The sequence below is a fragment of the Enterobacter sp. SA187 genome (assembly GCF_001888805.2).
GTDB lineage: Bacteria > Pseudomonadota > Gammaproteobacteria > Enterobacterales > Enterobacteriaceae > Enterobacter_D.
The window spans coordinates 569,693-626,823 of the sequence record NZ_CP019113.1 but is presented as its reverse complement, the minus strand read 5'-3'; the positions used below and the strand labels follow the sequence as shown (position 1 = coordinate 626,823).

General features: G+C 54.6%; 54 protein-coding genes and 2 tRNA genes (2 of these 56 running past the window's edge). 37 read left to right on the top strand and 19 right to left on the bottom strand.

Annotated features, from left to right (window positions below; translation table 11 throughout):
* The 3 genes in view from BMF08_RS03090 to nanQ are tightly spaced (each overlapping or abutting the next) and all read left to right on the top strand, a layout consistent with a single transcriptional unit that may run on beyond the window.
* Positions 1–24, top strand: the end of a protein-coding gene (locus BMF08_RS03090) for an MFS transporter (protein WP_072569551.1). 1,476 nt of this gene lie to the left of the window's left edge; the window shows 24 of its 1,500 coding nt (coding positions 1,477–1,500); its start codon lies off the left edge, out of view; it ends in the stop codon at positions 22–24.
* Complete coding sequence (gene nanK, locus BMF08_RS03085; RefSeq protein WP_072569552.1) at positions 21–896, top strand: N-acetylmannosamine kinase; 876 nt, start codon at positions 21–23, stop codon at positions 894–896. The genes BMF08_RS03090 and nanK overlap by 4 nt, the downstream gene beginning before the upstream one ends.
* A complete protein-coding gene (nanQ, locus tag BMF08_RS03080; protein ID WP_072569553.1) occupies positions 893–1,360 on the top strand; it encodes an N-acetylneuraminate anomerase in 468 nt (155 codons plus the stop codon). Before nanK ends, nanQ begins: the two co-directional genes overlap by 4 nt.
* Before the next feature lie 34 nt (positions 1,361–1,394).
* Here nanQ and BMF08_RS03075 read toward each other — a convergent pair whose 3' ends face one another.
* The 3 genes from BMF08_RS03075 to gltB form a co-directional block, all read right to left on the bottom strand.
* A complete protein-coding gene (locus BMF08_RS03075) occupies positions 1,395–3,491 on the bottom strand; it encodes an autotransporter family protein (RefSeq protein ID WP_234007208.1) in 2,097 nt (698 codons plus the stop codon).
* 1,109 nt (positions 3,492–4,600) lie between these two features.
* Positions 4,601–6,019, bottom strand: coding sequence for a glutamate synthase subunit GltD (gene gltD, locus BMF08_RS03070; RefSeq protein WP_072569554.1), 1,419 nt, complete (start codon positions 6,017–6,019; stop codon positions 4,601–4,603).
* Between the two features lie 9 nt (positions 6,020–6,028).
* A complete protein-coding gene (gene gltB / locus BMF08_RS03065) occupies positions 6,029–10,489 on the bottom strand; it encodes a glutamate synthase large subunit (RefSeq protein WP_072569555.1) in 4,461 nt (1,486 codons plus the stop codon).
* Between the two features lie 796 nt (positions 10,490–11,285).
* Here gltB and BMF08_RS03060 point away from each other — a divergent pair.
* The 4 genes from BMF08_RS03060 to mtgA all read left to right on the top strand — a co-directional run bounded on the left by BMF08_RS03060 (position 11,286) and on the right by mtgA (position 16,272).
* Entirely contained in the window at positions 11,286–12,215 is a 930-nt protein-coding gene (locus BMF08_RS03060; protein ID WP_072569556.1) for a TIGR01212 family radical SAM protein, read from the top strand.
* Between the two features lie 106 nt (positions 12,216–12,321).
* A complete protein-coding gene (arcB, locus tag BMF08_RS03055) occupies positions 12,322–14,661 on the top strand; it encodes an aerobic respiration two-component sensor histidine kinase ArcB (protein ID WP_072569557.1) in 2,340 nt (779 codons plus the stop codon).
* A gap of 229 nt (positions 14,662–14,890) precedes the next feature.
* Entirely contained in the window at positions 14,891–15,544 is a 654-nt protein-coding gene (gene elbB / locus BMF08_RS03050) for an isoprenoid biosynthesis glyoxalase ElbB (RefSeq protein ID WP_072569558.1), read from the top strand.
* 20 nt (positions 15,545–15,564) lie between these two features.
* The gene (gene mtgA / locus BMF08_RS03045) at positions 15,565–16,272 is read left to right on the top strand and encodes a monofunctional biosynthetic peptidoglycan transglycosylase (protein ID WP_412176316.1); all 708 of its coding nucleotides are present in this window, start codon (positions 15,565–15,567) and stop codon (positions 16,270–16,272) included.
* A gap of 33 nt (positions 16,273–16,305) precedes the next feature.
* On the opposite strand, the gene npr is transcribed toward mtgA, so the two are convergent.
* The 11 genes from npr to BMF08_RS02990 all read right to left on the bottom strand — a co-directional run bounded on the left by npr (position 16,306) and on the right by BMF08_RS02990 (position 24,224).
* Positions 16,306–16,578, bottom strand: coding sequence for a PTS phosphocarrier protein NPr (gene npr, locus BMF08_RS03040; RefSeq protein WP_072569560.1), 273 nt, complete (start codon positions 16,576–16,578; stop codon positions 16,306–16,308).
* Positions 16,575–17,429, bottom strand: coding sequence for an RNase adapter RapZ (rapZ, locus tag BMF08_RS03035; protein WP_072569561.1), 855 nt, complete (start codon positions 17,427–17,429; stop codon positions 16,575–16,577). Before rapZ ends, npr begins: the two co-directional genes overlap by 4 nt.
* Positions 17,430–17,474: 45 nt before the next feature.
* Entirely contained in the window at positions 17,475–17,966 is a 492-nt protein-coding gene (gene ptsN, locus BMF08_RS03030; protein ID WP_072569562.1) for a PTS IIA-like nitrogen regulatory protein PtsN, read from the bottom strand.
* Positions 17,967–18,048: 82 nt separating this feature from the next.
* On the bottom strand, positions 18,049–18,336 hold the full coding sequence (gene hpf / locus BMF08_RS03025) for a ribosome hibernation promoting factor (protein ID WP_072569563.1): 288 nt from the start codon (positions 18,334–18,336) through the stop codon (positions 18,049–18,051).
* Positions 18,337–18,358: 22 nt separating this feature from the next.
* On the bottom strand, positions 18,359–19,792 hold the full coding sequence (gene rpoN / locus BMF08_RS03020) for an RNA polymerase factor sigma-54 (protein ID WP_072569564.1): 1,434 nt from the start codon (positions 19,790–19,792) through the stop codon (positions 18,359–18,361).
* Between the two features lie 47 nt (positions 19,793–19,839).
* Positions 19,840–20,565 (bottom strand): LPS export ABC transporter ATP-binding protein, encoded by a 726-nt coding sequence (gene lptB / locus BMF08_RS03015; RefSeq protein WP_072569565.1) that lies wholly within the window; start codon positions 20,563–20,565, stop codon positions 19,840–19,842.
* A 6-nt stretch (positions 20,566–20,571) separates the two neighbouring features.
* The gene (gene lptA, locus BMF08_RS03010; RefSeq protein WP_072569566.1) at positions 20,572–21,126 is read right to left on the bottom strand and encodes a lipopolysaccharide ABC transporter substrate-binding protein LptA; all 555 of its coding nucleotides are present in this window, start codon (positions 21,124–21,126) and stop codon (positions 20,572–20,574) included.
* Positions 21,095–21,670, bottom strand: a complete 576-nt coding sequence (gene lptC / locus BMF08_RS03005; RefSeq protein WP_072569567.1) for an LPS export ABC transporter periplasmic protein LptC — start codon at positions 21,668–21,670, stop codon at positions 21,095–21,097. The genes lptA and lptC overlap by 32 nt, the downstream gene beginning before the upstream one ends.
* Positions 21,667–22,233, bottom strand: coding sequence for a 3-deoxy-manno-octulosonate-8-phosphatase KdsC (kdsC, locus tag BMF08_RS03000; RefSeq protein WP_072569568.1), 567 nt, complete (start codon positions 22,231–22,233; stop codon positions 21,667–21,669). Before kdsC ends, lptC begins: the two co-directional genes overlap by 4 nt.
* A 14-nt stretch (positions 22,234–22,247) precedes the next feature.
* Positions 22,248–23,234 (bottom strand): arabinose-5-phosphate isomerase KdsD, encoded by a 987-nt coding sequence (gene kdsD, locus BMF08_RS02995; protein WP_072569569.1) that lies wholly within the window; start codon positions 23,232–23,234, stop codon positions 22,248–22,250.
* Between the two features lie 12 nt (positions 23,235–23,246).
* Positions 23,247–24,224: a calcium/sodium antiporter gene (locus tag BMF08_RS02990; RefSeq protein ID WP_072569570.1), complete on the bottom strand. Its 978-nt coding sequence runs from the start codon at positions 24,222–24,224 to the stop codon at positions 23,247–23,249.
* 224 nt (positions 24,225–24,448) lie between these two features.
* Between BMF08_RS02990 and mlaF the strand changes: the two genes are divergently transcribed.
* The 7 genes from mlaF (at position 24,449) to murA (ending at position 29,245) form a co-directional block, all read left to right on the top strand.
* On the top strand, positions 24,449–25,261 hold the full coding sequence (mlaF, locus tag BMF08_RS02985) for a phospholipid ABC transporter ATP-binding protein MlaF (protein ID WP_072569571.1): 813 nt from the start codon (positions 24,449–24,451) through the stop codon (positions 25,259–25,261).
* Between the two features lie 7 nt (positions 25,262–25,268).
* Positions 25,269–26,051 carry a lipid asymmetry maintenance ABC transporter permease subunit MlaE gene (gene mlaE / locus BMF08_RS02980; protein WP_072569572.1) on the top strand — a complete coding sequence of 261 codons (783 nt, stop codon included), beginning with the start codon at positions 25,269–25,271 and terminating at the stop codon, positions 26,049–26,051.
* Between the two features lie 3 nt (positions 26,052–26,054).
* Positions 26,055–26,609: an outer membrane lipid asymmetry maintenance protein MlaD gene (gene mlaD, locus BMF08_RS02975; RefSeq protein WP_072569573.1), complete on the top strand. Its 555-nt coding sequence runs from the start codon at positions 26,055–26,057 to the stop codon at positions 26,607–26,609.
* A gap of 13 nt (positions 26,610–26,622) precedes the next feature.
* On the top strand, positions 26,623–27,258 hold the full coding sequence (gene mlaC / locus BMF08_RS02970) for a phospholipid-binding protein MlaC (protein WP_072569574.1): 636 nt from the start codon (positions 26,623–26,625) through the stop codon (positions 27,256–27,258).
* Positions 27,258–27,551, top strand: coding sequence for a lipid asymmetry maintenance protein MlaB (gene mlaB / locus BMF08_RS02965; protein ID WP_072569575.1), 294 nt, complete (start codon positions 27,258–27,260; stop codon positions 27,549–27,551). Before mlaC ends, mlaB begins: the two co-directional genes overlap by 1 nt.
* 126 nt (positions 27,552–27,677) lie before the next feature.
* Positions 27,678–27,932, top strand: coding sequence for a BolA family iron metabolism protein IbaG (gene ibaG / locus BMF08_RS02960; protein WP_072569576.1), 255 nt, complete (start codon positions 27,678–27,680; stop codon positions 27,930–27,932).
* A 53-nt stretch (positions 27,933–27,985) separates the two neighbouring features.
* On the top strand, positions 27,986–29,245 hold the full coding sequence (gene murA / locus BMF08_RS02955; RefSeq protein WP_072569577.1) for a UDP-N-acetylglucosamine 1-carboxyvinyltransferase: 1,260 nt from the start codon (positions 27,986–27,988) through the stop codon (positions 29,243–29,245).
* A gap of 63 nt (positions 29,246–29,308) precedes the next feature.
* Here murA and sfsB read toward each other — a convergent pair whose 3' ends face one another.
* Positions 29,309–29,581 (bottom strand): DNA-binding transcriptional regulator SfsB, encoded by a 273-nt coding sequence (gene sfsB, locus BMF08_RS02950; protein ID WP_072569578.1) that lies wholly within the window; start codon positions 29,579–29,581, stop codon positions 29,309–29,311.
* Positions 29,582–29,808: 227 nt separating this feature from the next.
* A complete protein-coding gene (ispB, locus tag BMF08_RS02945) occupies positions 29,809–30,780 on the bottom strand; it encodes an octaprenyl diphosphate synthase (RefSeq protein ID WP_072569579.1) in 972 nt (323 codons plus the stop codon).
* A 257-nt stretch (positions 30,781–31,037) separates the two neighbouring features.
* Here ispB and rplU point away from each other — a divergent pair, with 257 nt between their 5' ends.
* From rplU to cgtA, 4 genes are all read left to right on the top strand, one after another.
* Positions 31,038–31,349 (top strand): 50S ribosomal protein L21, encoded by a 312-nt coding sequence (rplU, locus tag BMF08_RS02940; protein WP_072569580.1) that lies wholly within the window; start codon positions 31,038–31,040, stop codon positions 31,347–31,349.
* 20 nt (positions 31,350–31,369) lie between these two features.
* Entirely contained in the window at positions 31,370–31,627 is a 258-nt protein-coding gene (gene rpmA / locus BMF08_RS02935; RefSeq protein ID WP_017457338.1) for a 50S ribosomal protein L27, read from the top strand.
* Between the two features lie 97 nt (positions 31,628–31,724).
* Positions 31,725–32,690 carry a DMT family transporter gene (locus BMF08_RS02930; protein ID WP_072569581.1) on the top strand — a complete coding sequence of 322 codons (966 nt, stop codon included), beginning with the start codon at positions 31,725–31,727 and terminating at the stop codon, positions 32,688–32,690.
* Positions 32,691–32,705: 15 nt separating this feature from the next.
* Positions 32,706–33,881 carry an Obg family GTPase CgtA gene (gene cgtA, locus BMF08_RS02925; protein ID WP_072569582.1) on the top strand — a complete coding sequence of 392 codons (1,176 nt, stop codon included), beginning with the start codon at positions 32,706–32,708 and terminating at the stop codon, positions 33,879–33,881.
* Positions 33,882–33,941: 60 nt separating this feature from the next.
* Here cgtA and dacB read toward each other — a convergent pair whose 3' ends face one another.
* Entirely contained in the window at positions 33,942–35,375 is a 1,434-nt protein-coding gene (dacB, locus tag BMF08_RS02920) for a serine-type D-Ala-D-Ala carboxypeptidase (RefSeq protein WP_072569583.1), read from the bottom strand.
* 247 nt (positions 35,376–35,622) lie between these two features.
* Between dacB and greA the strand changes: the two genes are divergently transcribed.
* Entirely contained in the window at positions 35,623–36,099 is a 477-nt protein-coding gene (greA, locus tag BMF08_RS02915) for a transcription elongation factor GreA (RefSeq protein WP_072569584.1), read from the top strand.
* A 154-nt stretch (positions 36,100–36,253) separates the two neighbouring features.
* Here greA and yhbY read toward each other — a convergent pair whose 3' ends face one another.
* The gene (yhbY, locus tag BMF08_RS02910; RefSeq protein ID WP_072569585.1) at positions 36,254–36,547 is read right to left on the bottom strand and encodes a ribosome assembly RNA-binding protein YhbY; all 294 of its coding nucleotides are present in this window, start codon (positions 36,545–36,547) and stop codon (positions 36,254–36,256) included.
* 123 nt (positions 36,548–36,670) lie between these two features.
* On the opposite strand from yhbY, the gene rlmE reads away from it, so the two are divergent.
* The 6 genes from rlmE (at position 36,671) to BMF08_RS02880 (ending at position 42,275) form a co-directional block, all read left to right on the top strand.
* The gene (gene rlmE / locus BMF08_RS02905) at positions 36,671–37,300 is read left to right on the top strand and encodes a 23S rRNA (uridine(2552)-2'-O)-methyltransferase RlmE (RefSeq protein WP_072569586.1); all 630 of its coding nucleotides are present in this window, start codon (positions 36,671–36,673) and stop codon (positions 37,298–37,300) included.
* Between the two features lie 99 nt (positions 37,301–37,399).
* A complete protein-coding gene (gene ftsH, locus BMF08_RS02900) occupies positions 37,400–39,334 on the top strand; it encodes an ATP-dependent zinc metalloprotease FtsH (RefSeq protein ID WP_072569587.1) in 1,935 nt (644 codons plus the stop codon).
* A gap of 99 nt (positions 39,335–39,433) precedes the next feature.
* Complete coding sequence (folP, locus tag BMF08_RS02895; RefSeq protein ID WP_072569588.1) at positions 39,434–40,282, top strand: dihydropteroate synthase; 849 nt, start codon at positions 39,434–39,436, stop codon at positions 40,280–40,282.
* On the top strand, positions 40,275–41,612 hold the full coding sequence (gene glmM, locus BMF08_RS02890; protein ID WP_072569589.1) for a phosphoglucosamine mutase: 1,338 nt from the start codon (positions 40,275–40,277) through the stop codon (positions 41,610–41,612). Before folP ends, glmM begins: the two co-directional genes overlap by 8 nt.
* Before the next feature lie 230 nt (positions 41,613–41,842).
* Positions 41,843–42,175, top strand: coding sequence for a preprotein translocase subunit SecG (gene secG, locus BMF08_RS02885; RefSeq protein WP_072569590.1), 333 nt, complete (start codon positions 41,843–41,845; stop codon positions 42,173–42,175).
* 13 nt (positions 42,176–42,188) lie between these two features.
* Positions 42,189–42,275 (top strand) — tRNA-Leu (locus tag BMF08_RS02880).
* Positions 42,276–42,390: 115 nt separating this feature from the next.
* Here BMF08_RS02880 and argG read toward each other — a convergent pair.
* Positions 42,391–43,737: an argininosuccinate synthase gene (gene argG, locus BMF08_RS02875; protein WP_072569591.1), complete on the bottom strand. Its 1,347-nt coding sequence runs from the start codon at positions 43,735–43,737 to the stop codon at positions 42,391–42,393.
* 464 nt (positions 43,738–44,201) lie between these two features.
* Here argG and BMF08_RS02870 point away from each other — a divergent pair.
* The 12 genes from BMF08_RS02870 to mtr all read left to right on the top strand — a co-directional run.
* A tRNA-Met gene (locus tag BMF08_RS02870) sits at positions 44,202–44,278 on the top strand.
* A gap of 211 nt (positions 44,279–44,489) precedes the next feature.
* Positions 44,490–44,942, top strand: a complete 453-nt coding sequence (gene rimP, locus BMF08_RS02865; RefSeq protein WP_158684874.1) for a ribosome maturation factor RimP — start codon at positions 44,490–44,492, stop codon at positions 44,940–44,942.
* A gap of 28 nt (positions 44,943–44,970) precedes the next feature.
* Positions 44,971–46,458, top strand: a complete 1,488-nt coding sequence (nusA, locus tag BMF08_RS02860) for a transcription termination factor NusA (protein ID WP_072569593.1) — start codon at positions 44,971–44,973, stop codon at positions 46,456–46,458.
* Between the two features lie 24 nt (positions 46,459–46,482).
* Entirely contained in the window at positions 46,483–49,194 is a 2,712-nt protein-coding gene (infB, locus tag BMF08_RS02855; protein WP_072569594.1) for a translation initiation factor IF-2, read from the top strand.
* A gap of 130 nt (positions 49,195–49,324) precedes the next feature.
* Positions 49,325–49,726: a 30S ribosome-binding factor RbfA gene (rbfA, locus tag BMF08_RS02850; RefSeq protein WP_072569595.1), complete on the top strand. Its 402-nt coding sequence runs from the start codon at positions 49,325–49,327 to the stop codon at positions 49,724–49,726.
* Positions 49,726–50,670 (top strand): tRNA pseudouridine(55) synthase TruB, encoded by a 945-nt coding sequence (truB, locus tag BMF08_RS02845; protein ID WP_072569596.1) that lies wholly within the window; start codon positions 49,726–49,728, stop codon positions 50,668–50,670. The genes rbfA and truB overlap by 1 nt, the downstream gene beginning before the upstream one ends.
* Before the next feature lie 151 nt (positions 50,671–50,821).
* Complete coding sequence (gene rpsO / locus BMF08_RS02840; protein WP_004385056.1) at positions 50,822–51,091, top strand: 30S ribosomal protein S15; 270 nt, start codon at positions 50,822–50,824, stop codon at positions 51,089–51,091.
* A gap of 244 nt (positions 51,092–51,335) precedes the next feature.
* Positions 51,336–53,471 (top strand): polyribonucleotide nucleotidyltransferase, encoded by a 2,136-nt coding sequence (pnp, locus tag BMF08_RS02830; protein ID WP_072569597.1) that lies wholly within the window; start codon positions 51,336–51,338, stop codon positions 53,469–53,471.
* Between the two features lie 112 nt (positions 53,472–53,583).
* Complete coding sequence (gene nlpI / locus BMF08_RS02825; RefSeq protein WP_072569598.1) at positions 53,584–54,468, top strand: lipoprotein NlpI; 885 nt, start codon at positions 53,584–53,586, stop codon at positions 54,466–54,468.
* 110 nt (positions 54,469–54,578) lie between these two features.
* On the top strand, positions 54,579–54,656 hold the full coding sequence (yrbN, locus tag BMF08_RS02820; RefSeq protein ID WP_099458804.1) for a protein YrbN: 78 nt from the start codon (positions 54,579–54,581) through the stop codon (positions 54,654–54,656).
* Positions 54,649–56,556: a DEAD/DEAH family ATP-dependent RNA helicase gene (locus BMF08_RS02815; protein ID WP_072570130.1), complete on the top strand. Its 1,908-nt coding sequence runs from the start codon at positions 54,649–54,651 to the stop codon at positions 56,554–56,556. The genes yrbN and BMF08_RS02815 overlap by 8 nt, the downstream gene beginning before the upstream one ends.
* Positions 56,557–56,710: 154 nt before the next feature.
* Positions 56,711–57,131, top strand: partial view of a tryptophan permease gene (mtr, locus tag BMF08_RS02810; protein ID WP_072569599.1) — the start only. 824 nt of this gene lie beyond the right edge of the window; only the first 421 of its 1,245 coding nucleotides appear in the window; the start codon lies at positions 56,711–56,713; its stop codon lies beyond the right edge, outside the window.

Here is a 57,131-nt window from a genome sequence, read left to right as displayed (position 1 = left end):
AAAACAAAGCGGGCGGCGAAATGATCACTCTGGCTATCGACATCGGCGGCACCAAACTTGCCGCTGCGCTGGTGGACGCACACGGGCGATTATCCTGCCGCGCCACCCTGCCGACACCCGCCAGCCGCACGCCTGATGCGCTGGAGGCCGCCCTGCGCGATCTGCTGACGCCGCTCTACCCGCGTGCGCAGCGCTTCGCCATTGCCTCCACCGGTATCATTCAGGATGGCGTACTGACGGCCATTAACCCGGAAAACCTTGGCGGACTGGCGCATTTTCCGCTGGTGGCCTGCGTCGCGAGCATCACCGGCTTGCCGGGAGTGGCGCTAAATGATGCACAGGCGGCAGCATGGGCAGAATATCAGCCGCTGGCAGCTCGTGTGCGTGACATGGTGTTTCTGACCATCTCGACAGGCGTCGGCGGCGGCCTGGTGCGTGATGGCAGGCTGGTCACCGGACAGGGCGGGCTGGCGGGCCATTTCGGCCATACGCTCGCCGATCCGCTCGGGCCGCGCTGTGGCTGTGGACGTACCGGCTGCGTGGAGGCCATCGCCTCCGGACGCGGCATCGCGGCGGCGGCAGAGGGCGAACTGGCTGGCTGTGACGCGAAAACCCTGTTTGCCCTGAGCGAGCAGGGGCATGCGGGAGCCAGTACGCTGGTGAACAGATCGGCAACCGCGCTGGCACGCCTGATCGCCGATGTGAAGGCCGCCACCGACTGTCAGTGCGTGGTGCTCGGCGGCAGCATTGGTCTGGCACCCGGCTATCTTGCCCGTGTGCGGACGGCGCTGTTACGCGAACCGGCGATGTACCATACCGAATTACTGACTGCGCATTATCAGCACGACGCCGGACTGCTCGGCGCGGCCTGGTGGGCTAACGGGAGAAAAGCATGATTTACGGAGATATTCACCAGCCGGAAGCGGCCGGTTTACCCGCCGGATTGCTGGATGCGCTGCGCCAGGCGCTGGCATTAGCGCCGGAGCAGCTATCCCCCGGACGGCACGAACTCGCCGGTGCGGCGTGCTTTATGAACGTGATGCATTACAGCACGCAGTTGCCGGACACAAAAAAGGCGGAACTCCACCGGCAGTATGTGGATGTGCAGGTGGTGCTTACCGGGGAAGAGCAGATTTTTTACGGCGCTGCGGGCAGTGCGCGCGAGTGCGAAGAGTGGCATGATGCAGACGATTATCAGCTGTGCCAGCACATTGATAATCAGCAGAGGCTGACCCTGCGCGCCGGGATGTTTGCCGTATTTATGCCCGGTGAACCGCATAAGCCTGGCTGCACCATGGGGCGGGAGAGCGAGGTAAAAAAAGCGGTGATTAAAGTTCCCTGCGAGGAAGCCACTGGCTGAAATGCGGGGGCGAAAAATATCGCCCCCGCATTTATTACCAGCGATAGTTCCAGAGAATATGGCCGCCGTAAGCGTCGTAGCTGTTTTCGCCCCATTCGCCCGTGGCGCGTACGGAGAGCGTCATTGCTTCATTGAGCTTACCGGTGATCCCGACCTCGACCAGGGCGCGATCTTCCGGCACATCGTTACTCAGCGTTTCGCCGTTAAACTGCAAATCGGTCGCGCCGTCGCCGTTAAGCCAGTTAACCGATGTCCACGGCTGCCAGTCTCCCGGCGCTTTCTGATTGAGGTTGCTGACGCGTACGCCCAGACGGGTCAGAATGCTGTCCTTGTCGCTTTGCGTAATGCGCGTACCGTTAACCTCGGTATGATCGTCCTGATCGAGATAGCTGTAGATGATCTGGCCCTGAGGCTCGATCTTCCAGCTGCGATCTTCTTCACCGCTAACCAGCCAGGCGTGGCCCATTTCCAGCGAGGCGGCATAGCCGTTGCTCTTGTAATCTTCAGAGTCGAGGCCATCGCCACGAACGTAGCCGTCATACCAGTTAGCCTGCACCCAGCTGTCCACATAGCTGCCGGTACGTAACTGTGGATCCTGCTGCCAGGTGGCATACAGCCCGACGTTATAACCGCTGACTTTTCCCTTCGCGGAGTTGCGGTTATTAGTGGCATCCGCATGCGTGACGCTCAGACCTGCGCCAAGCATAAAGCCGGCATGCAGTTCGCCTTCATCATAGGTGCGGGTATAGAGATCGCTGCCGACCTGGAAGACGGTGGTGGTGGTGTCATAACCGCCTTTCGCATCCGCTGCGGTACCTTCGTTATAACGGCCTTTGACGTACATCCAGCCATTTTGTTCGCCTTCATTACGCGCCAGCACCTGCTCGCGATCGTCCAGCTTGTGCAGGAACATTTGCTGTGCAGCGCTCTGGTTAGCAAGATAAGCGCTGGTTTCCGGACGAATGACTTCAGGGGATTTATCTTCATCGCCGTTGCCGTTATCACCACCGTTGCCGTTATCGCCACCGTTGCCGTTATCGCCGCCGTTGCCATTATCGCCGCCGTTACCGTTGTCGCCGCCGTTGCCGTTATCGCCGCCGTTACCGTTATCGCCGCCGTCGCCATTGTCGCCGCCGTCGCCGTTATCGCCGCCGTTGCCGTTATCGCCGCCGTTACCGTTATCGCCGCCTTCGCCGTTGTCACCATCGCCGTTGTCATTTGGATCGGGTTCTTTTTCCGAAACCAGATACCAGTCTCCATCGCGCTTTTTAAGATCGTATTCCCAGGCACCCGCTACGGCACGGGATGAGAGAGTGAATACGGCATCGGAAGTCTGCCCAACCTCAATAATTTCAATGCCGTTGATTGTCTGCGCGCCCTGGCCGCCGATATTGGTCAGCGCCACTTTCGATTCACCGCTGGTATTACCGGTGATGGTCAGCATGTCCGTCGCGGCGTTGTCATCCGCCAGGGTGGTATTCATTATTAGCTGGCTGCCGGCATTACCAACATAATCACCATTGATGGTAAAACGCTGGCCTGGCTGGGTGTTTGCGCTGCCAATAATCAGCGAACCGCTGTTGCTGACGTTACCCTTTATGGAATCCGCAGTAGCGGAAGCGGTATTACCTGTCGTCGCCACATTCCAGGCCGCCAGCGTGCCGCCCGCCATAATATTCACGTCGCCCGTTACCGTACCGGCACTGGCCAGGGTGGCGCTATTGTTGATGGTGACGCTGGCAGGCGCAGCGGCCGTGCCCAGCGCGCTGTCTTTGGCGACCAGCGTGGTACCGCCATTGAGTTCAGTGCCGCCGGTGTAACTGAATACACCGTCAAGCGTCAGGGTGCTGGCATCGGATTTAATAAGTTTACCCTGGCCGCTGATATCACTGCTAAAGGTGGAGTCGCCGCTCTGGTTAATTATCAGGTTGCCGTTATTGGTAACTGCATCAGAGGTAAAGGCCGCAGTGTGCGTAGCATCCCCTAGTTGTAAGGTAGCACCCTGATTAATAGTGGTGCCGCCAGCATTGTTCATGGTTCCGGTCAGCGTTAAGGTGCCAGTAGTGACCTGCAGGACTTTGTCATTAATTTTCTGAGATCCGTTACCAAGCAAATCAATGTTACCACTCAAGGTCCACGCCTCGCCCCTCATATTGAGTGAAGCGAATCCGTCATCCTCATGAAAACCAATAAAATTGCTATTTTCTGTCCCAGAACCTTCTAATATAAGTTTATTCTTTAATGATTTTGTACTAAGAACATCACCTTCAAGGTTAGAGCCACTTTGTAATACAAGACTATTTTGTTCGGAAGATTCAAACTTTATTGCGTACTGATTTCCATGAATTGTTCCAGCATTACTTATAGAAGAACTACCATTTCCTTTTAGCGCTATCCCCGCATCATTTTCACTGGAGATTACTGCGCTATTTATGATGGTTGCTGAACCGCTAGTTATTTCAATTGCACTTCCATTAGTGGAGCTAATAATTCCTTTATTATCGGCGGCAAAATTATCGCTGGCAACTATTGCATTTTCAGTTCCGCTTATTTTTCCCTTTTCATAATTATTAACGTTGATGCTTGAGCCATTAATTATATTAATTGCGTAAGTATTGCCGTCAATTATTCCTTTATTGGTGAGTTCACCTTTCATTTTATTAATATCAATGGCGGTGCCCGCGCTATTTTCGATAGTGCCTTCATTGATAACAGAAGTAATAAAGCCATCATTAATATTTAAAGTTGGCTTAGTTGATAAATTAATATCAATAGAAGTTTCACTTTCGATATTATAAGAAGTGTCAGTGTCATCTAATACCCCAGGTGCGGTGATTGTTGCAGCAAACGCCACAGAAGACGAACAAAAAGCAATAGTGGGCATTAATTTTAATATTGTTTTGGTAATCAAATTTAATTGATGCGGTGTATACGACATAATTACTTCCGTTGTAAGAAATGAAATAAGCGGGGCATACTATTCTTAAGCTTTCATTAAGTAAACGGTTGCGACTGTGTCGCTATGCCGATAGTTACAAATAACCGTAATTTTAAGAGTGTTTTATTAGATATGTGAATGTGAACTATTGTAATTATTGACGTAAAAGGAAGGATCGCGGTTAAAAGGGAAGTACTAACAGGAATTATTAACAGGAGGGGTGGGGCAATTATTAACTAAATATATTGATCGCAGAAATGAATATCCGTGGCAGTGTATTAACACACCGCCACGGTTATAGCTTATACTTCCAGCCAGTTCATAATGCCTTCTGCCGCTTTACGCCCTTCGGCGATGGCGGTGACCACCAGATCCGAACCACGCACGATGTCGCCACCGGCAAAGATTTTCGGATTGCTGGTCTGGAAGGCATTTTCATTACCTTCCGGCGCAATGATGCGGCCCTGCGAATCCAGCTCGACGCTGTGTTTCGCCAGCCATTCCATGCTGTGCGGACGGAAACCAAACGCCATTACTACGGCATCGGCCGGTAACACGTGTTCAGAGCCCGGTACGATCTCTGCACGACGGCGACCATGGGCATCAGGCGCGCCCATCTCCGTGCGCGCCATTTTCACGCCGCTCACTTTGCCGTTGGCATTCACTTCAATGCCCAGCGGCTGCACGTTGAACTGGAACTCCACGCCTTCTTCACGCGCGTTTTTCACTTCGCGACGGGAACCCGGCATGTTCTCTTCATCACGGCGATAAGCACAGGTAACGTGCGTGGCGCCCTGGCGGATGGACGTACGTACGCAGTCCATGGCGGTATCACCGCCGCCCAGCACCACTACGCGGCGACCTTCCATGCTGACGAACGGCGCGTCCGTAGTTTCACCAAAGCCCATCAGCTGTTTAGTGTTGGCGATAAGGAACGGCAGCGCGTCGTACACGCCGGACGCATCTTCATTCTCCAGCCCACCGCGCATCGACTGATAGGTGCCGACGCCCAGGAACACGGCATCATAATCTTTCAGCAAATCCTCAAGCTGTACGTCGCGGCCCACTTCCACGTTCAGTTTGAATTCAATACCCATGCCGGTGAAAATTTCACGGCGACGGGTCATGACTTCTTTTTCCAGCTTGAAGGCCGGAATACCGAAGGTCAGCAGGCCGCCGATTTCCGGGTGACGGTCAAAGACCACCGCTTTCACGCCGTTGCGGGTCAGCACGTCGGCACATGCCAGACCTGCCGGGCCTGCGCCGATAATCGCCACGCGCTTATCGGTCTGACGTACACCGGTCATGTCCGGACGCCAGCCCATTTCAAACGCTTTATCATTGATATAGCGCTCAATGTTGCCGATGGTGACCGCGCCAAACTCGTCGTTAAGCGTACAGGAGCCTTCACACAGGCGATCCTGTGGACACACGCGACCGCACACTTCCGGCAGGGTGTTAGTCTGATGCGACAATTCTGCCGCTTCAAAAATTCGCCCTTCGTTGGCCAGCTTCAGCCAGTTAGGAATGTAGTTATGAACCGGGCATTTCCACTCGCAGTAGGGATTGCCGCAGGACAGGCAGCGATCTGCCTGTGCTTTGGCCTGGCCTTCTGAAAACGGCTCGTAAATTTCAACAAACTCTATTTTACGGATCTTCAGCGCTTTTTTCGGCGGATCAACGCGCTGTAAGTCAATAAACTGATAGACATTCTGACTCATTGCTTCCCCTTACTGCGCCTGCACCCGCAGCTCAGCTGCGGAACGACTACGGTGACCCAACAGTGCTTTAACATCGCTGGACTTCGGTTTAACCAGCGCGAATCTGGTGGAGAATGCTGGCCAGTTCGCCAGGATCTCTTCGCCGCGTGAGGAGCCCGTGTGCTGCACGTGCTCGGTGATCAAACCGCGCAGATGCTCTTCATGGATGGCAAGATCATCGACGCTCAGCACTTCCACCAGCTCCGGGTTTACACGCTTACGGAATTCGCCGTCTTCATCCAGTACGTAAGCGAAGCCGCCCGTCATACCGGCACCGAAGTTAACGCCCGTTTTACCCAGAATGCAGACAATACCGCCGGTCATATATTCACAACCGTTATCGCCAATGCCTTCCACCACGGTGATGGCACCGGAGTTACGCACAGCAAAACGTTCACCCGCGCGGCCTGCGGCATACAGGCGACCGCCGGTTGCGCCATACAGACAGGTGTTACCGATAATGCTCGCCTTATGGCTGAGGAAAGCTGAACCCACCGGCGGACGTACCGCCAGCAGACCGCCCGCCATGCCTTTGCCCACGTAATCGTTAGCATCGCCGGTCAGATACAGCTCCACGCCGCCGGCGTTCCACACGCCAAAGCTCTGGCCTGCGGTACCGCTGAAGTGCGCTTTGATCGGATCGGCTGCCAGTCCCTGATCGCCATGCTTCTGGGCGATATAACCGGACAGCGACGCGCCAACGGAGCGGTCGGTGTTGCGAATATCGAACCAGAAGGTTTTGCTCTGGCCTTCATCCACATAAGGTTTTGCCTGTGACAGCAACTGGGCGTTCAGCACGCCGTTATCAAACGGCGGGTTGTGCTCGGTGCAGTACAGCGCTTTACCAGGATGCGGCTCGGCGGTTTCCAGCAGTTTGCTCAGATCCAGCTTTTGCTGCTTAGCGGTATAACCTTCCAGCGCGATCAGCAGATCGGTGCGGCCAATCAGATCCACCAGACGTTTCACGCCCAGTTGCGCCATCAGCTCGCGGGTTTCACGGGCGATAAATTCAAAGTAGTTGGTCACTTTGAACGGCAGACCGTGGTAATGGTTTTTACGCAGTTTGTCATCCTGGGTTGCCACGCCGGTAGCGCAGTTGTTCAGGTGGCAAATACGCAGGTATTTACAGCCGAGCGCGACCATCGGGCCGGTGCCAAAGCCGAAGCTTTCCGCGCCGAGAATGGCAGCTTTAATAATATCGACGCCGGTTTTCAGGCCGCCGTCCACCTGCAGGCGGATCTTATGGCGTAAGCCGTTGGCAACCAGCGCCTGCTGGGTTTCCACCAGCCCCAGCTCCCACGGACAGCCCGCATATTTCACGGAGGAGAGCGGGCTTGCGCCGGTGCCGCCATCGTAGCCGGCGATGGTGATCAGATCCGCATAGGCTTTAGCCACGCCGGTGGCGATAGTGCCCACGCCCGGCTCAGACACCAGCTTCACGGAAATCATCGCTTTCGGGTTGACCTGTTTTAAGTCAAAAATCAGCTGCGCCAGATCCTCAATGGAGTAAATATCGTGGTGCGGCGGCGGCGAAATCAGCGTTACGCCAGGCACGGAGTAGCGCAGTTTGGCGATGTACGGCGTGACTTTATCACCCGGTAACTGACCGCCTTCGCCAGGCTTCGCGCCCTGGGCCACTTTAATCTGGATCACATCCGCATTCACCAGGTAGGCCGGGGTAACGCCAAAGCGTCCCGAAGCCACCTGTTTGATGCGCGACACTTTATTGGTGCCGTAGCGCGCCGGATCTTCACCGCCTTCGCCGGAGTTGGAATTGCCGCCGATGCTGTTCATCGCTTCCGCCAGCGCCTCGTGCGCTTCCGGGCTTAACGCGCCGATGGACATGGCTGCCGTATCGAAGCGTTTGAACAGTTCCTGCGCCGGTTCCACGTCGTCAATGCTGACGGCGTCGGCAGGCGGATTGATAGCCAGCAGATCGCGCAGCGTCGCCGCCGGGCGTTCGTTAACCAGTTTCGCATACTGCTGATAGTCGCTGTACTCGCCGGTTTGCACCGCCTGTTGCAGCGTGCGCACCACGTCCGGGTTATAGGCGTGGTATTCACCGCCGTGCACATATTTCAGCAGGCCGCCCGCATCCAGCGGTTTACGCGCCAGCCAGGCACGCTTCGACAGGTTCAGCAGATCCTGCTGGAAGTCGCTGAAGCTTGCGCCGCCGATACGACTGATCACGCCCTGGAAGCAGAGGTTCGCCACATCGTCATGCAGACCGACCGCTTCGAACAGCTTCGAGCAGCGGTAAGAGGCGATGGTCGAGATGCCCATTTTGGACATGATCTTGTACAGACCTTTGTTGATGCCGTTACGGTAGTTCAGCATCACGGTACGGTAGCTTTTCTCAATGGCGCGGGTATCGATCAGTTTCGCCAGGGTTTCATAGGCGAGATACGGATAGATAGCGGTGGCGCCAAAGCCCAGCAGTACGGCGAAGTGGTGCGGGTCGCGCGCGCTTGCGGTTTCAACAATGATGTTGGCGTCGCAGCGCAGATTTTTTTCCACCAGGCGAGTCTGGATCGCGCCCACTGCCATCGGCGCCGGTACCGGCAGACGATCTTTGGCGATGTTGCGATCCGAGAGCACCAGCAGCACCGTGCCGTCGCGCACCATGGCTTCGGCTTTATCACACAGCGCTTTGACGACCTCTTCAAGCGTGCTTTCATTCACGTCAAAGGTGATGTCCAGTGTGTCGGCGCGATAGTGATGCTCCGTCATGGTGGTGAGCTGTTTGAAATCGGAGTACAGCAGGATCGGCGATTTGAAACTCAGGCGGTGCGCCTGGCCTTCTGCTTCACAGAAGACATTCATCTCGCGGCCAATGCTGGTGGCCAGCGACATCACGTGCGCTTCACGCAGCGGATCGATTGGCGGGTTGGTCACCTGCGCAAACTGCTGGCGGAAGTAATCGTAAATGATGCGCGGCTGGCTGGAGAGTACGGCAAAGGGGGTATCGTCACCCATTGAACCGACCGCTTCCTGGCCGTTTTCACCCAGCACGCGGATGATGGAATCCAGCTCTTCCGCGCTGTAGTTAAACTGTTTCTGGTAGCTGCCCAGCAGATCGTCGCCCATTTCGCGGCTGCCGACTTCTTCGTCAGGCAGATCTTCAAAGGGCACCAGACGGCGGACGTTTTTCTCCATCCACTCTTTGTAGGGGTGACGGCTTTTCAGATCGTCATCGGTTTCCGCAGAGTGCAGAATACGGCCGCCGCGGGTGTCGATCACCATCAGCTCGCCCGGCCCCACGCGGCCTTTTTCCACCACCTCGTCCGGCTGATAATCCCAGATGCCCACTTCAGAGGCGCAGGTGATCAGCTTATCTTTGGTGATAACGTAGCGCGCCGGGCGCAGACCGTTACGGTCGAGGTTACAGGCGGCGAAACGACCGTCGGACATCACAATGCCCGCCGGGCCATCCCACGGCTCCATATGCATGGAGTTAAAGTCGAAGAACGCGCGCAGCTCCGGATCCATGTCCGGGTTGTTCTGCCAGGCTGGCGGCACGAGCAGACGCATGGCGCGCACGATGTCCATACCACCGGCAAGCAGCAGCTCCAGCATGTTATCCATGGAGCTGGAATCAGAGCCGGTTTCGTTGACGAAAGGCGCGGCATCGTGCAGATCCGGGATCAGCGGCGTCTGGAACTTATAAGTACGCGCGCGCGCCCACTGACGGTTACCGGTGATGGTATTGATTTCACCGTTGTGCGCCAGATAGCGGAACGGCTGCGCCAGCGGCCAGCGCGGCACGGTGTTGGTGGAGAAGCGCTGGTGGAACAGGCAAATGGCTGATTCCAGGCGCAGGTCCGCCAGGTCCAGGTAAAAGCGCGGCAGATCCGCCGGCATACACAGACCTTTATAAATGTTGACCAGGTTCGACAGGCTACAAACGTAGAAATCTTTATCTTCCACCAGACGCTTTTCAATGCGGCGGCGCGCGATAAACAGGCGGCGCTCCATATCGCGTGGACGCCAGCCCGCAGGGGCGTTGACAAAGATCTGCTCAATACGTGGCAGCGAGGAGAGGGCGATTTCACCGAGCACCCCTTCATTGGTGGGCACGTCGCGCCAGCCAACAATCGACAGGGTTTCCTGTTGCAGCTCTTCTTCTACAATACGGCGCGAGGCGGCAGCTTTTTCAGGATCCTGATTCAGGAACAGCATGCCAACGGCGTAGTTTTTGGCCAGCCGCCAGCCGCGCTCTTCGGCAACGATGCGGAAGAAACGGTCGGGTTTTTGCAACAGTAAACCGCAGCCATCGCCGGTTTTACCATCGGCAAGGATCGCGCCACGGTGCTGCATTCGGGCCAGTGCGTGAATAGCGGTACGCACTACCTTGTGGCTAGGTTCGCCTTCTATGTGGGCGATCAGGCCGAAACCACAGTTATCCCTCTCAAGGGATTTATCGTACAACATATCAGTGAACCTCCCCAGGCTCTACGGGAGTCCGTCTTAACCGACGCGCACAGGCGCAGAAAGAGCATGGCGACGGGGCTTTAAGGCCTCGGGTGTCGCCCTCTTTTTTTTCCTTTTCGCATCGGTACACAAGTGTTGAGGACTTGCTTTAAGAGGGAATCTCAATTACTGCATATCACTTCATCCTTCGGACCGCCTCATCGTTGGCTGCCTTCGTTCATCCCAGTCACATAGTGGACTATGCTCCTGTGATTCACTCAGTTGCCGCCTTGATGCAGCCCGAATGATTTTGTGCATAAATATGATGAGCAGACTGCTCACCCAGAAAGCTTCCAGCGGATCCTCAAGTTATCGGGAATCGGCACACAGGTCAAATGGCAATCTTATTTATACAAAAATGTGCTAAAGGTTGGTTAACTAGTTGTTTTTAATGTTTTTTAATGCTCTTTTTGCCACTATGTCAGGCCTGGCGGCCGTTAATGGAGTGTGATCCCTCTCACTATAAGAAAGCGCTGTTATTACCGCGCTGTCCTGCGTTCTGTTTTGCAAACAGAATATTACACTGGCTTTTCTTCCTAACCCGCTTAATGCCACTGTTTTGCGCCGAAGGAATTCTTTTTGAAAAATATCCCGCCGACATAAGTAAAAGTAATCAGCGAAGCAGTGAATGAAATCTCGGTAATTGTGCGTGTTTATGCAATAGATGTGCGTCCTCTATGGCGATTGATCCAGGTCATCGCCGACAAAGACTAAAAATGGCAGGCTTGGCCCTTTCATCAGGCCGGTCTATCAATTTATGCAGTTACAGAAATTAGTCAATATGTTTGGTGGCGATCTCGCCCGTCGTTACGGGCAGAAGGTCCATAAACTGACGCTGCATGGCGGTTTCAGTTGTCCCAATCGTGATGGCACTATCGGACGGGGCGGCTGCACTTTCTGTTACGTGGCTTCTTTCGCTGACGAAACCCAGCAGAACCACTCCATTGCGGAGCAGCTGGCTTATCAGGCCACGCTGGTCAACCGCGCCAGACGATATCTCGCCTATTTTCAGGCCTACACCAGTACCTGGGCGGAAGTGCAGGTGCTGCGCGCCATGTATCAGCAGGCGGTAAGCCAGGCCAGCATCGTCGGTTTATGCGTCGGCACCCGCCCGGACTGCGTGCCGGATGCGGTGCTGGATCTGCTCAGCGAATACCATGACGCGGGCTATGAAGTGTGGCTGGAGCTTGGGCTGCAAACGGCTCAGGATAAAACCCTGCACCGCATTAACCGCGGCCACGATTTTGCCTGCTACCAGCACACCACCCGCCGGGCACGCGAACGGGGTCTGAAAGTGTGCAGCCATTTGATTGTCGGTCTGCCGGGAGAAGGGCAGGCCGCGTGTCTGGACACGCTGCACCGGGTGGTGGAGACGGGCGTGGACGGGATCAAACTGCACCCGCTGCATATTGTCACCGGCAGCACCATGGCGAAGGCCTGGGAAGCGGGGCGTCTGCACGGCATTGCGCTGGAAGACTACACCGTCACCGCCGGGGAGATGATCCGCCATACGTCTCCTGAGGTGATTTACCACCGTATTTCCGCCAGCGCGCGTCGCCCGACGCTGCTCGCCCCGCTGTGGTGCGAAAATCGCTGGACCGGTATGGTGGAACTGGACCGCTACCTTAACAGCCACGGGGCGCAGGGATCGGCGCTGGGCCGCGGCTGGGTGCAGCCATGCGTCTGAACGTTTCCTTCCTGAGCGGGGAATAATTCGCACTTTTTCACACAAGCGTCAACGCCTTGCTCAGAATTGAGTATTATTGTGCCAGGTTGTCGCGAAGGGATCCCCTATGAAGCAAATCCGAGTACTGGCGCAATACTATGTCGATCTGATGATGAAGCTCGGCCTGGTGCGCTTTTCCATACTGCTGGCGCTGGCGCTGGTGGTACTGGCGATTGTCGTGCAGATGGCGGTCACCATGGTGTTGCATGGCCGCGTTGAAAGCATTGATGTTATACGCTCTATCTTCTTTGGTCTGCTCATTACCCCCTGGGCGGTCTACTTTCTGTCGGTGGTGGTTGAACAACTGGAAGAATCGCGGCAGCGGCTCTCGCGGCTGGTGGATAAGCTTGAAGAGATGCGCGACCGCGATCTCAAGCTCAACGTACAGCTGCGGGATAACATCTCCCAGCTGAATCAGGAGATCAGCGACCGTGTGAAAGCGGAAGCGGAGCGCCAGGCCACTTTCGAGCAGCTAAAAATCGAAATGCAGGAGCGCGAACAGACGCAGATCCAGCTGGAGCAACAGTCTTCTTTCCTGCGCTCGTTCCTCGATGCTTCCCCGGATCTGGTTTTCTATCGCAATGAAGATAAAGAGTTTTCCGGCTGTAACCGGGCGATGGAGCTGCTGACCGGCAAAAGCGAAAAACAGCTGGTGAATCTGAAGCCGCAGGACGTCTATTCCCCGGAAGCTGCCGAGAAAGTGCTGGAAACCGACGAGAAAGTTTTCCGCCATAACGTGTCGCTCACGTATGAACAGTGGCTGGATTACCCGGACGGACGTAAAGCCTGTTTTGAGATCCGTAAAGTACCCTATTACGACCGCGTGGGTAAACGCCACGGGCTGATGGGCTTCGGGCGTGACATAACCGAACGTAAGCGCTATCAGGACGCGCTGGAGCGCGCCAGCCGCGACAAGACTACCTTTATCTCTACCATCAGCCATGAACTGCGTACGCCGCTTAACGGTATCGTCGGTCTGAGCCGTATCCTGCTGGATACGGAGCTGACCGCCGAACAGGAAAAATACCTGAAAACCATCCATGTTTCGGCGGTGACCCTCGGGAATATTTTCAACGATATTATCGACATGGATAAAATGGAGCGGCATAAAGTCCAGCTGGATAACCAGCCGGTGGACTTCACCAGCTTCCTTGCCGATCTGGAAAACCTCTCCGGGCTACAGGCGCAGCAGAAAGGGCTGCGCTTCGTAATGGAGCCTGCGTTGCCGTTGCCGCATAAGGTTGTTACCGACGGCACGCGTCTGCGGCAGATCCTGTGGAACCTCATCAGTAACGCCGTCAAATTCACCCTGCACGGGCAGGTGGTGGTGCGGGTGCGCTATGACGCTCCGCAGGAGATGCTGCGCTTTGAGGTGGAAGATTCCGGTATCGGTATTCCGCAGACCGAACAGGATAAGATCTTCGCCATGTATTATCAGGTGAAAGACAGCCACGGCGGTAAACCCGCGACGGGGACGGGCATTGGTCTGGCGGTATCGCGCCGTCTGGCGAAGAGCATGGGCGGCGATATCACGGTGTCCAGCGTGGCGGGCAAAGGTTCGGTCTTCTCGCTGTCGGTGCGCGCCCCTGCTGTTGCGGAAGAAGTAGACGATGCGTTCGAAGAAGATGAAATGCCGCTGCCGGCCCTTCACGTCCTGCTGGTGGAAGACATTGAGCTGAACGTGATTGTCGCCCGTTCGGTGCTGGAAAAACTGGGTTGCAGCGTGGATGTGGCGATGACCGGCAAGGCGGCGCTGGAGATGTTTACCCCCGGCGAATACGACTTGCTGCTGCTGGATATTCAGCTGCCGGATATGACCGGGCTGGATATTTCCCGCCAGCTCACCAGCCGCTATGCGGCTGAAGATCTGCCGCCGCTGGTGGCGCTAACCGCCAACGTGCTGAAAGACAAACAAGAATACCTGAACGCCGGTATGGATGATGTCCTCAGCAAACCGCTGGCCGTACCGGCATTAACGGCCATGATCAAAAAATTCTGGGATACCTGTGACGACGAGGAGAGTGATGTGACCCCTGTGGATGACAGTAAATCACAAGCGCTGCTGGATCTGCCGATGCTGGAACAGTATCTGGAGCTGGTGGGGCCGAAGCTGATCACCGATGGCGTGGCGGTATTTGAAAAAATGATGCCGGGCTATATCAGCGTGCTGGAGTCCAATTTCACCGCCCGCGATCAGAAAGGCATCACCGAAGAAGGGCATAAAATTAAAGGCGCGGCAGGATCGATTGGCCTGCGCCGTTTACAACAGCTGGGGCAACAAATTCAGTCGCCGGATCTGCCCGCCTGGTGGAATAACGTGGGCGAATGGATCGACGAGATGAAACAGGAATGGCCGCATGACGTGGCGTTACTGAAAGCCTGGGTGGCGAATGCCAGTAAAAAATAACCCCGGATAAACCGGGGTGCGCGAATACTGCGCCAACACCAGGGAACCGTGGCTGCGCCGGGATTGTGATTTTGTAGTTGAACGGGCACGGCGAGACATGAGAAAAGTTGGCACTTAAGATACCAAAACTTGAATCATTTGTTACGTGAATCAGTTAAATGTGTGAAGCACAGCGTTGTTATCACAATAATTAATAAAATTCAGCCTATTGCCAGAAAGGATGAGCAGCATGAAAAAAGTAGGTATTGTCCTTAGCGGATGCGGAGTTAACGACGGATCAGAGATCCACGAAGCCGTACTTTCTCTGCTGGCGATCGCCCGAAACGGTGCCGAAGCCGTTTGTTTTGCGCCGGATAAAAGTCAAAGCGATGTGGTGAATCATTTGACTGGTGAATCTATGGCGGACAGCCGCAATGTGCTGATCGAAGCGGCGCGTATTGCCCGCGGCGCCATTCAGCCGTTAGCCCTGGCGTCCGCTGATACGCTGGATGCGCTGATCGTACCTGGCGGTTTTGGCGCGGCGAAAAACCTGAGTAATTTTGCCAGCCAGGGGGCGGAATGCACCGTCGACCCCGATCTGAAACGTCTGGCGCTGGCGATACATGCGGCGGGCAAACCGCTGGGCTTTATCTGTATCGCGCCGGCAATGCTGCCAAAGATTTTCGACTTCCCGCTGCGTCTGACTATCGGCACGGACATTGACACAGCTGAGTTGCTGGAAGAGATGGGCGCGGAACATGTTCCCTGTCCGGTGGATGATATTGTTGTGGATGAAGACAATAAAGTGGTGACTACCCCGGCTTATATGCTGGCGCAGAATATCGCGGAAGCGGCAACCGGCATCGATAAGCTGGTTGCCCGCGTGCTGGTTCTCGCGGAATGAAACGGCGACGCGCTCCGCTGATGGCGACGTTAAAATCCTGGCTATGGAGGATCCTGCTGGTGCTGATCCTGTTCTGGGGCGGCGGCATCGCGCTGTTTTCCTTCATGCCGGTGCCGTTTTCCGCGGTAATGGCGGAGCGCCAGCTTTCGGCCTGGCTGAGCGGAAATTTCGGCTACGTTGCCCATTCTGACTGGGTCGGCATGGACGATATTTCGCCGTGGATGGGGCTGGCGGTGATCGCCGCGGAAGATCAGAAATTCCCTGAACACTGGGGTTTTGACGTGGCCGCCATCGAAAAAGCCATCTCCCACAACGAACGTAACGAGAACCGCATTCGCGGCGCGTCGACCCTTTCCCAACAGACGGCAAAGAATCTGTTTCTGTGGGACGGGCGGAGCTGGCTGCGTAAAGGGCTGGAAGCGGGCTTAACCCTGGGCATGGAAACGGTATGGAGTAAACGCCGCATCCTGACGGTTTACCTGAATATTGCGGAGTTTGGCGACGGAGTGTTTGGCGTTGAAGCGGCGGCACAACGTTATTTTCATAAGCCAGCTAGCCGTCTGACGATGTCGGAAGCCGCGCTGCTGGCGGCTGTGCTGCCCAATCCGCTGCGCTTTAAGGCTGATGCGCCCTCAGGTTACGTGCACAGTCGACAGGCGTGGATCATGCGTCAGATGCGTCAGCTGGGCGGTGAAGGCTTTATGCGCGACCAGGGACTGTATCAGTAATCTTCCCCCTCTCCGGCAAGGCGGGGGGACTTATCAGTCTTCGTCAAACCCGGCATTAAACAGCGCGATCACCGCCGCCAGCGCCTCTTCTTCCTGCGGGCCGGTGGCTTCGATCTCAATCTGACGGCCTTTCGCCGAATCCAGCATCAGCAGCGCGATCACGCTGTTCGCTTCTGCTTCTGTCCCTTCTTCATTGCGCAGCAGAACTTCTGCGTCGAAGCCCTGCATCAGTTCAAACAGTTTCATCGCCGGGCGGGCGTGCATGCCCAGCTTGTTAGTGATTTCAACGGTTTGCTTTACGGTCATGATTTGCGTTTTTCCAGCGTACGATGGCGGGATTGCACATTTTTGCCGCGCGAACGGAAGTAATCCGCCAGCTGTTCAGCGATATACACCGAACGGTGCTTGCCGCCGGTACAACCAATGGCAACCGTTAGGTAGCTGCGGTTATTGGTTTCCAGCATCGGCAACCACAGTTCCAGATAGCTGCGCGTCTGATAGATAAAGTTATGCACTTCAGTATGGCGATCGAGAAACGCCGCCACGGGCTTATCCAGGCCGGTCATCGGACGCAGTTTGGGATCCCAGTGCGGGTTCGGCAGAAAGCGCACATCAAACACGTAGTCAGCATCAATAGGAATGCCGTGCTTGAAGCCAAAGGACTCAAAGACCATCGTCAGCTCACGCTCGCGTTTGCCCAGCAGACGCGTACGCAGCATTTCGGCCAGTTCGTGCACCGACATTTCCGAGGTATCGACGATCAGATCGGCGCGGGAGCGCAGCGGCTCCAGCAGATCGCTCTCTTCGTCGATGGCGCTTTCCAGCGACAGGTTTTTACTGGACAGCGGATGCAGACGACGGGTATCGCTGTAACGACGGATCAGCGTATTGCGGTCGGCATCAAGAAACAGCAGTTGCGGAGAAAACGCATCGGGCAGGTTGTTCATCGCCTGTTCGAAGATCTCCGGCGATTCCGGCATATTACGCACATCAATGCTCACCGCCGCCGAAATCTGACGGTCAGCAAGCGAGCGCGCCAGTTCTGGCAGCAGCACGACGGGCAGGTTATCGACGCAGTAGAAGCCCATGTCTTCCAGCGCTCGCAGGGCGACAGATTTCCCCGATCCCGAACGACCACTGACGATCATCAGTACCATGTACCCTTTCTCCTCCGGACAACAAAGACGAAGGCCATTTCCTGGTTAAGCATCATCCCGGGAGCCTTCTGTTTCCGTGATGATTTGATAAAGTTCTTCATCGCTTTGCGCGCTGCGCAGACGGCGACAAATGGTTTTATCCGCCAGGCGGCGGGCGACTAAAGAGAGCGTATGCAGATGCGTTTTGGTCTGGTCGGCCGGCACCAGCAGCGCAAACAGCAAATCCACCGGCTGGTTGTCGATAGCATCAAAGGCGATCGGCGTTTCCAGCTGCACAAAGACGCCCACAGCGCGCAGCGTATCTTCCTCCAGCTTACCGTGGGGGATCGCGATACCGTTGCCGATACCGGTGCTGCCCATTTTCTCACGCGTCAAAATCGCCTCGAATACCACCTGCGGCGGTAAGCTTAGCTGTTTGGCGGCCAGTTCACTGATGATTTCCAGCGCACGTTTTTTGCTCTGGCAGTGAACGCCGCTGCGGGTACATTCCTGGTTAAGGACATTGCTCAATTGAAGAGCTGAATCGTTGTTCATCATAATTTCACCTAAGCGCTAACGGTACAAAGGGCCCGTTGTGTCTCACAACAGGCCGTCCTGCACCCGTTAACTGCCCGGACAATTAGTGTTGTTTCAGTTTATCTTTATGTTTAGTGAGCTGCCGTGAAAGTTTATCAATTAAACCATCAATGGCGGCATACATATCCTGCCCTTCCGCACTGGCGTGGATCTCTCCGCCGTTGACATGCAGGGTGGCGTCGGCGATATGCGTCACCTTTTCCACCTTCAGAACAATGTAGACCTGATTGATCCTGTCAAAAAATTGCTCCAGCTTGGCAAATTTTGTCTGTAAAAATTCGCGCAAGGGCTCAGTAATCTCGACGTTATGTCCTGTGATATTGAGCTGCATAGTGTCTTCCTTATCGGTTGAGTCAGACCAGCTGTTTACGCTGGTTAGACGGCGGAATGGATAAAGACTCTCGATACTTCGCAACAGTGCGGCGCGCTACCATGATACCCTGGTCGGACAGCAGGGTAGTTAGCTTACTGTCACTCAGTGGTTTCGCAGGGTTTTCTGCGGCTATCAGTTTCTTCACCAGCGCGCGAATGGCGGTGGACGATGCTTCGCCGCCGCTGTCGGTATTCACATGGCTGGAGAAGAAATATTTGAGCTCAAAAATGCCCCGTGGGCTGTGCAGGTACTTCTGGGTAGTCACACGTGAAATGGTCGATTCGTGCATCTCGACGGCCTGGGCAATGTCGGCCAGCACCATCGGTTTCATATATTCTTCGCCTTTATCAAAAAAGGCCTGCTGCTGCTCAACGATACAGCGGCTGACGCGCAGCAGCGTGTCGTTACGGCTTTCCAGACTTTTGATCAGCCATTTGGCATCCTGCAAATTACTGCGGATAAACTGGCTGTCCGCGTCATTACGCGATCCGCCGCACATGGCGGCATAGTGCTGATTGATTTGCAGGCGGGGAATGCTGTCGGAATTAAGCTCGACAGTCCAGCGCCCCTGATGCTTACGTACCAGCACGTCAGGGATAACATATTCGGGTTCGCCCGTCTGGATCGACTGGCCGGGTCGCGGATCGAGCGACTGGATCAGATTGACGGCTTCTTTTAGCACATCTTCTTTCAGCCGCGTTACGCGCATCAGAGATCGGAAATCATGGTTCGCCAGCAGATCAAGATGATCGCTGATGATCAACTGCGCTTCGTCGCGCCAGGGCGTGTCTTTGCTAAATTGCGACAGCTGGATCAGCAGGCAGTCACGCAGATCGCGGGCGGCAACGCCGATCGGATCAAAACGCTGTACGCGCTTGAGCACCGCCTCGACCTCATCCAGCCCGATCTCCTCATCGCCCATGCTTTCAAGAATATCGTCCAGCGAGACGGTGAGATAACCGGTGTCATCAACGGCGTCGACGATGGAGGTGGCAATGGCGCGATCGGTATCCGAGAAGGGGGTCAGTTCCACCTGCCACATCAGGTAATCCTGCAGGGACTGGGTGGTTTCACCCTGATAAACCGGCAGTTCATCATCCTGATAATCGACACCGTTACCCGAAGGCGTACCGGCGGTGTAGATCTCGTCCCAGCTGGCATCCAGCGGCAGCTCGTCGGGCATCTCTTTCTGTTCAAGGGCGTCGACGGCGTCCAGGTTTTCGGTGTCCTGTGTCGGTTGGGCGTCTATCTCATCGTGAAGATCGGTTTGCTCCAGCAACGGGTTGCTTTCCAGCGCCAGCTGAAGCTCTTGCTGAAGTTCCAGCGTAGACAATTGCAACAGACGGATGGCCTGCTGCAATTGTGGCGTCATGGCCAGTTGTTGGCTGAGCCGTAATTGCAAACCTTGCTTCATATTCAGAGCAGTCTTCTCCGCTTAAACCCTTTATTTTCTCTACCCTATCAGAGTCTGAAGCCTTCCCCAAGATATACGCGCTTAACCTGTTCGTCTTCAAGGATTTGCTGCGGCGTACCATGGGCAATCAGGTGCCCCTGGCTGACGATATAAGCCCGCTCACACACGGCCAGGGTTTCGCGGACGTTATGGTCGGTAATCAGCACACCGAGGCCGCTGTCGCGCAGGTGCTCGATAATACGTTTGATGTCGATAACCGAAATTGGATCCACGCCCGCAAAAGGTTCATCCAGCAGAATAAATTTCGGATCCGCGGCCAGCGCGCGGGCGATTTCCACACGGCGGCGTTCACCGCCTGACAACGCCTGGCCGAGGTTATCGCGCAGGTGTTCAATGTGGAACTCTTCCATCAGCTCATTGGCGCGATCTTCACGCTGTTGCGAGGTCAGATCGTCACGGATTTGCAGCACCGCCATCAGGTTATCGAACACGCTCAGACGACGGAAAATCGACGCTTCCTGCGGCAGATAGCCGATGCCGCGACGAGCGCGGGCGTGCAGCGGCAGCAGACTGATGTCTTCATCATCAATGATAATGTTGCCCGCATCGCGCGGCACGATGCCTACCACCATGTAAAAGGTGGTGGTTTTACCCGCCCCGTTAGGGCCTAACAGACCGACAATTTCACCGGATTTAACGGTGAGGCTGACGTCTTCCACCACGCGGCGGCCTTTGTAAGCTTTAGCGAGATTTTTTGCAGTTAAAGTTGCCATAACGGATCAGTTACTCTTTTTTTGTGCCGGAGCCGGGGTTGCGCTTTTGTCCTGCAGTTGCGACGGCACCAGAACGGTGGTGACGCGCTTACCTTTCTCGCTGTAAGCCTGCATTTTCTGCTCTTTCACCAGATAGGTAATTTTGTCGCCTTTGATGTTGCTGTCGAGCTGCTCAAGGAAGGCATCGCCGGTCAGCACCACGAAGTCATTTTGCAGTTCATAGTGCAACTGAGAGGCATGGCCTTTTACCGGCTTGCCGCTATCCTGCATCTGGTAGAAAGTGGCTGGCTTGCCGAAGCCGTCAATCACTTCTTTACCTTCTTCGCCGCCGGGACGCGTCACCACCACTTTATCGGCATTGATTTTGATGGTGCCCTGGGTGACGACAACGTTGCCGGTGAAGGTCACGACGTTGCCCTGCATGTCTAACGATTGCTGATCGGATTCAATGTGAATGGGCTGATCGGTATCACCGGTCAGCGCAAACGCGGGAATGCTGGCGGCCAGAAGCGTACTGGCAAGCATAAGGTTAAGGCTGAGTTTGTTTGTTTTGAATTTCATATGAGGTTCTAACCTTTTCAATCAGCTCGGCGTTTTTGCTGCGTAAGTTGCCGCGCATTTTCAGGCCGCTGGAATTAAATGTCGTACCGTACAACGTAACCAGATCGTTTGACGTCACATCCTGAGTGATCAGGTTAATCTGGGCGTTATCCGTGGTGATTTTACGCAGTTGAGCATCAGCGGTCAGGGCGTTGACCTCAACGTGTCCATAAAGATAAAGCATCCGGTCATCGGTCAGTTTGGCCTTATCTGCCTTAATTGACCATGTAGGAATTTTGTCTTTGTCGAAAGTCGTCAACACCGGCTGCGTGAACCACGACAGCGCCTGGTCGGAAAAATATTCAACATGCTGCGCGATCAGGCGGTAATTCAGCGCCCCTTCCGGGCTGTAAACCACCGTGTCCGTGTGCTCGCTGCGGTAGGTCGGCTCATTGGTGTTTGCCACCACCTGCTCTGTGTCGTCTCTGTCTGCCAGATTAATGCCAATCAGCACCAGTATTACCAGCGACAGCAGAATGATAACCCAACGTCTGGTTTTACTCATATTGATTGCCCTGTGGCTGCTTCAAGTTTGCCCTGCGCCAGTAACAGCAGATCGCAGACTTCCCGGACGGCTCCGCGGCCGCCATTAATGTAGGTCACGTAATCGGCACGCGGGATCAGCATCGGGTGCGCATCAGCGACCGCCACGCTCAGACCCACGTCCGCCATCACCGGCCAGTCAATGAGATCGTCGCCAATATAGGCCACTTCATCGGCTGATACCGCCAGATCGGAAAGCAGCTGTTTAAACGCAATGCGTTTATCGGACTGCCCCTGATACAGATGCGTAATGCCGAGCGTAACGCAGCGATCTTCTAACAGTTTAGCCTTACGGCCCGTAATTATCGCCACCTCAATACCGGAGGTGAGGGCGCAACGAATGCCATAACCATCACGGACGTTAAACGCCTTTAACTCTTCGCCGTTGTTGCCCATAAAAATCAGTCCATCCGACATGACACCATCCACGTCGAGGATCAGCAGGCGGATTTTCTCCGCCTTTGCCATCACTTGCGCGCTGACGGGACCGTAGCAGGTTGCAAGTGAAGCACCAGCGTTACTCATTCTTTTTATCCTTATTACACTACGCCTGCGCGCAGTAGATCATGCATATGTACCACACCCAGCAACTGGTCGCCATCGGCAACCATAACCACGGTGATGTGGCGGGACTGCATCAGGTTGAGCGCGTCGACCGCCAGCACCCCGGAACGTACGCGAATACCGCCGGGAGTCATGACGTCAGCAATGCCGAGATTGCGGACATCCGCGCCCATATCGAATACGCGGCGTAAGTCGCCGTCGGTGAAAATACCTTCGATTTTCATCAAATCGTCGCAGATGACCGTCATGCCCAGATTTTTGCGTGTGATCTCCAGCAGCGCATCGCGCAGCGTGGCGTCTTTGCTGACGTGGGGGATCTCATCGCCGGTGTGCATGATGTCATTCACCCGCAGCAGCAGTTTACGGCCAAGGGCGCCGCCCGGATGGGAAAGCGCGAAATCTTCCGCCGTAAAGCCGCGGGCCTTTAACAGCGCCACCGCCAGCGCATCGCCCATCACCAGCGCCGCGGTGGTGCTGGAGGTCGGTGCCAGCCCCAGCGGGCAGGCTTCGCGCGGTACTTTAACGCATAAATGAATGTCTGCCGCCCGCGCCATACTGCTTTCCGGGCGGCTGGTCATGCAGATCAGCGGCACCTGCAAACGCTTTAATACCGGGATTAGCGCCAGGATCTCGTTGGATTCGCCGGAATTCGACAGGGCGATGACAATATCCTGCGGCGCGACCATCCCCAGATCGCCGTGCGCCGCTTCGCCGGGATGCACGAAGAACGACGGGGTGCCGGTGCTGGCGAAAGTCGCCGCCATTTTGCGGGCGATATGACCCGATTTGCCCATGCCCATCACCACGATTTTACCGGCGCAGTAGAACATTTTTTCGCAGGCTTCGCTGAAGTCCTGATTAATGTACTGATCGAGATGTGCCAGGCCTTCACGTTCAATATCCAGGACATCCTTACCTGCCTGCTGAAAGTCAAAGCCCGGCGGCAAATCTATTTGCGACATATTCAGTTCCCATTAACCGGTAAAAAAAGGCGACAGCCAGTAGAGCATCGCCATCCAAAGGATAAAGCCGCCGATCAACAGCGCGCCCGCGCCTTTACCCGTCTGACGCCGTGGACGCCAGCACAACAGGGCGAAAATCACGCTGACCACCAGCATTACCCCATAATCACGGCTGAACGCGAGCGGGTTAAACGCGCCGGGGGCAATAAGCGCCGGCAGGCCCAGCACGATAGCTAAATTGAAAATATTGGAACCAATAATGTTCCCGATGGCGATGTCATCTTCGCCTTTGCGGGCGCCCGCAATCGCCGTCGCCAGTTCCGGTAAGCTGGTGCCAATGGCGATGACGGTCAGCCCGATGGTCAGCTCGCTCATGGCAAAGAAGTTCGCCAGCACGGTGGCGTTATCGATCACCATGCGGGTGGCCATCGGCATGATGATCAGCGCCACGCCTAACCACAAAAAGGCCACCGACAGGCTGCCTTCGCGGGGCAACTCGGCGATCTGCTCGCGGGTCAGGCTGTCATTGCCCTGACGTTCGGCGAGGCGGCCTATTTTCACAATAAACAGCAGCCATGCAACCGCCAGTAATAGCAGGAAGATCCCGTCCAGACGGGTCAGGCTGCCGTCATAGAGCACGCTGCCTGCCAGCAGGCTCATGATTAACATTAGCGGCAATTCGCGACGCAGAATATCAGAATGTACGGTAAAAGGATGGAGCAGGGCGGCAAGGCCTAAGATCAACAGAATGTTGACGATGTTGGATCCGATCGCCGTGCCGATCGCCAGATCGATCTGCCCGTGCATAGAAGCGGCGGCGGAAACGATGATTTCAGGCAGCGAGGTGCCGATACTGACTACCGTAAGGCCGATGACAAGCGGCGGGATCCCCAGACTGCGGCAAAGGATAGATGCGGCAAACACCAGACGATCGGCACTGTAGACCACCAAAAGTAAACCAATTATTAACAGCGCCGTGGCTAAAAGCATCTAAAGTCCTTTCTTCAGGTATAATCATCGGCCCGCTACCACGATCGTCTGGCAGGATTGGGATCGTAAAACCAATGATTTCCTAATTTTGACTTTATGCGGCTTAAAAGTAAAACAAATGCCAGCTTTCGCTAACCACAGCGAGTAATATTCTGTAAAAATGTTGGGTTCAGGGTGCGACAACGCGAAATGCTTACCCCTAACAAGGCTAAAAGGATCAGTAAATGAGCCAGACTGTGGCGAATTTAGTCGATGTCCGAGGCGTCAGCTTCTCACGGGGCAGCCGGACCATCTTCGACAATATTTCGCTGACGGTCCCGCGCGGAAAGATCACCGCGATCATGGGTCCGTCAGGGATCGGTAAGACAACGCTGCTTCGCCTCATTGGCGGTCAGATCCCGCCGGATGCCGGTGAGATCTTATTTGATGGCGAAAACGTGCCGGAGATGTCCCGCACCAGGCTGTACACCGTGCGCAAAAGAATGAGCATGCTGTTTCAGTCCGGGGCGCTGTTCACCGATATGACCGTTTTTGATAACGTCGCCTATCCGTTGCGTGAACATACGCCTTTGCCTGCGCCCTTGCTGAAAAGCACGGTGATGATGAAGCTGGAAGCCGTCGGGCTTCGCGGCGCGGCTAAACTGATGCCGTCTGAACTGTCGGGCGGCATGGCGCGTCGCGCGGCGCTGGCGCGGGCCATCGCGCTGGAACCCGATCTGATCATGTTTGATGAGCCTTTTGTCGGCCAGGATCCCATCACCATGGGCGTGCTGGTAAAGCTGATTTCAGAACTGAACAGTACGCTGGGCGTCACCTGTATCGTCGTCTCCCATGACGTACCGGAAGTGCTGAGCATCGCGGATTACGCCTATATTGTGGCGGACAAAAAAATCGTTGCCCATGGCAGCGCGCAAGGATTGCAGGAGAATGCCGATCCCCGGGTGCGTCAGTTCCTGGATGGCATTGCGGATGGGCCGGTACCTTTCCGTTTTCCTGCTGGCGATTATCTTCACGATTTATTAGGAACAGGGAGTTAATCCACTCATGCTGTTAAATTCACTGGCTTCCCTCGGACAGCGCGGCATCAGTATGCTCGCCACGTTCGGGCGCGCCGGGTTGATGTTATTCAATGCGCTGGTCGGTAAACCCGAGTTTCGCAAGCATGCGCCGCTGCTGGTTCGCCAGCTTTATAACGTGGGCGTGCTGTCGATGCTGATCATCATCGTGTCCGGTTTTTTTATCGGCATGGTGCTGGGGTTGCAGGGCTACCTGGTGCTGACCACGTATAGCGCGGAAACCAGTCTCGGTATGCTGGTGTCCCTTTCGCTGCTGCGTGAACTCGGGCCGGTCGTCGCCGCGCTGCTGTTCGCTGGCAGGGCCGGTTCTGCGCTGACCGCTGAAATCGGGCTGATGCGCGCCACCGAACAGCTTTCTAGTATGGAAATGATGGCCGTCGATCCGCTGCGGCGGGTGATTTCACCGCGCTTCTGGGCGGGGGTGATCTCGCTGCCGTTGCTGACGATTATTTTCGTCGCCGTCGGCATCTGGGGCGGTTCGCTGGTGGGCGTGAACTGGAAAGGCATTGATGCCGGCTTCTTCTGGTCAGCAATGCAAAACGCCGTCGACCTGCGTCTGGATCTGGTTAACTGTCTGATTAAGAGTGTGGTGTTCGCCATTTCGGTAACCTGGATTGCATTATTCAATGGTTATGATGCAATTCCGACCTCAGCAGGGATTAGCCGGGCTACTACACGTACCGTTGTGCACTCATCGTTGACCGTTCTTGGCCTCGATTTTGTGCTCACCGCACTGATGTTTGGGAATTGAGTGATGCAAACGAAAAAAAGTGAAATTTGGGTTGGCGTGTTTTTGCTGATCGCCATGCTGGCGGCGCTGTTTGTTTGTCTGAAAGCGGCGGATGTGACCTCTTTGCGCAGTGAACCGACGTACCGTATTTATGCCACTTTCGATAACATCGGCGGCTTAAAAATGAACTCCCCGGTGCGTATCGGCGGCGTTGTCGTTGGACGGGTCGCGGATATTACCCTTGACCAGAAAACCTATCTGCCCCGCGTGTCGCTGGATATTGAAGAGCGCTACAACCAGATCCCGGACACCAGCTCGCTGGCGATCCGCACCTCTGGCTTGCTGGGCGAGCAATATCTGGCATTAAACGTCGGCTTTGACGACCCGGAGCTGGGGTCTTCTATGCTTAAAGAAGGCAGTACGATCCAGGACACCAAATCGGCCATGGTGCTTGAGGATCTGATCGGACAATTCCTTTACAACAGCAAAGGAAACGATAATAAGCCATCAGAGGATGCGCCAACGCCGGATGCCGCTAATACTGATGCAACGGCACCTGCTGGCCCGACGATTCATTGAGGAGAATTAACGCATGTTTAAACGACTTTTAATGGTAGCAATGCTGGTGATTGCCCCGCTGACTGCCGCCACTGCGGCGGATCAGAGCAATCCTTACAATATGATGCAGGAAGCGGCGAAAAAGACCTTTGATCGCCTCAAAAACGAACAGTCGCAAATCCGTTCCAATCCGGATTACCTGCGTCAGATCGTCGATCAGGAGCTGCTGCCCTATGTGCAGGTAAAATATGCCGGCGCGCTGGTGCTGGGTCGCTACTACAAAGAGGCTACCCCAGCGCAACGTGACGCCTACTTTGCTGCGTTCCGTGAATATCTGAAGCAGGCCTATGGCCAGGCGCTGGCGATGTACCACGGTCAGAGCTATCAGATTGCCCCGGAAAAACCGCTGGGCGATGCGACTATCGTGCCGATCCGCGTCACCATCATCGATCCCAACGGTCGTCCGCCGGTGCGTCTGGATTTCCAGTGGCGTAAAAACAGCCAATCCGGTAACTGGCAGGCATATGACATGATCGCCGAAGGCGTCAGCATGATCACCACCAAACAGAACGAGTGGAGCGATCTGCTGCGTACTAAAGGTATTGATGGCCTGACCGCGCAGTTGCAGTCGATCTCTCGTCAGAAGATCACCCTGCAAGAGAACAAATAATGGCGCAGCATCTCAGCTGGACACGTGACGGCGAGCGCCTTGCATTACAGGGCGAGCTTGATCAGGACGTGCTTAACCCGCTCTGGGATGCGCGAGCTGAGGCGCTGCAGGGCGTGAGCGTCATCGATCTCACCGCGCTTACGCGGGTGGATACCGCTGGCGTCGCCCTGCTGGTGCACTTCATCGCCCTGGTCAAAAAACAGGGCAGGGCGGTGAAACTGGAAGGCGTCAGCGATAACGTCCTGACATTAGCGCAACTTTATAATTTGCCTGCCGACGCCCTGCCTCACTAATATTTTCAGTACGTTACTACCCGTAGCCTCGCGAGATTTTTTAGCGAGGCTTTTTGCTTATTTAAGACAGCGCCACTTTCCTCTAAGATGTTGGACTGTTTTCATTCTCGGACAATAGTAGATCCCATGGAAAATCATGAAATTCAGAGCGTGCTGATCAATGCACTCTCACTCCAGGAAGCCCACGTCACCGGCGATGGCAGTCACTTTCAGGTTATTGCTGTGGGTGAAATTTTTGACGGCATGAGCCGGGTCAAGAAGCAGCAAGCTGTTTATGGCCCGCTGATGGAATACATTGCGGACAACCGCATCCATGCCGTCTCGATCAAAGCGTATACCCCGGCTGAATGGGCGCGCGATCGTAAACTTAACGGTTTTTGAGCTGCCGGTTACGCACCGTCAGCATTTGTGAATTCTTAACAGAGAACAGATGAATGGATAAGTTTCGTGTACAGGGGCCAACGCGGCTTCAGGGCGAAGTGACAATTTCCGGCGCGAAAAACGCGGCCCTGCCAATTCTTTTCGCCGCTTTGCTGGCCGAAGAGCCTGTTGAAATCCGTAACGTTCCGAAACTGAAAGATATTGATACCACCATGAAGCTGCTCAGCCAGCTGGGCATGAAAGTGGATCGCAACGGCTCCGTGTGGATCGATGCCCGTGACGTCAATATCTTCTGCGCGCCTTACGATCTGGTGAAAACCATGCGCGCTTCTATCTGGGCGCTTGGCCCGCTGGTGGCGCGTTTTGGTCAGGGTCAGGTTTCCCTGCCGGGCGGCTGTGCGATTGGCGCGCGCCCGGTTGACCTGCACATCAGCGGCCTTGAGCAGCTGGGCGCGCAGATCAAACTGGAAGAAGGTTACGTTAAAGCGTCTGTGGATGGCCGCCTGAAGGGTGCGCATATCGTGATGGACAAGGTCAGCGTTGGTGCGACCGTCACCATCATGTCCGCCGCTACCCTGGCAGAAGGCACCACCATTATCGAAAACGCGGCCCGTGAGCCGGAGATCGTCGATACGGCGAACTTCCTCAATACGCTGGGCGCGAAGATCACCGGCATGGGTACCGACAAGATCACCATCGAAGGCGTTGAACGTCTTGGCGGCGGCGTCTACAGCGTGCTGCCTGACCGTATCGAAACCGGTACTTTCCTGGTGGCGGCAGCCATTTCCGGCGGCAAAATTGTTTGTCATAAAGCGCAGCCGGATACGCTGGATGCGGTACTGGCGAAACTGCGTGAAGCGGGTGCCGATATCGAAGTGGGCGAAGACTGGATCAGCCTCGACATGCACGGCAAACGTCCGAAAGCGGTTAACGTGCGTACCGCGCCGCACCCGGCTTTCCCGACTGACATGCAGGCGCAGTTCACGCTGCTGAACCTGGTGGCGGAAGGGACGGGCGTGATCATCGAAACGATCTTCGAAAACCGTTTCATGCACATTCCTGAGCTGATCCGTATGGGCGCGCACGCCGAGATCGAAAGCAACACCGCGATCTGCCATGGTGTGGAAACCCTGTCGGGCGCGCAGGTGATGGCGACCGATTTGCGTGCGTCCGCAAGCCTGGTACTGGCGGGTTGTATCGCAGAGGGCACCACCATCGTCGACCGTATTTATCATATCGACCGTGGTTACGAGCGTATTGAAGACAAACTGCGTGCGCTCGGTGCGAACATTGAGCGCATAAAAGGCGAATAAGCTAAGCGGTAATGCAACCCCCTGTACGCAGGGGGTTGTTGCATTGTAGATGGCGTACAGCCGCTATTTATGCTTCTGCTGGCGCATCATGCTGGTGCGATCGATAAACTCATGGGTGACCGGATCGTGGTAACGCGACGGCCAGATAATCCAGGGATCCGTGTCCAGCGCCTTCGCAATGATCCATTCCCCTTTCGGCCATGAGCGCGTCAGCGCATTTGCCAGCGTCGATGAACTTAGCCCGTTCCGGCGCGACTCCGCGGCCAGCGACGTCCCTTTCTTACGCAATCCGGCGATGATATCGGCAGGATGCCAGTCGATAAATTTATTTTCCATCACTCCTCCCTGCGGTTGAATTATGTGCGGCTTATCCTGATGCGCCGCAGCAATTCACTATACTCCTTGCGACGTGTTGTTCTAAAAAGTTCATGTAAACGAAAGTGCAATTCAGAATTTATTAAGGTCGAAATAGCAGGATATAAGCGCTTATCGGGAAGGTAGTGAAAACTTATAAGAACTTATTAGAATCTTTCCGCGCATGACGCGGAAAGATATCGGCAGGATTAACGATCGCGCTGAACGGCGATGTGGGCGAGGCCAATAAGCGCATCGCGCCACGGCGTATCAGGCAGTACCTGCAAGGCATGAATGGCCTTGTCGGCTTCTTCTTCGGCGCGACGACGCGTCCATTCCAGCGAACCGCAATCGGCCATGGCTTCCAGAACCGGCTCTAAAAGATGCCGTCCGTTGCCCTGTTCGATGGCCTCGCGGATCATCTGCGCCTGTTGCGGCGTACCGTTACGCATTGCGTGCAACAGCGGCAGGGTCGGTTTACCTTCGTTGAGATCGTCGCCGACGTTTTTGCCTAAGGTTTCCCCGTCGGCGCTGTAATCAAGCAGATCGTCAATGAGCTGGAACGCGGTGCCCAGATAGCGGCCGTAATCCTGAAGCCCTTTTTCCTGCGCGGCGCTGCAGTCCGCGAGAATGCCGGAGCACTGCGCGGCCGCTTCAAACAGGCGCGCGGTTTTGCTGTAAATCACCCGCATGTAGTTTTCTTCGGTGATGTTCGGATCGTTAACGTTCATCAGTTGCAGCACTTCGCCTTCGGCAATGACGTTTACCGCTTCCGACATTACCTCCAGCACCTTCAGCGAGCCTAAGCTGGTCATCATCTGGAAGGAGCGCGTATAGATAAAATCGCCCACCAGCACGCTGGCAGCATTGCCAAAAGCCGCGTTAGCCGTGGCTTTGCCGCGGCGCATATCTGACTCGTCTACCACGTCATCATGCAGCAGCGTGGCAGTGTGGATAAATTCGATTAATGCTGCGAGGGTGATGTGCGCATTTCCGTCATAGCCAATAGCCCGTGCGGCAAGCACCGCGATCATCGGACGGATGCGTTTACCGCCGCCGCTGACGATGTAGTAACCCAACTGGTTAATCAACTGGACATCGGAGTTGAGCTGTTGAAGGATAGTCGCATTCACACCCGCCATATCTTGCGCGGTTAACTCATTGATTTTTTCTAAATTCATCGCTAATGCCGGGCTTAAAGTCCTGTTTACCACATATCAAAATGGGATAACGAAGGGTTACGGGTTAGAATAGTATCGTCGATTGTACTGAAAAAACCCGCCAGATAAACGTTACCATACACGTTGTGTTTTTTTTCTTCGCGGATTGATGATCACTCTTGTCAAAGCTTCGCGTTTTGCGTAATATTCGCGCCCTATTGTGAATATTTATAGCGCACTCTGAATCACACAAAAGGTGCGCGGAAGCGGAGTTTTTTATGTACGCGGTTTTCCAAAGTGGTGGTAAACAACACCGAGTAAGCGAAGGTCAGACCATTCGCCTGGAAAAGCTGGACATCGCAACTGGCGAAACTATCGAGTTCGCTGAAGTTCTGATGATCGCAAACGGTGAAGAAGTCAAAATCGGCGTTCCTTTCGTTGATGGCGGCGTTATCAAAGCTGAAATCGTTGCTCACGGTCGTGGCGAGAAAATTAAGATTGTTAAGTTTCGTCGTCGTAAACACTACCGTAAGCAGCAAGGCCATCGTCAGTGGTTCACTGATGTTAAAATCACTGGCATCAGCGCTTAAGACTAGGGGAGCAGATTTAAATGGCACACAAAAAGGCTGGCGGCTCAACTCGTAACGGTCGCGATTCAGAAGCTAAACGTCTGGGCGTAAAACGCTTTGGCGGAGAAGCAGTACTGGCAGGTAGCATCATCGTTCGTCAACGTGGTACTAAATTCCACGCTGGCAGCAACGTTGGTTGTGGCCGTGACCACACTCTGTTCGCTTTGACTGACGGTAAAGTTAAGTTCGAAGTTAAAGGCCCGAAAAACCGTAAGTTCATCAGCATCGTTGCTGAATAAGTTTTTCGCGTCCCGGTAACGGATGAAAGCCCCGCAACACGTTGCGGGGCTTTTTACATTCGACGTCCGGAAAAATCTCTTGTAGGGAAAACGGGCAATGAAGCAGCAGGCAGGCATTGGAATTCTTTTGGCGCTGACGACAGCCATGTGCTGGGGTGCATTGCCAATCGCAATGAAGCAGGTGCTGGAAGTGATGGAACCACCAACTATCGTGTTCTATCGCTTTTTAATGGCAGCTATTGGTCTTGGCCTGATTCTGGCCGTTAAAGGCAAACTGCCGCCGATGCGCATTTTTCGGCAGCCCCGCTGGTTGGTGCTGCTTGCCATTGCTACCGGGGGCTTATTCGGGAATTTCATTCTCTTCAGCTCTTCTCTACAATATTTGACCCCAACGGCATCACAGGTGATTGGACAGCTCTCACCGGTGGGCATGATGGTCGCCAGCGTGTTCATTCTTAAAGAGAAGATGCGCGGCACACAGATCATAGGGGCGATAATGCTGCTTTGCGGACTGGTGATGTTTTTCAACACCAGCCTGGTGGAGATCTTCACCCGCCTGACCGATTACACCTGGGGTGTGATCTTCGGCGTGGGAGCGGCAACGGTCTGGGTAAGCTATGGCGTCGCGCAAAAAGTATTATTGCGTCGTCTGGCCTCACAGCAGATCCTCTTTTTGCTGTACACTTTATGTACAATAGCCTTGTTGCCGCTGGCGAAACCGGCCATGATCGCCGAACTCAGCCAATGGCAACTGGCGTGCCTGGTGTTTTGCGGGCTGAATACGCTGGTCGGTTATGGCGCGCTGGCGGAAGCCATGGCGCGCTGGCAGGCGGCGCAGGTGAGCGCGTTAATCACGTTGACGCCGCTGTTTACACTGTTGTTTTCAGATTTATTATCACAGGCCTGGCCCGATGTCTTCGCCAGACCGATGTTAAACCTTTTAGGTTATCTCGGTGCGTTTGTCGTGGTTGCGGGCGCGATGTATTCCGCCATAGGCCATCGCCTGTGGGGACGTCTGCGCAAGCGTGAAGTGGTTGTCACTTTACCCCGCTCAGGCGAATGAGTAACGGAGAGTAAAATGAAGTTTGTTGATGAAGCGACGATCCTGGTCGTGGCAGGTGATGGCGGTAACGGTTGTGTAAGCTTCCGCCGTGAAAAATATATTCCCCGTGGCGGCCCTGACGGCGGCGACGGTGGTGACGGTGGCGATGTCTGGCTGGAAGCGGACGAAAACCTGAATACCCTTATCGATTACCGCTTTGAAAAATCTTTCCGCGCTGAGCGTGGTCAGAATGGTCAAAGCCGTGACTGTACCGGTAAGCGCGGTAAAGACACCTGCGTTAAGGTGCCGATCGGTACGCGTGTTATCGATCAGGGCACCGGCGAAACCATGGGCGACATGACCAAACACGGTCAGCGTCTGATGGTGGCTAAAGGCGGCTGGCACGGGCTGGGTAACACCCGTTTCAAATCGTCCGTCAACCGTACGCCGCGTCAGAAGACCATGGGTACGCCTGGCGAAAAGCGTGACATTCAGCTGGAGCTGATGCTGCTGGCTGACGTGGGGATGCTGGGGATGCCGAACGCCGGTAAATCCACCTTTATCCGCGCTGTCTCTGCGGCGAAGCCGAAAGTCGCGGATTATCCGTTTACCACCCTGGTGCCAAGCCTTGGCGTGGTGCGTATGGATAACGAGAAGAGCTTTGTGGTGGCAGACATCCCTGGCCTTATCGAAGGGGCGGCGGAAGGCGCCGGTCTGGGTATTCGCTTCCTGAAACACCTTGAGCGTTGCCGCGTACTGCTTCACCTCATCGACATCGATCCGATCGATGGTTCCGATCCGGCGGAAAACGCGCGCATCATCACTGGCGAGCTGGAAAAATACAGTGAAAATCTGGCCAGTAAGCCGCGCTGGCTGGTCTTTAACAAGATCGACATGATGGACAAAGCGCAGGCCGAAGAAAAAGCGAAAGCTATCGCCGAAGCTCTGGGCTGGGAAGATAAGTATTACCTGATTTCCGCCGCCACCCAGCAGGGCGTTAAAGACCTGTGCTGGGATGTGATGACCTTCATCATCGAGAACCCAATCGTTCACGCTGAAGAAGAGAAGCAGCCAGAGAAAGTCGAATTCATGTGGGATGATTATCATCGCCAGCAGCTGGAAGAAGCGGAAGCTGAAGAAGACGACGAAGACTGGGATGACGACTGGGATGAAGAAGACGACGAAGGCGTTGAGTTCATCTACAAGCGTTAATCCAGACTAACGCTCTGCCAGCCAAAAGCCCGGTACGCATAACGCGACCGGGCTTTTTGTTTAGTTGTTCTGGTAAATATCTTTGTACAGACGGCTTTCAAACCGCACCAGCGGAATGCGGCGGTTACGCTGATCGGCAGGCTCAACGGCATAGCCGGACAGATACTGCACGAACGCCATCCGCTGACCGCTGGCGGTGGTAATAAAGCCCGCCAGATTGTAGACGCCCTGCAGAGAGCCGGTCTTCGCCGATACTTTACCATCCACGCCTGCGGCATGCAGACCCGCGCGGTACTGCAACGAGCCGTCGTAGCCCGCCAGCGGCAGCATCGAGATAAAGTTAAGTTCGGTATCATGCTGAGCAATATATTGCAGCACCTGCATCATGGTGGCCGGAGATATCAGGTTGTGACGCGACAGGCCAGAGCCATCCACCACAATGCTGTTCCCCAAATCGACGCCCGCCTGCTGGCGGAGGATCTGCCGTACCGCGTCAGCGCCGGCGCGCCAGGTGCCGGGCACGCCAAAGCGCGCATGGCCGATAGTGCGGAACACCGTGTCGGCGATCATATTGTCGGATTTTTTCAGCATGATCTTCAGCAGATCGTGCAGGGGAGCCGACTGCTTGCTGGCGATCACCGTGCCCGGTTCATTGACCAGCGTCTGACGCAGCAGGGTGCCGCTATAGGTGATCCCCGCCTGTTTCAGTTCATCTTTGATAATGGCGCCGGCATAGCTTGCGCCGTCCTGAATGGCGAACGCCAGCGGCAGGGGGTCAGCACGCTGCGTCATACAGCCTGTCAGCGTGAAACGGTTTAAGTCACCCGGAACCACATCCAGCTCGCAGTACTGGCCCTCAGCGCTGCCACGGGCCAGCGTACGCACCTGGCTGAACATGTTCACGGGGTAATAGGAGGCGACGCGGATAAATGCCAGATCATTGGCTTTCTGAGCGCTGTAGAGGGAAACCGAGAAACAGTTACGGTCGACAATGGCGGCCGCTGGCGGGGCACTGAAGCATTGCGTCATGTCATTCCATGGCCAGCCGGGCGCTTTGTCATGACTGGCGAAAATGGAGGTATCGATAAGCACGTTGCCCGCGATTTCACGCACGCCTGCTTTTTTCAGAACCGCCACCATATTGCGAATATCCTGACGTTTTAACGTCGGATCGCCCCCAAAGCGCGCCGTCAGATCGCCTTGTAAGACGCCGTTTTCAATCGGGGCTTTGCTTTCAAGCGTGGTCGTGAAGCGGTAATCAGGGCCAAGTTGCAGCAGAGCGGCAAGGGCGGTGATCACTTTCTGCGTACTGGCGGGAAGGGCCATTTGCTGGCTGTGATAATCAATATCCGGTGCCTGAGCGCCAATCTTCTGCACCATCAGGGCGAGGTTCGCGCCGGCAGGCAACTGATTGATGTACTCGTCGACATTCGCCGCCTGAACATTCATCGCTATACTGGTGGTCAATCCGATGACAAATCTGGAAAATCGCATAATCTCGCGCTAACAACCTGGAAACAGGCCGTCATACTACGGTGCATCGCCCTTGAAAGTAAACGATGACCCATAGTGAACTTCGCGGTAAAATGCGTATCAAATTGAAAAATTGCTTCTGACCTGGGGCTGTGACTCCGGGTCAGTTTTCTTTTGCTTCTGGTCCGGGAACCCGATGAAAAACGGGCGGGCTTAGCTGCCGGGGCGGGACACCGCTCCCTACAGGAATGTTCAAGAGGTATAACAAATGCAAGCTATTCCGATGACCTTACGCGGTGCCGAAAAACTGCGCGAAGAGCTGGATTTTCTCAAGTCCGTACGCCGTCCTGAAATTATCGCGGCCATCGCCGATGCCCGTGAACATGGCGATCTGAAAGAAAACGCCGAGTACCATGCCGCCCGTGAACAGCAGGGCTTCTGCGAAGGCCGTATCGCTGATATCGAAGCGAAGCTGTCCAACGCGCAGGTGATCGACATTGCTAAAATCCCGAACAACGGGCGTGTGATTTTTGGCTGTACGGTAACCGTGCTGAACCTCGACAACGACGAAGAGCAGACCTACCGCATCGTGGGCGATGACGAGGCTGATTTTAAGCAGAATCTGATTTCTGTGAATTCGCCTATCGCCCGTGGCCTGGTGGGTAAAGAGCAGGACGATGTCGTGGTCATCAAGACGCCGGGCGGCGAAGTTGAATTCGAAATCATCAAAGTGGAATATCTTTGATTAGGTTACAATGTGTAATATGTTGACGCATTGTAAAGAAAAGAAAAAGGCCGCGAAGCGGCCTTTTAACAACACTCAGAGCGTGGCATTTTGCTCGTCTGCTTTTAGAAAACCCCTCGTTTTACACAGATTTTGTGTTTAACTCAGGATATTCTTAACGTGGCAGCGCGATTTTACGGTCTGCTGTTGGGCGATACAGAACCAGCGTTTTACCGATGACCTGTACATTACAGGCGCCGGTTTCACGAACAATGGCTTCCACGATCAACGTCTTGGTTTCGCGGTCTTCAGTCGCGATTTTAACCTTGATAAGCTCATGGTGTTGTAACGCATGTTCAATCTCGGCCAGTACCCCTTCGGTCAGACCATTGTTGCCAAGCTGTACTACTGGCTTGAGCGGATGTGCCAGACCTTTCAGGTGCTGTTTTTGTTTAGTACTCAGATTCATCGTATATTTTTGCTTACGTTGGGATTGAAAACGGTTCATTCTACCGCCATCTCCCTTATATCGCCAAATTGCCGTGTGGAAATTTACACCATCGGCTCACGATGAACCCAGATGGAATGTTAAATGACAGGTAAAAAGCGTTCTGCCAGCTCCAGTCGCTGGCTTCAGGAACACTTTAGCGATAAATATGTTCAAGCGGCACAGAAAAAAGGGTTACGTTCCCGTGCCTGGTTTAAACTTGATGAAATACAGCAAAGTGACAAACTTTTTAAGCCGGGGATGACAGTTGTTGACCTTGGCGCAGCACCTGGCGGCTGGTCACAGTATGTGGTAACACAGATTGGTGGCAAAGGCCGTATCATCGCATGTGATCTTTTACCTATGGATCCTATCGTTGGTGTGGACTTCCTTCAGGGCGATTTTCGTGATGAATTAGTCGTGAAAGCGTTACTTGATAGGGTAGGCGACAGTAAAGTCCAGGTCGTAATGTCAGATATGGCACCGAACATGAGCGGAACACCCGCGGTGGATATTCCCCGCGCCATGTATTTGGTGGAGCTGGCATTGCAGATGTGTCGGGACGTATTGGCACCTGGCGGCAGTTTTGTAGTGAAGGTGTTTCAGGGCGAAGGCTTCGATGAGTATCTAAGGGAAATTCGCTCCCTGTTTACGAAGGTTAAAGTTCGTAAGCCGGACTCTTCTCGTGCGCGTTCACGTGAAGTGTACATTGTAGCGACCGGGCGAAAATCATAACCCGTTGATTTCAGACAACCGTTTGAATGAGGCTGGATATGGCGTATCCTGACGCTGTTTTTAACACAGTTGTAATATGAGGTTAATCCCTTGAGTGACATGGCGAAAAACCTAATACTCTGGCTGGTCATTGCCGTCGTGCTGATGTCAGTATTCCAGAGCTTTGGGCCCAGCGAGTCTAATGGCCGTAAGGTGGATTACTCTACCTTCCTGCAAGAGGTCAATCAGGACCAGGTTCGCGAAGCGCGTATCAACGGACGTGAGATCAACGTTACCAAGAAAGATAGTAACCGTTACACGACTTACATCCCGGTAAACGACCCGAAACTGCTTGATAACCTGCTGACGAAAAACGTCAAAGTGGTTGGCGAGCCGCCGGAAGAACCGAGCCTGCTGGCTTCTATCTTTATTTCCTGGTTCCCGATGCTGTTGCTGATTGGGGTCTGGATATTCTTTATGCGTCAGATGCAGGGCGGCGGTGGCAAAGGCGCCATGTCGTTCGGCAAGAGCAAGGCGCGTATGCTCACTGAAGATCAGATTAAAACCACGTTTGCTGATGTCGCAGGTTGCGATGAAGCGAAAGAAGAAGTGGCGGAACTGGTTGAGTACCTGCGTGAACCGAGCCGTTTCCAGAAACTGGGCGGTAAAATTCCAAAAGGCGTGCTGATGGTGGGGCCGCCGGGTACCGGTAAAACGCTGCTGGCGAAAGCTATCGCCGGTGAAGCGAAAGTGCCGTTCTTTACGATTTCCGGTTCGGACTTCGTGGAAATGTTCGTTGGTGTCGGTGCCTCTCGTGTGCGTGACATGTTCGAACAGGCCAAAAAAGCTGCACCGTGCATCATCTTTATCGATGAAATCGACGCCGTAGGCCGTCAGCGTGGCGCAGGTCTGGGTGGTGGTCACGACGAACGTGAGCAGACCCTGAACCAGATGCTGGTTGAGATGGATGGCTTCGAAGGTAACGAAGGCATTATCGTTATCGCCGCGACTAACCGTCCGGACGTGCTTGACCCGGCGCTGCTGCGTCCAGGCCGTTTCGACCGTCAGGTTGTGGTCGGTCTGCCGGATGTACGTGGTCGTGAGCAGATCCTGAAAGTGCATATGCGTCGCGTACCGCTGTCACCGGATATTGACGCGGCAATCATTGCCCGCGGCACGCCTGGCTTCTCGGGCGCGGATCTGGCGAACCTGGTGAACGAAGCGGCACTGTTTGCTGCCCGTGGTAACAAACGCGTCGTGTCGATGGTGGAATTCGAGAAAGCGAAAGACAAAATCATGATGGGTGCGGAACGTCGCTCTATGGTGATGACGGAAGCGCAAAAAGAATCCACGGCGTATCACGAAGCAGGCCATGCGATCATCGGACGTCTGGTGCCGGAACACGATCCGGTGCATAAAGTGACGATCATCCCGCGCGGCCGTGCGCTGGGCGTGACCTTCTTCCTGCCTGAAGGTGACGCGATCAGCGCCAGCCGTCAGAAGCTGGAAAGCCAGATTTCGACGCTGTACGGCGGTCGTCTGGCAGAAGAAATCATCTACGGTGCGGAGCATGTTTCCACCGGTGCGTCGAACGACATTAAAGTCGCGACTAACCTGGCGCGTAACATGGTCACCCAGTGGGGCTTCTCCGATAAACTCGGTCCGCTGCTGTACGCAGAAGAAGAAGGCGAAGTGTTCCTTGGCCGTTCTGTCGCAAAAGCGAAGCATATGTCTGATGAAACGGCACGTATCATCGACCAGGAAGTCAAAGCGCTGATTGAGCGTAACTACAATCGCGCCCGTGAGATCCTGAATGCGAATATGGATATTCTGCATGCGATGAAAGATGCGCTCATGAAATATGAGACCATCGACGCACCGCAGATCGATGACCTGATGGCTCGCCGCGATGTGCGTCCGCCAGCGGGTTGGGAAGATCCAGGCGCGTCCAACAACTCTGACAACAACGGCACCCCGCGTGCGCCGCGTCCGGTCGATGAACCGCGTACGCCGAATCCGGGCAATACCATGTCAGAGCAGCTGGGCGACAAATAAGTTTTTCGCACTGATGCTGTGTCTGTATTACTTCAAACCCTGGAGCTTGCTCCGGGGTTTTTTATTATTCTGTTCACCTCGTTATACAAGGGATGATTTATGAAACGCTTTGCTCAGGGGTCAGTGCTCGACCTGTCGCATCCACATGTTATGGGCATTCTGAACGTTACCCCGGATTCCTTTTCTGACGGTGGCGCGCATAACACGCTGATCGAGGCAGTAAAGCACGCTAACCTGATGATCAATGCGGGGGCGACCATTATCGACGTCGGCGGCGAATCGACGCGTCCGGGGGCGCTGGATGTCAGCGTAGATGAAGAGTTGTCCCGCGTGGTGCCGGTGGTTGAAGCGCTGGCGCAGCGTTTTGAAGTGTGGATCTCGGTTGATACCTCAAAGCCGGAAGTGATCCGCGAAATCGCCCGCGTCGGCGCGCATCTTATCAATGACATCCGTTCCCTGACGGAGCCGGGGGCGCTGGAGGCGGCGGCGGAAACCGGGCTGCCGGTCTGTCTGATGCATATGCAGGGCGACCCCAAAACCATGCAGGATGCGCCAAAATACGATGATGTTATTACTGACGTAACGCGCTTTTTTATCGACAATATTGCACGTTGCGAACAGGCGGGCATCGCAAAAGAGAAATTGTTGCTCGACCCGGGATTCGGTTTCGGTAAGAATCTGTCCCACAACTATGCGCTGCTCGCCCGCTTATCTGAATTCCATCAGTTTGATCTACCGTTGCTGGTGGGAATGTCGCGCAAATCGATGATTGGCCAGCTACTGAATGTAGGGCCTTCTGAACGCCTCAGCGGCAGCCTGGCGTGCGCGGTGATCGCGGCAATGCAGGGCGCGCATATTATTCGTGTCCATGACGTAAAAGAAACGGTAGAGGCTATGCGAGTGGTCGAAGCCACACTGTCAGCGAAGGGAAAGAAACGCTATGAGTGAACGTAAATATTTTGGAACAGATGGTATTCGTGGTCGTGTAGGCGATGCGCCAATTACGCCGGATTTCGTTCTTAAACTCGGCTGGGCCGCCGGTAAAGTCCTGGCGCGCCATGGCTCGCGTAAAATCATTATCGGTAAAGATACGCGCATTTCCGGCTACATGCTGGAATCTGCGCTGGAAGCCGGGCTATCAGCGGCGGGCATTTCCGCCTCTTTTACCGGACCAATGCCGACGCCTGCTGTCGCGTACCTGACGCGGACCTTCCGCGCGGAAGCGGGAATTGTGATTTCCGCCTCCCATAACCCGTTCTACGATAACGGTATTAAATTCTTCTCCATCGACGGCACCAAACTGCCGGATGACGTGGAAGAGGCGATTGAAGCCGAACTGGAAAAAGAGATCACCTGCGTGGATTCGGCGCTGCTGGGTAAAGCCAGCCGTATCGTCGATGCCGCCGGGCGTTACATTGAATTCTGCAAAGGCACCTTCCCGAACGAACTCAGCCTTAAGGGTTTGAAAATTGTGGTTGACTGCGCGCACGGCGCAACCTACCACATCGCGCCAAACGTCTTCCGCGAGCTGGGCGCTCACGTCATCACCATTGGCTGTGAGCCGAACGGCGTGAACATCAACGAGGAAGTAGGGGCAACGGACGTTCGTACGTTGCAGGCCCGCGTGGTGGCCGAAAAAGCCGATATCGGTATCGCCTTCGACGGTGACGGTGACCGCGTGATCATGGTGGATCATGAAGGTAACAAGGTTGATGGCGATCAGATCCTCTATATCATCGCCCGTGAAGGTCTTCGTCAGGGTCAGCTGCGCGGTGGCGCAGTCGGCACGCTGATGAGCAATATGGGGCTGGAGCTGGCGCTGAAACAGCTCGGCATTCCGTTTGCGCGCGCAAAAGTGGGCGACCGCTACGTGCTGGAAAAACTTCAGGAGAAAGGCTGGCGCATTGGTGCGGAAAACTCCGGCCATATTCTGCTGCTGGACAAAACCACTACCGGCGACGGTATCGTGGCTGGCCTTCAGGTTGTGGCGGCGATGGTGCGTAACCATATGACCCTGCACGACCTGTGCAGCGGTATGAAGCTGTTCCCGCAAATCCTCATTAACGTACGCTTTACGGCTGGCAACGGCGATCCGCTGGAAGATGAAACCGTGAAAGCGGTCACCGCAGAAGTGGAAGCGGCGCTGGGCAATCGCGGCCGCGTGTTGCTGCGTAAATCCGGTACCGAGCCGTTGATCCGTGTGATGGTGGAAGGCGAAGACGAAGCGCAGGTTACGGCATTCGCTAACCGCATTGCGGACGCAGTGAAAGCGGTATAATTACCGTGTTAAGTGCCTAAAAAAGGCGGCACTTGCCGCCTTTAAATCGCACAGGCTTCGCGTTTTTGCTGTTTTTTTCCGCACTTGATACAATGCGTTGAAATTGCCCTTGCGCAGGTCATGCGCTTTGGTTAGTATTCACACCCGCTTCAGTGGGAAACGAAATAACGTCCCGCTTTTATGGTCAGAAGCTAATGTTACGCGGCAGCCCCGCAAGGAACAGGTTGATTATGTACGAAGCTCTTTTGGTAGTTTTCCTTATTGTGGCGATTGGCCTTGTCGGTCTGATTATGCTGCAACAAGGTAAAGGCGCTGATATGGGAGCCTCCTTTGGCGCAGGCTCATCTGCTACGCTGTTCGGTTCAAGTGGTTCTGGTAACTTCATGACCCGCATGACAGCTGTACTGGGTACCCTGTTCTTCATCATCAGCCTGGTGTTGGGTAACATTAACAGCAACAAAACCAGTAAAGGAAGCGAGTGGGAAAATCTGAGCGCGCCAGCGAAATCTGAGCAAACTCAGCCAGCTGCTCCGGCTAAGCCGACCAGCGATATCCCGCAGTAATAGCAGTATCAGTGCTGAGGTGGTGGAATTGGTAGACACGCTACCTTGAGGTGGTAGTGCCCTAACGGGCTTGTGGGTTCGAGTCCCATCCTCAGTACCAATATTCCGAAAGAAAGACATCGAAAGATGTCTTTTTTTTCGTCTGTAATTTACCTGGCAGACACCGACAAACAAAAAAAGGGCGCTTATCGCGCCCTTTGTTCTCACTGAAAAGGTTATTTCTTCTCGCTGTGTTCCAGGCTGTCCATCTGCGGCAGGCCCGTACTGGCGGAGGCGGTAAGCAGGCCAGACTGCGCATAACCAAACAGCTTCTCGCGGGTATCGGCGATATCCAGATTACGCATGGTCAGCTGCCCGATACGGTCGTCAGGTGAGAATACGGAATCCCCTTTTTCCATGGTCAGACGCTCTGCTTTATAGGTCAGGTTGTCAGACACAGTATTCAGGATCGAGTAGTCATTGCCGCGACGCAGTTCAAGCGTCACTTCGCCGGTAATAGCGCTTGCCACCCAGCGTTGCAGCGCGTCACGCAGCATCAGCGCCTGAGAGTCAAACCAGCGGCCCTGATACAGCAGACGACCCAGCTGACGGCCATGGGCGTGATACTGCTCAATGGTATCTTCGTTATGAATACCGGTCAGCAAACGCTCATAGGCAATGTGCAGCAAGGCCATGCCCGGGGCTTCGTAAATGCCACGGCTTTTCGCTTCAATGATACGGTTTTCAATCTGATCGCTCATCCCCAGACCGTGACGGCCGCCGATACGGTTCGCTTCCAGCATCAGTTCCACATCATCGCTGAAGGTCTGGCCGTTGAGCGCAACAGGGTGGCCCTGTTCAAAACGGATGGTGACTTCTTCCGCCGGGATCTTAACGTTCTCATCCCAGAATTTTACGCCCATGATCGGGTTAACGATTTTCACGCTGGAGTTCAGGAATTCCAGATCCTTCGCTTCGTGCGTTGCGCCCAGCATATTGGAATCGGTGGAGTAGGCTTTTTCCACGGACATTTTGTAATCGAATCCGCAGGCGATCATGAATTCGGACATTTCCTGACGGCCGCCCAGCTCATCAATAAAGTCGGTATCCAGCCACGGTTTATAGATTTTCAGCTCAGCGTTAGTCAGCAGACCGTAGCGGTAGAAACGTTCGATATCGTTGCCTTTATAGGTACTGCCGTCGCCCCAGATATTCACACCGTCTTCTTTCATGGCGGCGACCAGCATGGTTCCGGTCACAGCACGGCCCAGCGGCGTGGTGTTGAAGTAGGTCAACCCACCGGTGGTGTTATGAAACGCGCCACACTGGATAGCGGCAATGCCTTCGGCGACCAGCTGCTTACGGCAGTCGATCAGGCGGGCATTCTCGGCACCATACTCTTTTGCACGGCGTGGAATCGCGTCATAGTCATCCTCGTCCGGTTGACCCAAGTTTGCTGTATAGGCGTAAGGAACGGCACCTTTCTGGCGCATCCACAGCAGGGCCGCGCTGGTGTCGAGACCACCGGAGAATGCAATACCAATACGTTGTCCAACCGGAAGATGCTTGAGAATCGTCGTCATAAAATAAATCCCTGCTTAATATACTGATGGTGAGAGACTTAACAGCCACGCCATGATGTGTTGTCACCGGAAGATGATACCGCTTAGCTTCTCATCATTAATGCATTTTTATGCAAAATTAGTGAGTTTTCATTTAAACATCTTTTGGCGACGATCGAAAGCGAAGAGTGACAGAATAGTTAAAAAATCGCTGGCGTAGCCGCCGGGCGGGCGTTTAACGATGTGTCTTTCGCGTCAATACCTGCTTCATTGCGTATTCCACGCTATGCAAATCTGTGCGTGGCGGCAGGTAAACCCCTCTGCCTGGCGTTCATTCTGCGGTTTCCGGCACGCGCGCGTAGTTTTCCTTGCAATGAACAAAATCAATTGATTATAATACTCGTCTTATCAGTAGTTCCCGGTGTTTACACCTGTCTTAACTTGCATTTAATGCATGATCGGCGTAGTATTTGCCACGTTTCAGGCGCGGGGTGGAGCAGCCTGGTAGCTCGTCGGGCTCATAACCCGAAGGTCGTCGGTTCAAATCCGGCCCCCGCAACCACTTTCCCTTAGTGTTCTTTTTCAAATATACTGTGAAGACGTTTGAGCCTTCCTCTTTTTGGATTTGAAAAAAATACTTCTGGAAGGTTCTCCAGGCCGCAGTTGCGGCTATAGGGTTCAGTTATCTAAAGCCCCGATTTATCGGGGTTTTTTGTTATCTGACTACAGAATAACTGGGCTTAGCGCCCTTTTTTTATGTCTTGGGGGTGGGTTTGTCCACATTAGAGCAAAAATTAACAGAGATGATCACTGCACCGGTTGAGGCTCTGGGCTATGAACTGGTCGGCATCGAATTTGTACGCGGTCGCACATCTACGCTGCGCATCTATATTGATAGTGATAATGGCATCAATGTTGATGATTGTGCTGATGTCAGCCACCAGGTGAGCGCAGTAATGGACGTTGAAGATCCTATTACCGTCGCTTACAACCTGGAAGTCTCCTCACCGGGTCTCGATCGTCCTTTATTCACCGCCGAGCACTACGCGCGTTATATCGGCGAAGAAGCAACGCTGGTACTGCGTATGGCGGTACAAAACCGTCGCAAGTGGCAGGGTGTAATTAAGGGTGTTGACGGTGAAATGATCACCGTTACGGTCGACGGTAAAGATGAAGTGTTCGCTTTAAGCAATATCCAGAAAGCGAACCTGGTCCCCCACTTTTAACAGTCTGGATTGAGGTGAAAGGCCCCCAATGAACAAAGAAATTTTGGCTGTTGTTGAAGCAGTTTCCAACGAAAAATCGTTGCCGCGTGAGAAAATTTTTGAAGCGCTGGAAAGTGCTCTGGCGACAGCAACCAAGAAAAAATACGAGCAAGAGATCGACGTTCGCGTAGAAATCGATCGCAAAAGCGGCGACTTCGACACCTTCCGTCGCTGGGTTATCGTTGAAGAAGTGACGCAGCCGACCCGTGAAATCACGCTGGAAGCTGCACGTTACGAAGATGAAAGCCTGAATGTGGGTGATTACGTTGAAGACCAGATTGAATCTGTCACCTTTGACCGCATTACTACACAAACAGCGAAACAGGTTATCGTACAGAAAGTACGTGAAGCTGAACGCGCGATGGTTGTGGATCAGTTCCGCGAGCACGAAGGTGAGATCATCACCGGCGTGGTGAAAAAAGTGAACCGTGACAACATCTCTCTGGATCTGGGCAGCAATGCTGAAGCTGTGATCCTGCGTGAAGATATGCTGCCGCGTGAAAACTTCCGTCCAGGCGACCGTATTCGTGGCGTGCTTTATGCCGTGCGTCCGGAAGCGCGTGGTGCGCAGCTGTTCGTGACGCGTTCCAAACCGGAAATGCTGATTGAACTGTTCCGCATTGAAGTGCCAGAAATTGGCGAAGAAGTTATTGAAATCAAAGCCGCTGCTCGCGATCCAGGTTCTCGTGCGAAAATCGCTGTGAAAACCAACGACAAGCGTATCGATCCGGTAGGTGCCTGCGTAGGTATGCGCGGTGCCCGTGTCCAGGCGGTGTCTACCGAACTGGGCGGTGAGCGTATCGATATCGTGCTGTGGGATGATAATCCGGCGCAGTTCGTTATCAACGCGATGGCGCCGGCGGATGTCGCCTCCATCGTGGTGGACGAAGATAAGCACACCATGGATATCGCGGTAGAAGCGGGTAACCTGGCGCAGGCGATTGGCCGTAATGGTCAGAACGTGCGCCTTGCTTCTCAACTGAGCGGCTGGGAACTCAACGTCATGACCGTTGATGATCTTCAGTCTAAGCATCAGGCGGAAGCCCATGCAGCGATCGACACCTTTACTAAGTATCTCGACATTGACGAAGATTTTGCCACTGTACTGGTAGAAGAAGGTTTCTCGACGCTGGAAGAACTGGCCTATGTGCCAATGAAAGAGCTGCTGGAAATTGACGGTCTTGATGAAGCGACCGTCGAAGCCTTGCGCGATCGCGCTAAGAACGCACTGACCACCCTGGCGCTGGCACAGGAAGAAAGCCTCGGTAATAATAAACCGGCTGATGACCTGCTGAGCCTTGAAGGGTTGGATCGCGAAATGGCGTTTAAACTGGCTGCTCGTGGTGTTTGTACGCTGGAAGACCTCGCCGACCAGGGCATCGATGACCTGAGTGATATTGAAGGTCTGACCGACGAGAAAGCGGGCGAGCTGATTATGGCCGCACGTAATATTTGCTGGTTCGGTGACGAAGCGTAATAAACTGTAGCAGGAAGGAACAGCATGACAGATGTAACCGTAAAAGCGCTGGCCGCTGAGATTCAGACCTCCGTGGACCGCCTGGTACAGCAATTTGCTGATGCAGGGATCCCGAAGTCATCTGACGACTCAGTGACAGCACAAGAAAAACAGACATTGTTAGCGCACCTGAACCGTGAACATGGTTCAGCGCCTGACAAGCTGACGTTGCAGCGCAAAACGCGCAGCACACTGAACATCCCTGGCACCGGCGGTAAAAGCAAATCGGTGCAGATCGAAGTCCGCAAAAAACGCACCTTTGTAAAACGCGATCCGCAAGAGGCTGAACGTCTCGCCGCGGAAGAAGAGGCGAAGCGCGAAGCGGAAGAGAAGGCCAGTCGTGAAGCGCAGGAAGCTGCTAAGCGTGAAGCCGAGGAAAAAGCCAAGCGTGACGCACAAGAGAAAGCGAAACGTGAAGCCGAAGAAAAAGCGAAACGCGAATCCGCTAACCCGGTGAAACGCGAAGCTGCGGAAACGAGCAAAGTGAGCAATCAACAATCTGACGAAATGACCAGGACTGCCCAGGCTGAAAAAGCCCGTCGTGAAGCCGAAGCGCAAGAACTCAAGCGCAAAGCTGAAGAAGAGGCACGTCGTAAACTGGAAGAAGAAGCACGCCGCGTGGCAGAAGATGCGCGTCGTATGGCCGAAGAAAACGAGAAAAATGGTGTTAATGTGGCTGCTGAACCGGTTGAAGAGTCCAGTGACTATCATGTAACCACTTCTCAACATGCGCGTCAGGCAGAAGACGACAGCGACCGCGAAGTAGAAGGCGGCCGCAGCCGTACGCGTACTGCTAAAGCACCTCGCCCGAAAAAAGGCAACAAGCATTCCGAATCGAAAGCCGATCGCGAAGAAGCGCGCGCTGCTGTTCGTGGCGGTAAAGGCGGCAAGCGTAAAGGTTCTTCTTTACAGCAGGGCTTCCAGAAACCGGCTCAGGCGGTTAACCGTGACGTTATCATCGGTGAAACCATCACCGTGGGCGAACTGGCTAACAAAATGGCAGTGAAAGGCTCTCAGGTCATCAAAGCGATGATGAAACTGGGCGCAATGGCCACCATCAACCAGGTTATCGATCAGGAAACTGCGCAGCTGGTTGCGGAAGAAATGGGCCACAAAGTTATCCTGCGTCGTGAAAACGAGCTGGAAGAGGCGGTAATGAGCGACCGTGACACTGGCGCTGCGGCAGAAGCTCGCGCACCTGTTGTGACCATCATGGGTCACGTTGACCACGGTAAAACCTCGCTGCTGGACTACATTCGTTCAACGAAAGTGGCCTCTGGCGAAGCGGGCGGCATTACTCAGCACATCGGTGCGTACCACGTTGAAACTGACAACGGTATGATCACCTTCCTGGATACCCCGGGTCACGCCGCCTTTACCTCCATGCGTGCTCGTGGTGCGCAGGCAACGGATATCGTTGTGCTGGTTGTGGCAGCGGACGATGGCGTGATGCCGCAGACTATCGAAGCAATCCAGCACGCGAAAGCGGCGCAGGTGCCGGTAGTGGTTGCGGTGAACAAAATTGATAAGCCGGAAGCTGACCTGGATCGCGTTAAAAACGAACTGTCCCAGTACGGCGTTATGCCGGAAGAGTGGGGCGGCGAGTCTCAGTTCATCCCTGTATCCGCGAAAGCCGGTACCGGTATTGATGACCTGCTGAACGCTATCCTGCTGCAGGCTGAAGTTCTGGAACTGAAAGCGGTTCGCAAAGGTATGGCGAGCGGCGCGGTTATCGAATCCTTCCTGGATAAAGGTCGTGGTCCGGTAGCAACGGTTCTGGTACGTGAAGGTACGCTGAACAAAGGCGACATCGTGCTTTGTGGCTTCGAATATGGCCGTGTTCGTGCAATGCGTAACGAACTGGGTCAGGAAGTTATGGAAGCCGGTCCGTCTATTCCGGTTGAAATCCTGGGTCTGTCCGGTGTGCCGGCAGCCGGCGATGAAGTGACCGTTGTACGTGACGAGAAGAAAGCGCGTGAAGTTGCACTGTATCGTCAGGGCAAATTCCGTGAAGTCAAACTGGCGCGTCAGCAGAAATCCAAACTTGAGAACATGTTCGCTAACATGACTGAAGGCGAAGTTCACGAAGTGAACGTTGTTCTGAAAGCTGACGTACAGGGTTCTGTAGAAGCGATTTCCGATTCCTTACTGAAACTGTCTACCGACGAAGTAAAAGTAAGGATCATTGGTTCCGGCGTAGGTGGTATCACCGAAACCGACGCGACCCTGGCTGCGGCATCCAATGCTATTCTGGTTGGCTTCAACGTTCGTGCTGACGCCTCTGCGCGTAAAGTGATCGAAGCGGAAAGCCTGGATCTGCGTTACTACTCCGTCATCTACCACCTGATCGACGAAGTGAAAGCAGCGATGAGCGGCATGCTGTCTCCGGAACTGAAACAGCAGATCATCGGTCTGGCTGAAGTGCGTGACGTGTTCAAATCACCGAAATTCGGTGCGATCGCGGGCTGTATGGTTACCGAAGGCACCATCAAACGTCACAACCCGATCCGCGTTCTGCGTGACAACGTGGTTATCTACGAAGGCGAGCTGGAGTCCCTGCGCCGCTTCAAAGATGACGTTAACGAAGTTCGTAACGGCATGGAATGTGGTATCGGCGTGAAGAACTACAACGACGTTCGCGTTGGCGATATGATCGAAGTGTTCGAAATCATCGAGATCAAGCGTACCATCGCTTAATCTTCGTAATGCCCGGTGGCTGGGTTGCAGGTCTGATAAGCGTAGCGCCTTCAGGCCTGAGAGCACCACCTGGCAACTATTTCAAAAGGGGCTTTTAGCCCCTTTTTTGTCTTTATCTGGAGGACTTATTATGGCGAAAGAATTTGGCCGCCCTCAGCGTGTCGCGCAGGAGATGCAAAAAGAGATCGCGCTTATCCTGCAACGCGAAATTAAAGATCCACGTCTGGGCATGATGACCACCGTTTCCGGTGTGGAAATGTCCCGCGACCTGGCCTATGCGAAAGTGTTTGTGACCTTTCTGAACGACAAAGACGAAGAAGCCATTAAAGGCGGCATCAAAGCATTGCAGGACGCCTCCGGGTTTATCCGTTCGCTGCTGGGTAAAGCCATGCGTCTGCGTATCGTGCCGGAACTGACCTTCTTCTACGACAACTCGTTGGTGGAAGGTATGCGTATGTCTAATCTGGTGACCAACGTGGTGCGTCATGACGATGAACGTCGTGTGAACCCGGACGACACCAAGGAGGACTGATGAGTCGTCCTCGTCGTCGCGGTCGCGATGTGCACGGCGTACTGTTGCTGGATAAGCCGCAAGGGATGTCCAGCAACGACGTGCTGCAAAAAGTAAAACGTCTCTATAACGCGAATCGCGCCGGGCATACTGGCGCGCTGGATCCGCTGGCGACCGGCATGCTGCCGATTTGCCTGGGAGAGGCGACAAAGTTTTCCCAGTATCTGCTGGATTCGGATAAGCGTTACCGCGTGATTGCTCGTCTGGGGCAGCGCACGGATACCTCCGATGCCGATGGACAGATTGTTGAAGAACGCCCGATCACCTTCAGCGCAGAGCAGCTTGCTGCCGCCCTGGAAACCTTCCGCGGTGATATCCAGCAAATCCCGTCCATGTATTCGGCTCTGAAGTATCAGGGGAAGAAGCTTTACGAGTACGCGCGCCAGGGTATTGATGTGCCCCGTGAGGCTCGTCCGATTACCGTTTACGAGCTGCTGTTTATCCGCCACGAAGGGGATGAGCTGGAGCTGGAAGTACACTGCTCGAAAGGCACCTATATCCGCACCATTGTGGACGATCTCGGTGAAAAGCTCGGCTGCGGCGCACATGTGATTTTCCTGCGCCGTCTGGCGGTGAGCAAGTACCCGGTTGATCGCATGGTGACGCTTGAGCAATTGCAGTCGCTGGTTGAGCAGGCCGGTGAGCAGGATATTCCTGCCGCTCAGTTGCTTGATCCTCTGCTGATGCCAATGGACAGTCCGGCAGCGGACTTCCCGGTCGTGAATATTCCTGCCGTCAGCGCCGCCTATTTCAGGAACGGCCAGCCCGTTCGCGCGGCACAAGCGCCGACAGAAGGCCTGGTGCGCGTGACGGAAGGGCCAGAGTCGGTATTTATCGGCATGGCAGAAATCGACGATCAGGGCCGCGTGGCGCCACGCCGCCTGGTGGTTGAGTACCCGGCGTAATCCATTGCAGTTACCTTGCGATAACAGGGTACTGCGAGTAGAATATTGCCGCTTAACGTCAGGTTAGATGTTTAACATCTTCCGGCGTTAAACCTGGGGTTGCTGAATTAGAGATCGGCACCCTTTCATTCTTTTAATTTTGGAGTTTAAAATGTCTCTAAGCGTTGAAGCTAAAGCAAAAATCGTTTCCGAGTTTGGTCGTGGCGAGAACGACAGCGGTTCTACCGAAGTTCAGGTTGCCCTGCTGACTGCTCAGATCAACCACCTGCAGGGTCACTTTGCAGAGCACAAAAAAGATCACCACAGCCGTCGTGGTCTGCTGCGCATGGTTTCTCAGCGTCGTAAACTGCTCGACTACCTGAAACGTAAAGATGTTGCACGCTACACCGCGCTGATCGAGCGTCTGGGTCTGCGTCGCTAAGTCTGGCGAGTTTCACAGAAAGGGGCCTTAACGGCCCCTTTTTTCAACCAGACGGCAGCAATTCGACCTAAACTATTGTATTGTTGCTATGAATGATCTTCGTTGCAGAGGTTCGCGCGGCTAATGAGAGGCTTTACCCGGTTTGGGTTAGGGTTGTCATTAGTCGCGAGGATGCACAGAAGATCGGGTATTAACGTCAGCACACCCAATGGTGTGCTGTCATTCATTAAGAAAGGATAAAATTTTGCTTAATCCGATCATTCGTAAATTCCAGTACGGTCAACATACCGTAACGCTGGAGACCGGCATGATGGCGCGTCAGGCAACTGCAGCTGTTATGGTAAGCATGGACGACACCGCGGTATTCGTTACCGTTGTGGGTCAGAAAAAAGCGAAGCCGGGCCAGGACTTCTTCCCGCTGACGGTTAACTATCAGGAGCGTACTTATGCTGCTGGTAAAATCCCGGGTGGCTTCTTCCGTCGTGAAGGCCGTCCAAGCGAAGGCGAAACGCTGATCGCGCGTCTGATTGACCGCCCGGTTCGTCCGCTGTTCCCGGAAGGCTTCGTTAACGAAGTACAGGTTATCGCCACCGTAGTTTCCGTTAACCCGCAGGTTAACCCGGACATCGTGGCAATGATCGGCGCATCCGCTGCGCTGTCTCTGTCCGGTATCCCGTTCAACGGCCCAATCGGCGCGGCGCGTGTAGGTTACATCAATGACCAGTACGTACTGAACCCGACCCAGGAAGAGCTGAAAGCAAGCAAACTGGATCTGGTGGTTGCCGGTACCGAAGGTGCAGTGCTGATGGTTGAATCCGAAGCTGAACTGCTGAGCGAAGACCAGATGCTGGGCGCCGTGGTATTTGGCCACGAACAGCAGCAGATCGTGATCCAGAACATCAACGACCTGGTGAAAGAAGCCGGTAAACCGCGTTGGGACTGGCAGCCAGAAGCGGCTAACGAAGCCCTGAATGCACGTGTTGCTGCGCTGGCTGAATCCCGTCTGAGCGATGCTTACCGCATCACCGACAAACAGGAGCGTTACACGCAGGTTGATGCTATCAAAGCTGAAACTGTGGCTGCGCTGCTGGCTGAAGATGAAACCCTGGACGCCAACGAACTGGGCGACATCCTGCACGCTATCGAGAAAAACGTTGTTCGTAGCCGCGTACTGGCAGGCGAGCCGCGTATTGATGGCCGTGAAAAAGACATGATCCGTGGTCTGGACGTGCGTACCGGCGTGCTGCCGCGTACCCACGGTTCCGCACTCTTCACCCGTGGCGAAACTCAGGCGCTGGTTACTGCGACCCTGGGCACCACCCGTGACGCGCAGAACATCGACGAACTGATGGGCGAGCGCACTGACAGCTTCCTGTTCCACTATAACTTCCCTCCGTACTCCGTTGGCGAGACGGGCATGGTAGGTTCACCGAAGCGTCGTGAAATCGGTCACGGTCGTCTGGCGAAGCGTGGCGTGCTGGCAGTAATGCCTGACGCTGAGAAATTCCCGTACACCGTACGTGTGGTTTCTGAAATCACCGAATCCAACGGTTCTTCTTCCATGGCGTCCGTATGCGGTGCTTCTCTGGCGCTGATGGATGCGGGTGTGCCGATCAAAGCCGCCGTTGCGGGTATCGCAATGGGTCTGGTGAAAGAAGGCGACAACTTCGTTGTGCTGTCTGACATCCTCGGCGACGAAGACCACCTGGGCGATATGGACTTCAAAGTAGCGGGTTCCCGCGACGGTATCTCTGCGCTGCAGATGGATATCAAAATTGAAGGTATCACCAAAGAGATCATGCAGGTTGCGCTGAACCAGGCTAAAGGTGCGCGTCTGCACATTCTGGGCGTGATGGAACAGGCAATCAACGCGCCGCGTGGCGATATTTCACAGTTCGCGCCGCGTATTCACACCATCAAGATCAATCCGGACAAGATCAAAGACGTCATCGGTAAAGGTGGCTCTGTGATCCGTGCGCTGACCGAAGAAACCGGCACCACCATCGAAATCGAAGATGACGGCACCGTGAAAATCGCAGCGACCGACGGCGAGAAAGCGAAATACGCTATCCGTCGTATCGAAGAGATCACCGCAGAAATCGAAGTGGGTCGCGTCTACAATGGTAAAGTGACCCGTATCGTTGACTTTGGCGCGTTCGTTGCCATCGGCGGCGGTAAAGAAGGTCTGGTGCACATTTCTCAGATCGCTGACAAGCGTGTAGAGAAAGTGACCGACTATCTGCAGATGGGTCAGGAAGTCCCGGTTAAAGTTCTGGAAGTCGATCGCCAGGGCCGCGTCCGTCTGAGCATTAAAGAAGCGACTGAACAATCTCAGCCTGCTGAAGCGGCACAAGCGCCGGCAGCAGAACAAGGCGAGTAAGGTTGCTGTTTAGCTCTCCGTCGTTGACGGAGAGTTTTCATTCCGGGCAGGATGCTGTGTTTGCAGCCGGGGGACAGGATGTCCATCTAATTGTTGTCTTCGGGAGTGGGAAATGAAGCCTTTTTTGCGCTGGTGTTTCGTTGCGACAGCTTTAACGCTGGCAGGATGCAGCAACTCTGCCTGGCGTAAGAGCGAAGTCCTGGCGGTGCCATTGCAACCGACTTTGCAGCAAGAAGTGATTCTGGCGCGCATGGAACAAATTCTTGCCAGTCGGGCTTTAACCGATGATGAACGCGCACAGCTTTTATATGAGCGCGGAGTGTTGTATGATAGTCTCGGTCTGAGGGCACTGGCGCGAAATGATTTTTCACAAGCACTGGCCATCCGACCCGATATGCCTGAAGTATTCAATTACTTAGGCATTTACTTAACGCAAGCGGGCAATTTTGACGCCGCTTATGAAGCGTTTGATTCTGTACTTGAGCTTGATCCAACTTACAACTACGCGCACTTGAATCGCGGTATCGCTCTGTATTACGGCGGTCGTGACAAGTTAGCGCAAGATGATCTGCTGGCGTTTTATCAAGACGATCCCAATGATCCTTTCCGTAGCCTGTGGCTTTACATCGCCGAGCGTAAGCTTGACGAAAAGCAGGCCAAAGAAGCACTAAGACAGCGCTTCGAGAAATCGGATAGAGAGCAATGGGGATGGAACATTGTCGAGTTCTACCTCGGTGACATTAACGAAGCAACGTTAATGGATCGCCTGAAGGCGGACGCAACGGATAACACCTCGCTCGCTGAGCATCTCAGTGAAACCAACTTCTATTTAGGTAAGTTCTACCTAAGTCTGGGGGAAAAGGACAGCGCTACGGCACTGTTCAAGTTAGCGGTCGCTAACAACGTACACAACTACGTTGAGCATCGTTATGCATTGTTGGAATTATCGCTCTTGGGCCAGGAGCAAGATGACCTGGCAGAATCGGACCAGCAATAGCTGACGAACAACGATCAGCCCACCAACTTTTTTAGTAAAGTCATCATCCTGACGGGTGAGGGCGTTTTTGTTCGTTAATCAACTAAATTTGAGCCGGTTCACACTTTTCAATGAAAATTGCAGATCAATTTCACGATGAGTTACGTAGACTGGCCGCCATCAATGAGGCACATGTACTACATGACTGATACCATCGAAACCACTTTTTCTGATCTTGGGCTGAATGCCTCCATCCTTCAGGCCCTGAACGATCTGGGTTACGAAAAGCCATCTCCAATCCAGGCAGAGTGTATCCCACATCTGCTGGGTGGCCGCGATGTTCTGGGTATGGCCCAGACCGGTAGCGGCAAAACCGCAGCGTTCTCTTTACCGCTGCTGCACAACCTCGATCCTGAGCTGAAAGCGCCACAGATTCTGGTGCTGGCCCCGACCCGCGAACTGGCGGTTCAGGTTGCTGAAGCCATGACGGACTTCTCTAAACATATGCACGGCGTAAACGTGGTTGCCCTTTACGGCGGCCAGCGTTATGACGTGCAGCTGCGCGCCCTGCGTCAGGGCCCACAAATTGTTGTGGGTACCCCGGGTCGCCTGCTCGATCACTTAAAACGCGGTACGCTGAACCTGTCCAACCTGAAAGGTCTGGTACTGGACGAAGCGGATGAAATGCTGCGTATGGGCTTCATCGAAGACGTTGAAACCATCATGGCTGAGATCCCGGCTGAACATCAGACCGCGCTGTTCTCCGCCACCATGCCGGAAGCGATCCGTCGCATTACCCGCCGCTTTATGAAAGAGCCGCAGGAAGTGCGCATTCAGTCCAGCGTAACCACTCGCCCGGACATCAGCCAGAGCTACTGGTCTGTATACGGTATGCGTAAAAACGAAGCGCTGGTGCGTTTCCTGGAAGCAGAAGACTTTGACGCGGCGATCATCTTCGTGCGTACCAAAAATGCGACCCTGGAAGTGGCTGAAGCGCTGGAGCGCAGCGGTTATAACAGCGCCGCGCTGAACGGTGACATGAACCAGGCGCTGCGTGAGCAGACCCTGGAGCGTCTGAAAGATGGTCGTCTGGACATCCTGATTGCGACCGACGTTGCGGCCCGTGGCCTGGACGTTGAGCGTATCAGCCTGGTTGTTAACTACGACATCCCGATGGACTCCGAGTCTTACGTGCACCGTATCGGCCGTACCGGTCGTGCAGGTCGTGCAGGTCGCGCACTGCTGTTCGTTGAGAACCGCGAGCGTCGTCTGCTGCGTAACATCGAACGCACCATGAAGCTGACCATTCCGGAAGTTGAACTGCCGAACGCAGAACTGCTGGGCAAACGCCGTCTGGAAAAATTCGCCGCTAAAGTTCAGCAGCAGCTGGAAAGCAGCGATCTGGATCTCTACCGTGGTCTGCTGGCGAAAATCCAGCCTTCCGCTGACGAAGAGCTGGATATCGAAACCCTGGCTGCCGCACTGCTGAAAATGGCACAGGGCGAGCGTCCGCTGATCCTGCCTCCAGATGCGCCTATGCGTCCGAAGCGTGAATTCCGTGAGCGTGACGAGCGTTTCGAACGCCGTGGCGACCGTAATGACCGTGGTCCGCGTCCTGAGCGTGGCGGTGAAGATCGTCCGCGTCGTGAACGTCGTGACGCAGGCGAAATGGAACTGTATCGCATTGAAGTGGGCCGTGATGATGGTGTTGAAGTTCGTCACATCGTTGGCGCGATCGCTAACGAAGGCGACATCAGCAGCCGTTACATCGGTAATATCAAGCTGTTCGGTACTCACTCCACCATCGAGCTGCCGAAAGGTATGCCGGGCGAAGTCCTGCAACACTTTACCCGTACGCGTATCCTGAACAAGCCGATGAATATGCAACTGCTGGGTGATGCACAGCCGCACGAACGTCGCGGTGGCGATCGTCCTGCCGGCGAACGTCGCTTCGGTGGCGGTGAGCGTCGCGAAGGTGGCCGTGGCCCACGTCGTGAAGGCGCAGCGCCAGGCGCTGGCCGTTTCAGCGGCGAACGTCGTGAAGGCAGCCGTGGTCCGCGTCGCGAAGACGGTGCCGCATCCGGTCGTCGTCGCTTCGGTGATGCATAATCGCGTAACGCATTACGCTTTACTGTAAAGTAAAAGTTCCAGCCCCGATCTTAACAATCGGGGCTTTTTTTATCTGCTTTGTACTCATGTACTGGTACAATGCTGGCGCGATGCTTCACTGACCGAAGCTGTTATAACACCGGAGATAAAACGGATGGCGACGTTAACGACCACACACACCACTCCTTCGCTGCTGGCTGGCGTTGTGATTATTGCGGGTACAATCATTGGCGCAGGCATGTTTTCCCTGCCGGTGGTGATGTCCGGCGCGTGGTTCTTCTGGTCACTGGCGGCGCTGATCTTCACCTGGTTCTGTATGCTGCATTCCGGGCTGATGATCCTTGAAGCGAACCTCAACTATCGTATTGGATCCAGCTTCGACACCATTACCCGCGATCTGCTCGGCAGGCGCTGGAACGCCATCAACGGCATTTCCATCGCCTTTGTGCTCTATATCCTGACCTACGCCTACATTTCCGCGAGCGGCTCGATCCTGCATCATACTTTTAGCGAAATGTCGCTAAACGTTCCGGCACGGCTGGCGGGATTTGGTTTTGCGCTGCTGGTGGCGTTTA

Excerpts from the sequence above, each read along its gene's own strand:
- nanK (WP_072569552.1), top strand. The coding sequence starts at position 21 with ATGATCACTCTGGCTATCGACATCGGCGGCACCAAACTTGCCGCTGCG.
- nanQ (WP_072569553.1), top strand. The coding sequence starts at position 893 with ATGATTTACGGAGATATTCACCAGCCGGAAGCGGCCGGTTTACCCGCC.
- gltD (WP_072569554.1), bottom strand. The coding sequence starts at position 6,019 with ATGAGTCAGAATGTCTATCAGTTTATTGACTTACAGCGCGTTGATCCG.
- gltB (WP_072569555.1), bottom strand. The coding sequence starts at position 10,489 with ATGTTGTACGATAAATCCCTTGAGAGGGATAACTGTGGTTTCGGCCTG.
- BMF08_RS03060 (WP_072569556.1), top strand. The coding sequence starts at position 11,286 with ATGCAGTTACAGAAATTAGTCAATATGTTTGGTGGCGATCTCGCCCGT.
- arcB (WP_072569557.1), top strand. The coding sequence starts at position 12,322 with ATGAAGCAAATCCGAGTACTGGCGCAATACTATGTCGATCTGATGATG.
- elbB (WP_072569558.1), top strand. The coding sequence starts at position 14,891 with ATGAAAAAAGTAGGTATTGTCCTTAGCGGATGCGGAGTTAACGACGGA.
- mtgA (WP_412176316.1), top strand. The coding sequence starts at position 15,565 with ATGGCGACGTTAAAATCCTGGCTATGGAGGATCCTGCTGGTGCTGATC.
- npr (WP_072569560.1), bottom strand. The coding sequence starts at position 16,578 with ATGACCGTAAAGCAAACCGTTGAAATCACTAACAAGCTGGGCATGCAC.
- rapZ (WP_072569561.1), bottom strand. The coding sequence starts at position 17,429 with ATGGTACTGATGATCGTCAGTGGTCGTTCGGGATCGGGGAAATCTGTC.
- ptsN (WP_072569562.1), bottom strand. The coding sequence starts at position 17,966 with ATGATGAACAACGATTCAGCTCTTCAATTGAGCAATGTCCTTAACCAG.
- hpf (WP_072569563.1), bottom strand. The coding sequence starts at position 18,336 with ATGCAGCTCAATATCACAGGACATAACGTCGAGATTACTGAGCCCTTG.
- rpoN (WP_072569564.1), bottom strand. The coding sequence starts at position 19,792 with ATGAAGCAAGGTTTGCAATTACGGCTCAGCCAACAACTGGCCATGACG.
- lptB (WP_072569565.1), bottom strand. The coding sequence starts at position 20,565 with ATGGCAACTTTAACTGCAAAAAATCTCGCTAAAGCTTACAAAGGCCGC.
- lptA (WP_072569566.1), bottom strand. The coding sequence starts at position 21,126 with ATGAAATTCAAAACAAACAAACTCAGCCTTAACCTTATGCTTGCCAGT.
- lptC (WP_072569567.1), bottom strand. The coding sequence starts at position 21,670 with ATGAGTAAAACCAGACGTTGGGTTATCATTCTGCTGTCGCTGGTAATA.
- kdsC (WP_072569568.1), bottom strand. The coding sequence starts at position 22,233 with ATGAGTAACGCTGGTGCTTCACTTGCAACCTGCTACGGTCCCGTCAGC.
- kdsD (WP_072569569.1), bottom strand. The coding sequence starts at position 23,234 with ATGTCGCAAATAGATTTGCCGCCGGGCTTTGACTTTCAGCAGGCAGGT.
- BMF08_RS02990 (WP_072569570.1), bottom strand. The coding sequence starts at position 24,224 with ATGCTTTTAGCCACGGCGCTGTTAATAATTGGTTTACTTTTGGTGGTC.
- mlaF (WP_072569571.1), top strand. The coding sequence starts at position 24,449 with ATGAGCCAGACTGTGGCGAATTTAGTCGATGTCCGAGGCGTCAGCTTC.
- mlaE (WP_072569572.1), top strand. The coding sequence starts at position 25,269 with ATGCTGTTAAATTCACTGGCTTCCCTCGGACAGCGCGGCATCAGTATG.
- mlaD (WP_072569573.1), top strand. The coding sequence starts at position 26,055 with ATGCAAACGAAAAAAAGTGAAATTTGGGTTGGCGTGTTTTTGCTGATC.
- mlaC (WP_072569574.1), top strand. The coding sequence starts at position 26,623 with ATGTTTAAACGACTTTTAATGGTAGCAATGCTGGTGATTGCCCCGCTG.
- mlaB (WP_072569575.1), top strand. The coding sequence starts at position 27,258 with ATGGCGCAGCATCTCAGCTGGACACGTGACGGCGAGCGCCTTGCATTA.
- ibaG (WP_072569576.1), top strand. The coding sequence starts at position 27,678 with ATGGAAAATCATGAAATTCAGAGCGTGCTGATCAATGCACTCTCACTC.
- murA (WP_072569577.1), top strand. The coding sequence starts at position 27,986 with ATGGATAAGTTTCGTGTACAGGGGCCAACGCGGCTTCAGGGCGAAGTG.
- sfsB (WP_072569578.1), bottom strand. The coding sequence starts at position 29,581 with ATGGAAAATAAATTTATCGACTGGCATCCTGCCGATATCATCGCCGGA.
- ispB (WP_072569579.1), bottom strand. The coding sequence starts at position 30,780 with ATGAATTTAGAAAAAATCAATGAGTTAACCGCGCAAGATATGGCGGGT.
- rplU (WP_072569580.1), top strand. The coding sequence starts at position 31,038 with ATGTACGCGGTTTTCCAAAGTGGTGGTAAACAACACCGAGTAAGCGAA.
- rpmA (WP_017457338.1), top strand. The coding sequence starts at position 31,370 with ATGGCACACAAAAAGGCTGGCGGCTCAACTCGTAACGGTCGCGATTCA.
- BMF08_RS02930 (WP_072569581.1), top strand. The coding sequence starts at position 31,725 with ATGAAGCAGCAGGCAGGCATTGGAATTCTTTTGGCGCTGACGACAGCC.
- cgtA (WP_072569582.1), top strand. The coding sequence starts at position 32,706 with ATGAAGTTTGTTGATGAAGCGACGATCCTGGTCGTGGCAGGTGATGGC.
- dacB (WP_072569583.1), bottom strand. The coding sequence starts at position 35,375 with ATGCGATTTTCCAGATTTGTCATCGGATTGACCACCAGTATAGCGATG.
- greA (WP_072569584.1), top strand. The coding sequence starts at position 35,623 with ATGCAAGCTATTCCGATGACCTTACGCGGTGCCGAAAAACTGCGCGAA.
- yhbY (WP_072569585.1), bottom strand. The coding sequence starts at position 36,547 with ATGAATCTGAGTACTAAACAAAAACAGCACCTGAAAGGTCTGGCACAT.
- rlmE (WP_072569586.1), top strand. The coding sequence starts at position 36,671 with ATGACAGGTAAAAAGCGTTCTGCCAGCTCCAGTCGCTGGCTTCAGGAA.
- ftsH (WP_072569587.1), top strand. The coding sequence starts at position 37,400 with ATGGCGAAAAACCTAATACTCTGGCTGGTCATTGCCGTCGTGCTGATG.
- folP (WP_072569588.1), top strand. The coding sequence starts at position 39,434 with ATGAAACGCTTTGCTCAGGGGTCAGTGCTCGACCTGTCGCATCCACAT.
- glmM (WP_072569589.1), top strand. The coding sequence starts at position 40,275 with ATGAGTGAACGTAAATATTTTGGAACAGATGGTATTCGTGGTCGTGTA.
- secG (WP_072569590.1), top strand. The coding sequence starts at position 41,843 with ATGTACGAAGCTCTTTTGGTAGTTTTCCTTATTGTGGCGATTGGCCTT.
- argG (WP_072569591.1), bottom strand. The coding sequence starts at position 43,737 with ATGACGACGATTCTCAAGCATCTTCCGGTTGGACAACGTATTGGTATT.
- nusA (WP_072569593.1), top strand. The coding sequence starts at position 44,971 with ATGAACAAAGAAATTTTGGCTGTTGTTGAAGCAGTTTCCAACGAAAAA.
- infB (WP_072569594.1), top strand. The coding sequence starts at position 46,483 with ATGACAGATGTAACCGTAAAAGCGCTGGCCGCTGAGATTCAGACCTCC.
- rbfA (WP_072569595.1), top strand. The coding sequence starts at position 49,325 with ATGGCGAAAGAATTTGGCCGCCCTCAGCGTGTCGCGCAGGAGATGCAA.
- truB (WP_072569596.1), top strand. The coding sequence starts at position 49,726 with ATGAGTCGTCCTCGTCGTCGCGGTCGCGATGTGCACGGCGTACTGTTG.
- rpsO (WP_004385056.1), top strand. The coding sequence starts at position 50,822 with ATGTCTCTAAGCGTTGAAGCTAAAGCAAAAATCGTTTCCGAGTTTGGT.
- nlpI (WP_072569598.1), top strand. The coding sequence starts at position 53,584 with ATGAAGCCTTTTTTGCGCTGGTGTTTCGTTGCGACAGCTTTAACGCTG.
- yrbN (WP_099458804.1), top strand. The coding sequence starts at position 54,579 with ATGAAAATTGCAGATCAATTTCACGATGAGTTACGTAGACTGGCCGCC.
- BMF08_RS02815 (WP_072570130.1), top strand. The coding sequence starts at position 54,649 with ATGACTGATACCATCGAAACCACTTTTTCTGATCTTGGGCTGAATGCC.